This window comes from Ruegeria sp. BG10 (assembly GCF_056538575.1).
In genome coordinates, this window is record NZ_JBQFTI010000005.1 from 1 (window position 1) to 54,117 (window position 54,117).

Genomic DNA, 54,117 nt, shown 5'->3' on the forward strand with positions numbered 1-54,117 from the left:
GCGCCCTGCTGCGCGGTATCGACCGTGACGGCGTTGAGCGTGGCCAGGTTCTGTGTAAGCCGGGTTCGGTGACACCGCACACCAAGTTCGAAGCCGAAGCCTATATCCTGACCAAGGAAGAGGGCGGCCGTCATACTCCGTTCTTCGCGAACTACCGCCCGCAGTTCTACTTCCGGACCACGGACGTGACCGGCACCGTGACCCTGGCGGCTGGCACCGAGATGGTCATGCCTGGCGACAACGTCGGCTTCACCGTCGAGCTGATCGCACCGATCGCGATGGAAGACGGCCTGCGTTTCGCGATCCGCGAAGGCGGCCGCACCGTCGGCGCCGGCGTTGTGTCGAAAATCATCGAGTAAGCAGGTTTTGCCGACTGATGGGCGGCAGTTGCTCTGAAAGAGCAATGAGAGCCCACTCGGTTGAACTCAAGAAGGCCGCTCCAAAAGGGGCGGCCTTTTTTGTCGAGAATTGGTTGAGAAAGATTGAAAATACTCGCAAACTCAAAGAGTTTTGAGGAATGACACAAGAGTTTGAAGTTCGTGACGCAGTTGAGCATCTAATTTTGATTAAGGCCCATATGCTGTCGTTGGAAGCTCACTCGATACAACTTGCGAAAACGCCTTTATGCAGTGCTGGTCTAGTTTCCTTGCGGCAAGCTCACCTAGACCTCCGAATGATCATCGAAGAATTGATGTTGTTGTCTGTTTCGGCTCATCGGGACGTTGGCGAAGCAATTTCTAAGAATTTGCAGAAGAACTATAGTGCCACTCACAAAATGAAGCTTTTGGAAAAGATCGACCCAAGATTTTTTTTCCCGGAAGCCATTAAGGTGGTGCCAACTAAAGAGACAGGTATCGAAGGCCAATTCGTTTCAGTCGAAGAGGATCACCTTAGCCGAGTACAAACAGAGGACTTTTACAACAAAAGCGGCAACTTTTTGCATGCCTCTTACAAGACTTTGACCGAGCAAGAGTTCGAGCAAGCCAAAGAAGAGTTAGCTAACTTTTTCATTTTGGCGGCCCGATTAATGCACACATTTGAGGTCGACATCTCAGGGAAGGGGTGGTTGATGGCTGGTCACTTGAACCTTGAGGAAGCGCAATTTCCAGTTGTCTTTAGTGCTCGAGTTGAAAAATAGCTTCCGTTTCTGACTACGTGTTCCGAAATCGGGGTCGACATGTAATCTCCCCCTTGCCAAACCCCACCAACCCCACTAATACGCGCGAGTTCTCACTAAGAACATCAAGGCGGGGTGATTCCCGCCTTTTGGGTTCGAAGAGGGTTGGCGATGCGCGTCTGTCCTCCTCTCAACCTCAACGCCTGATAAAAGGCTGTTAATATGCAAAGCCAAAACATCCGTATTCGGCTGAAGGCATTTGACTATCGCGTTCTGGATGCCAGCACGCAAGAGATCGTCAACACTGCCAAGCGGACCGGCGCGAACGTGCGCGGCCCGATCCCGCTGCCGAACAAGATTGAGAAGTTTACGGTTCTCCGTGGCCCTCACGTTGACAAGAAATCCCGCGACCAGTTCGAGATCCGCACGCACAAGCGTCTCTTGGACATCGTTGATCCGACCCCCCAGACCGTTGACGCGCTGATGAAGCTCGACCTCGCTGCTGGTGTGGACGTCGAGATCAAGCTGCAGTCGTAATCGGAGGGTATGAGAATGCGCTCTGGTATTATCGCAAAAAAAGTCGGCATGACCCGCCTGTTCATGGAAGACGGCAAGCAGATCCCTGTGACTGTTCTTCACCTGGACAACCTGCAGGTTGTTGCACAGCGTACCGCTGACAAAGACGGCTACACCGCCGTTCAGCTGGGCGCCGGTGCTGCCAAGGCAAAACGCACCTCGAAAGCCATGCGCGGTCACTATGCCGCTGCCAAGGTTGAGCCCAAGCGTAAGCTGGCCGAGTTCCGCGTCTCCGAAGATGGCCTGATCGATGTGGGCGCCGAGATTTCGGCAGAACACTTCCTGGAAGGTCAGAAAGTTGACGTTTCGGGCACCTCGATCGGTAAAGGCTTTGCCGGTGCGATGAAGCGTTGGAACTTTGGTGGTCTGCGCGCCTCGCACGGTGTTTCGATCAGCCACCGTTCGCACGGTTCGACCGGTCAGTGTCAGGACCCGGGCAAGGTGTTCAAGGGCAAGAAGATGGCCGGTCACATGGGTGCTGCCCGTGTAACCACCCAGAACCTGGAAGTCGTCAAAACCGACGCCGACCGTGGTCTGGTCTTCATCAAAGGCGCCGTTCCCGGACCGAAATCTGGCTGGGTCACCGTCAAGGACGCCGTGAAGAAGAAAGCACCGGAAGGCCTGCCTTTCCCGGCTGCTGTGAAATCGGCTGCAACCGAAGCACCTGCGGAAGAAGCGCCCGCGGAAGGTGGTGAAGCATGAAACTTGATGTAATCAAACTGGACGGCGGCAAAGCCGGCGACATCGAGCTGGATGCAGACCTGTTCGGCCTCGAGCCGCGCGCGGACATCCTGCACCGTGTAGTCCGTTGGCAGCGCAACAACGCGCAGGCCGGCACCCACAAGGTCAAGACCCGCTCGGAAACCAGCTACTCGACCAAGAAGATCTATCGCCAGAAGGGCACCGGTGGCGCACGCCATGGTGACCGTAACGCGCCGATCTTCCGCAAGGGTGGTATCTACAAGGGCCCGACCCCGCGTTCGCACGGCCACGACCTGCCGAAAAAGTTCCGCAAGCTTGGCCTGCGCCACGCTCTGTCGGCTAAAGCCAAAGCAGGTGAACTGGTCGTGATCGAGAACGCCGAAGCCGAAGGCAAGACCGCCGCTCTGGCCAAACAGGTTGCAAACCTGGGCTGGAAACGCGCTCTGGTCATCGACGGCGCAACCGTGAACGAAGGGTTCCTGAAGGCGTCGCGCAACATCGAAGGTCTGGATATCCTGCCGTCGATGGGTGCAAACGTTTATGACATCCTCAAGCGTGACACTCTGGTGCTCACCAAAGCGGCTGTCGAAGCACTGGAGGCTCGTCTGAAATGAGCGCGAAGGCAGAACACTACGACGTGATCCGCAAGCCGATCATCACCGAAAAGTCGACCATGGCGTCCGAAAACGGCGCGGTTGTCTTTGAAGTGGCAATCGACAGCAACAAGCCGCAGATCAAAGAGGCCGTTGAGGCACTGTTTGGTGTGAAGGTCAAAGCGGTGAACACCACCGTGACCAAAGGCAAGGTCAAGCGGTTCCGCGGCCAGCTGGGCCGTCGGAAAGACGTCAAAAAAGCATATGTGACCCTGGAAGAGGGCAACACCATCGACGTGTCCACCGGTCTCTGATCGAACCCGTCTTTGGAAAGAGATAAAGGCCCCCGCGCAAGCGGGGGTTTTTTTGTTTTTACCAAATGAACAAAGGCACCTGGCAGGAAGGCGCTTGGTACTCGGGGTCATCATTGAGAGCATAAAGTACACCTAGAACATTGGTGTTATTAAGCCGCTTACCTTGTTCAAGCCACTCTCCGGCGTGGTCGACTAACTCAGAGAACAAAGCCGGGTTCTCAGTGCGATGGACAAGGCCAACATCTGGTCGGAAGATAAGGCCGGTCGCTGAGCCCTGACGCGCATCGATATCGACCCAAAAAGCCGTTGTCTGTGAGAAAAGGAGTCTCTCATCGTTGCCGACGGACAAAATATGAAAATCCGGGTCCCGGACGACCGGAACTGGAGTTCCAAAGGGCTGAGAGAGATCAAACAAAGCCTGATAGGAGACAATCACGCCGTTAGGCAAGCGCACACAAGTTCCAAATTCTGCTATTCGGTGGCGCAGAAACAGAACCGAATACGCCATCACTAAAAAGATCAAAAGCGCACTGAGTGTCAGAAGGAGGTATCTTGCGCCTGTGGCCATCCGTGAGAAGACTGTACTCATATTAGCCATCGAAACGAATCCAGCTTTTGTTTCTGTCGGCGATTACCGTGCCTGACATTCGCGCTGACCAGCTGTCTACAATTGGGTATGGGGTGCCTCCCGGCAGTTCAATTCCTATATCCAATGGATCGGCAAATTCGTCGGCAAGTTCAAAGTCGCAATCACCACTTATGCGAAGGGTACCGTCCTTCTGAAAAGCGACTCGACCCTTTGCTTCCCCTTCGATTGTTGTGTGCCCAATACTGAATACAATGTGCTGCATCTGATAGATATTTGTGAACGGGTAAGAGAATTGACCAGATGTTTGTATACGCGCGGCATCTGCAATTTGGCCAATCAGTCGATTTGAGACGGTGCCCCAGTATTCGTTAACGATTTTTTGGAGGTGGCCAATATCTCGCACCCTGATAGATGAACCGTTGCCGTGTCTGTAGTGATTGATGAAGTCGCGGTTGGTCCATGGTCTGCCAGTGTCGGTCACACCTATCATATACATATTAAGGGATTCACTTACGGCTGGAACATATGGTTCAGCTTTGCACCGACATCCAAACCCTTCACCGGGATGACCGGTAGAAGGCGGGTTGTTCCAGGCAAAAACCTTACCATCATGGGCGGCATGAGATGAACGTACTTTGTTGTCGCCGCGGGTTCGCCAGATATAGTAGCCTGTCGATTTGTTCTGTTTAATCGAAAGCTCAATTGGGGTGCCTTTTCTTAGGTAGGTATCGAAGGCTTTCCGGTATGCGTTTTGGTCGATGATCATGGTGTGTGTCCCGGCGAAAGTTTGCCAAGAAATTGTGAGTGGTTGGTTAAGAAAATAGAAACAGTGAGGGCGATGTGCTTTTTGTTCGGTTGATCAAAATAGGCGCTCCACCCTATAGACACCCACCCCCAACCCTGTTACACGCTCCCAATCTTGCGGCCTCGGATTCGTTCCGGGGCCTCTGATATTTGTAACCGGGGACCTTCGGGGCCCTATACCCTTGGCACCTACGGGGGCCTATCACATAGCGGGGAAATCCCTGCACTTGCTAAACGGAAGACAGAAAGCATGGCACTCAAGTCGTACAAGCCGACGACGCCGGGCCAGCGCGGGCTGGTGCTGATCGACCGTTCGGAGCTTTGGAAAGGACGTCCGGTCAAGTCTCTCACTGAGGGTTTGACCAAATCGGGCGGCCGGAACAACACCGGACGGATCACTTCACGCCGCCGCGGCGGTGGCGCAAAGCGTCTCTACCGGATCGTTGACTTTAAACGGAACAAATTTGATGTCGCGGCAACCGTCGAGCGGATCGAATATGACCCGAACCGGACCGCATTCATCGCACTGGTAAAATACGAAGACGGCGAGCAGGCATATATCCTGGCTCCGCAGCGTCTGGCTGTTGGTGACAAAGTCATCGCGTCGGCAAAAGCTGACATCAAGCCAGGCAACGCAATGCCGTTCTCGGGCATGCCCATTGGTACCATCGTCCACAACATCGAGATGAAGCCTGGCAAAGGCGGTCAGATCGCACGTGCGGCCGGTACATACGCTCAGTTCGTTGGTCGCGATGGCGGCTACGCTCAGATCCGTCTGAGCTCGGGCGAGCTGCGCATGGTCCGTCAGGAATGCATGGCCACCGTTGGTGCCGTGTCCAACCCCGACAACTCTAACCAGAACCTCGGTAAAGCCGGTCGTATGCGCCACAAAGGCGTTCGTCCGTCGGTTCGTGGTGTTGCAATGAACCCGATCGATCACCCGCACGGTGGTGGTGAAGGTCGTACCTCGGGTGGCCGTACACCGGTTACGCCGTGGGGTAAGGACACCAAGGGTAAGCGTACCCGCAACAAGAACAAAGCGTCCCAGAAGCTGATCATCCGCTCGCGGCACGCCAAGAAGAAGGGACGTTAATCTATGTCTCGCTCTGTTTGGAAGGGTCCTTTCGTCGATGCTTACGTGCTGAAAAAAGCCGAAGCAGCGCGCGAGTCGGGCCGCAACGAAGTCATCAAAATCTGGTCGCGTCGTTCCACCATTCTGCCCCAGTTCGTGGGTCTGACCTTTGGTGTGTACAATGGCCAGAAGCATATCCCCGTAAACGTCTCGGAAGACATGATCGGTCAGAAGTTCGGTGAATACTCGCCGACCCGTACCTATTATGGCCACGCCGCAGACAAAAAAGCGAAGCGGAAGTAAGTCATGGGCAAGGAAAAGAACCCCCGCCGCGTGGCTGAAAACGAAGCAATGGCGAAAACCCGCATGCTTCGCACCAGCCCGCAGAAACTGAACCTGGTTGCGCAAATGATCCGCGGCAAGAAAGTCGAGAAGGCTCTGACTGACCTGACTTTCTCGAACAAGCGTGTCGCGCAGGACGTCAAGAAGTGCCTGCAGTCCGCAATCGCGAATGCCGAAAACAACCACAACCTGGACGTTGACGAGCTGATCGTCGCCGAAGCCTGGGTTGGCAAGAACCTGGTCATGAAGCGCGGTCGTCCGCGTGCCCGTGGCCGTTTCGGCAAGATCATGAAGCCGTTCTCGGAGATCACCATCAAGGTGCGTCAAGTTGAGGAGCAAGCCTAATGGGTCATAAAGTAAATCCGATCGGCATGCGCCTGCAGGTCAACCGCACTTGGGACAGCCGCTGGTACGCCGACACCAAGGACTACGGTGATCTTCTGCTGGAAGACCTCAAGATCCGTGAGTTCATCAACAAAGAGTGCAAGCAGGCCGGTGTTGCCCGTGTGATCATCGAACGTCCGCACAAGAAGTGCCGCGTTACGATCCACACTGCACGTCCCGGTGTCATCATCGGCAAGAAAGGTGCAGACATCGAAGTTCTGCGCAAAAAGCTTGCGCGGATGACCGACAGCGAACTGCACCTGAACATCGTCGAAGTGCGCAAGCCCGAGCTTGACGCGCAGCTGGTTGCCGAGTCCATCGCTCAGCAGCTGGAACGTCGTGTTTCGTTCCGCCGCGCCATGAAGCGCTCGGTTCAGAACGCCATGCGCATGGGCGCCCTGGGTATCCGGGTGAACGTCGCTGGTCGTCTGGGCGGCGCCGAAATCGCTCGGACCGAGTGGTATCGCGAAGGCCGCGTGCCTCTGCACACCTTGCGTGCCGACATCGATTACGCACATGCCGAAGCGATGACTCCTTACGGGATCATCGGGATCAAGGTCTGGATCTTCAAAGGTGAGATCATGGAGCACGATCCGCAGGCACGTGACCGTAAAGCACAGGAACTCCAGGACGGCCCTGCACCTCGTGGTGCTGGTGGCGGTCGTCGCTAAGGAGGGAAAGATATGCTTCAACCAAAGCGTACAAAATTCCGCAAGATGCACAAAGGCCGGATCAAGGGTCTCGCCAAAGGCGGCTCTGATCTGAACTTTGGCACCTACGGCCTGAAAGCTCTTGAGCCTGAGCGTGTAACTGCACGCCAGATCGAAGCTGCACGTCGTGCCATGACGCGTCACATGAAGCGTCAGGGTCGTGTCTGGATCCGCATCTTCCCCGACACTCCGGTCACTGCAAAGCCGATCGAAGTTCGTATGGGTAAAGGTAAAGGTTCGGTCGACCGCTGGGCCTGCAAAGTCAAGCCTGGCCGCGTGATGTTCGAGATCGACGGCGTCAATGACGACATCGCCCGAGAGGCCCTGCGCCTGGCCGCGATGAAGCTGCCGATCAAGACCCGCGTCGTGGTCCGCGAAGACTGGTAAGCGATTGGGGCTTTGTCCCCGTTCGTGACAAGATTGACCCCCGTCGGGATGCCGGCGGGGGTTCTTTGTTTGGGGGCTCTGCCCCCGCCGCAGCAAGCTGCGACTCCCCCGAGGTATTTGGAGCCAGATGAAGCAGCGGATCCTCAATTCATCTGGCTGAAAATACCTCGGAGCGCGAGGCAGAGCCTCGCAAAACAACCATCGCCTTCGTTGCGCGGCTGGTTTAAGACGACCTCATGCCACAGATTGAATCACTCTTCGTTACCCGTCTTTATCGCGCGTCCCTGTCTGAGTTCGGCCCCAAGATCGACTCGGAGGAACTGGAAAGCTCCTGCCTTGTCATCGCCGAGGATGATGAGGCCGGGCAGGAATGGTGCGAGGAAAACGGCTATCCCGGCTATACCAGCTATGCTTCGCTGACGGATCTGCCCTGGCGGTTCCCGATTTTCGCCGATCTGGTTGCGGCGCTGGATCAACACGTGGCAACCTTTGCCAAGGATCTGGAATTTGATCTGGGCGAGGGCGAGTTGAAGCTTGAGGACCTGTGGATCAACATCCTGCCCGAGGGCGGGATGCATTCCAGCCACCTGCACCCGCACAGCGTGATCTCGGGCACGACCTATGTGGCGATGCCGGAAGGGGCGAGTGCGCTGAAACTGGAAGACCCCCGCTCGGGCCGCATGATGGCCGCGCCGACACGGATCAAAGGCGGGCGGCGCGATTTGCAGCCTTTCATCTATATGAAACCTCAGGTGGGTGATGTGCTGCTCTGGGAAAGCTGGCTGCGCCACGAGGTACCGATGAACATGTCCGAGGAAGAGCGGATCAGTGTCAGCTTTAATTACAAATGGGAATAGCTGCGACAGTGGCTACTTCGCGGTGACGCGCGCACGAAACCGTGGGTAGCCTATACAGTTCCCGTTGACTGAGCCGGACCTGTAAACGCCATTTTTGAATTTAAGGTCGAACTTCATAACGCTTCCCGAAGAGCAGCTGTTTTGTTTCGAGATCACCGCGTCGAACTGAAGCCGGTCGCCGGTAACTTTTCGAACGGAGATTCCTTCAGGTGTAATACCATGGGCAGCAAGTACCTGCGGTGTATTGTCCTGAACTGATATGTCCATTTGCCAGGGTCTGCTGGAGTTGATTGTAAGCGTCCAGTTTCCGTCGGGCGCGGCCTTAACAGCTGTTGCCGCCGTCAGCGTTGCAAAAGTAATAAGAGTAAGTCCTGAGCGTTTCATAAGAACCTCATCCAATAGCTAATAAAACAGACCATAATGCTACGTCGGATCGGGCCGTTCCTGCAACAACCTCCCTCTTTGGGCCCATTAGTGTAGCGATTGAAATCGCCTGTTCTTATGGTCCTGGAAACTTCCTCTTGCCACCCACCCCCCAAACCCTTATACGGCGGCATCCTGCGGTCTCCCGGCGTTGTCGGGCGATTCGTATGTCTATCATTCATCCACCAGGTCCAAGGTGACCCTGTCAGGGGGCCTTCTGGTGTTTTGAGCAAAGGAAAAAGGCGATGAACGCCCAAGAACTGCGTGACAAGACCCCGGACCAGCTCCGCGAGGAACTGGCCAACCTGAAGAAAGAAAGCTTTAACCTGCGCTTTCAACAGGCAACCGGTCAGCTGGAAAACACAGCCGGCATCAAAGCGGCCCGCCGCAATGCTGCCCGCGTCAAAACCATTCTGAACGAAAAGGCCGCTGCTGCGGCATCCGAGGAGTAATCTGATGCCCAAGCGTATCCTGTCCGGCACCGTAACAAGCGACGCAAACGAGCAGACCGTAACTGTTCTGGTCGAGCGCCGTTTCAAGCACCCGCTGCTGCACAAAACCGTTCGTAAGTCCAAGAAATACCGGGCTCATGACGAAAAGAACGCCTTCAAGGTCGGCGACACCGTACGCATCATCGAATGCGCGCCGAAATCGAAGACGAAACGTTGGGAAGTTCTGGAAGCGTAAGCTTCCGGGATTTTTCATTTGTCGAAACCCTGGGGGATCTAACCAGACCAGCCCCCACAGGTCGGGAGAAACCACATGATCCAGATGCAGACCAATCTGGATGTCGCTGACAACTCCGGCGCACGCCGAGTTCAGTGCATCAAGGTCCTGGGTGGTTCCAAGCGTAAATACGCCTCCGTCGGCGACATCATTGTCGTCTCGGTGAAGGAAGCCATCCCGCGCGGCCGCGTAAAGAAAGGGGACGTCCGCAAGGCCGTCGTCGTGCGCACCGCCAAGGAAGTCCGTCGCGAAGACGGCACCGCGATCCGTTTCGATCGCAACGCCGCCGTCATCCTGAACAACAACAATGAGCCGGTAGGTACCCGTATCTTTGGCCCGGTTGTTCGCGAACTGCGCGGCAAGAACTTCATGAAAATCATCTCGCTGGCTCCGGAGGTGCTGTAATCATGGCTGCTAAACTCCGCAAAGGCGACAAGGTCGTCGTGCTGGCCGGCAAGGACAAGGGCAAAGAGGGAACTATCACCTCGGTTGACCCGAAAGCCGGTAAAGCTGTTGTCGACGGCATCAACATCGCCATCCGCCACACCCGCCAGACCCAGAACAGCCAGGGCGGCCGTTTGCCTCAGGCAAACCCGATCGAGCTGTCGAACCTGGCACTGCTGGACAAGAACGGCAAAGCAACCCGCGTCGGCTTCCGCATGGAAGGTGACAAGAAGGTGCGTTTCGCCAAGACCACAGGGGACGTGATCGATGCTTGATAACGCAACTTACACCCCGCGTCTGAAAGCTCAGTACGCCGAGACAATCCGTGCCGCTCTGAAAGAAGAGTTCGGCTACAAGAACGAGATGCAGCTGCCCAAGCTGGAAAAGATCGTTCTGAACATCGGCTGTGGTTCTGAGGCGGTCAAAGACTCGAAGAAAGCCAAAGCGGCTGTCGAGGATCTGACTGCGATTGCCGGCCAAAAAGCCGTTTCGACCAAGGCGAAGAAGTCGATCGCGGGTTTCCGCGTCCGTGAAGACATGCCGCTGGGTGCGAAAGTAACCCTGCGCGGTGACCGGATGTACGAATTCCTGGATCGTCTGATCACCATCGCGCTGCCGCGCGTTCGTGACTTCCGCGGTGTTAAGCCGTCTTTCGATGGTCGTGGCAACTTTGCCATGGGCATGAAAGAGCACATCGTGTTCCCGGAAATCGACTTCGACAAGGTCGACGAGGTCTGGGGCCTGGATATCGTAATTGCCACCACAGCGAAAACCGACGCTGAAGCAAAGGCACTGTTGAAAGCATTCAACATGCCCTTCAACGCCTAAGCGCCGGGAGGATTGAGACATGGCTAAGAAAGCAATGATCGAACGCGAGAAGAAGCGCGAACGCCTGGTGGCCAAATATGCCGCAAAGCGTGCCGAGCTGAAAGAAATCGCGAATGACGAGAGCCGCCCGATGGAAGAGCGTTTCAAAGCGCGTCTGAAACTGGCGAAACTGCCGCGCAACAGCTCGGCTACCCGTCTGCACAACCGTTGTCAGCTGACCGGTCGTCCCCATGCTTACTACCGTAAGCTGAAGGTCAGCCGTATCGCGCTGCGCGAGCTGGGTTCTGCTGGTCAGATCCCCGGCATGGTGAAATCGAGCTGGTAAGGGAGACATAGATATGAATGATCCTATCGGCGATATGCTCACCCGTATCCGCAACGCGCAAATGCGCGGCAAGTCCACCGTTTCCACCCCGGCTTCCAAGCTGCGCGGTTGGGTTCTGGACGTGCTGGCGGACGAAGGCTACATCCGTGGCTATGAAAAGACGACCGGTGAAAACGGTCATCCGGCCATCGAAATCAGCCTGAAATACTACGAAGGCACCCCTGTCATTCGCGAACTGAAGCGGGTTTCGAAGCCCGGTCGTCGCGTGTACATGGGCGTCAATGACATTCCGCAGGTCCGTCAGGGTCTGGGCGTGTCGATTGTCAGCACTCCGAAAGGTGTGATGTCGGACGCAAACGCTCGCTCCAACAATGTTGGCGGCGAAGTGCTCTGCACCGTCTTCTAAGGAGGTCTGCAATGTCTCGTATTGGTAAAAAACCGGTCGAGCTGCCCAGCGGCGTTTCCGCCTCTGTGTCGGGTCAGACCATCGAAGTGAAGGGTCCGAAGGGCACCCGCAGCTTCACCGCAACTGACGATGTTACTCTGTCGGTCGAAGACAACGTGGTCAAGATCGACCCGCGTGGTTCGTCCAAGCGTGCACGTCAGCAGTGGGGCATGAGCCGCACCATGGTTGCCAATCTGGTGACCGGTGTGACCGAAGGCTTCAAGAAAGAGCTGGAAATCCAGGGTGTGGGTTACCGCGCTCAGATGCAGGGCAACACCCTGAAACTGAACCTGGGCTACAGCCACGACGTCGATTTCACCGCTCCGGAAGGTGTCACCATCACCGCGCCGAAGCAGACCGAGATCGTTGTGGAAGGTATCGACCAGCAGCTGGTGGGCGAAACCGCGGCCAAAATCCGCGAGTGGCGCCGTCCCGAGCCGTACAAAGGCAAGGGCATCCGCTACAAGGGCGAGTTCATCTTCCGCAAGGAAGGCAAGAAGAAGTAAGGACGCAAACAATGGCAAACAGCAAAAGAACCCTGTTTCTGAAGCGCCGCCTGCGCGTTCGGAACAAACTTCGCAAGGTCAACGCGGGTCGTCCGCGTCTATCCGTACACCGTTCGAACAAGAACATCTCTGTTCAGCTGATCGACGACGTGCGTGGCGTGACCCTGGCCTCGGCCTCGACCCTGGAAAAAGATCTGGGTGTTGTTGGCAAGAACAACGTCGAAGCGGCCACCAAAGTGGGCGCGGCCATCGCCGAGCGTGCCAAGAAGGCAGGCGTCGAAGAGGCCTATTTCGATCGTGGCGGCTTCCTGTTCCACGGCAAAGTGAAGGCTGTCGCCGACGCTGCGCGTGAAGGTGGTCTGAAGATCTAAGACCTGCGGGCGGGTTTCGATCCGCCCCGATGATCCGGGGGCCTCGGCAACAGTCGGGGCTCACTTGGATTGAAGAAAACGGCGCGACAAGCGCCACATGAGAAAAGGGATGCCAAATGGCAGAACGTGAAAACCGTCGGGGCCGTGGCCGCGACCGTGAAGAAGCACCGGAATTTGCAGATCGTCTGGTCGCAATCAACCGCGTGTCGAAAACCGTAAAAGGTGGTAAGCGCTTTGGCTTCGCCGCTCTGGTGGTTGTCGGCGATCAGAAAGGCCGCGTCGGCTTTGGCAAGGGTAAAGCGAAAGAAGTACCCGAAGCCATCCGTAAGGCGACCGAGCAAGCCAAGCGTCAGATGATCCGCGTGCAACTGCGTGAAGGTCGGACCCTGCACCACGACATCGAAGGCCGTCACGGCGCCGGTAAAGTGGTTATGCGCACCGCACCTGAAGGTACTGGTATCATCGCCGGTGGTCCGATGCGTGCTGTGTTCGAAATGCTGGGCGTTAAGGACGTTGTGTCAAAGTCGCTGGGCTCGCAGAACCCGTACAACATGATCCGCGCCACCATCAACGGCCTGCAGAAAGAGCAGAGCCCGCGTTCGGTTGCCGCACGTCGTGGCAAAAAGGTTGCCGACATCCTGCCCAAGCGGGACGAAGCCCCCGCGGCCGAAGCACCTGCTGCTGAAGCAGAAGCATAAGGAGAGCGACCCATGGCAAAAACCATCGTCGTCAAGCAGATCGGTTCGCCGATCCGCCGCCCCGCCGAACAGCGCGCAACCCTGATCGGTCTGGGCCTGAACAAGATGCACAAAACCCGTGAGCTGGAAGACACCCCTTCGGTTCGCGGCATGATCCGCAAGATCCCGCATCTGGTTGAGATCGTCGAAGAGCGCGGCTAAGCGCACTTCCATCGAACGAAGAAACGCTTCCGATCATTCGGGGGCGTTTTTTTTACCATTCAGAAGGGTGGTCTTCCCTGATCATGCGTTCGTGGCTGGAACTATCGTGAGGTCTGACCTCGACGATCCCGTCGTTCAGATACCTGACCAGGGGGCAGATTTCTGTTTGGCGGACCTGCATGTACCCGCCCGGCCGAGTCATAGCGCTTTGGGTCGGTGCCTTTTCCTGCGCCATTCCTCCAACGCATAACGGCTAGACCGAAACCTTCGTTGTTAGCGATACCCAGCGCGCCTATCTGAGCTTTGTCCTCAAAAGGAACAGCATAGAAATCATCGGGGAATTCGCCCCGACCAGTAAAGGAACTCAGAAATGGCCTATACAGCAACAACATCGACCGGCGGCATCACCCTCACCGCGCGTTTCGCAGAATTCGTCGCAAAGGTGAAAGAGGCATATGCCCTGCGCGCCGAGTTCAACCGCACTTATTCGGAACTTCAGGGTCTGACCGACCGCGAACTGCACGACATCGGTGTACGCCGGTGTGACATCAGTGATATCGCACGCGAGCACGTTTACTGCTCGTAACCGGACTTCGTGATCAACCGATCCAGAGGCGCCATTTGGCGCCTCTTTTGTATTTGGGCGTGCGGGTACAACACAGCCGCCGCTAAATCCGGCAGCGCCCGTTGCGACCCGGGGTGAAATGGTCCAGAAACGCCCAGGTGGCCCCTCGGGCCGCATATTTGCAAGGCAGAGAGACCAGTCGCGGTGAAAGAATACCAAATTGGCATGCTGTGGATCGATGGCCCGCTGAGCTTTCTTGAGCAGCTTTGCATCAAGTCATTTCTGGATGTGGGCCAACATGTCCGCCTGTATACATATGGGCCGGTCACGAACGTCCCCGACGGGGTCGAGATGTGCGATGCACGCCAGATCCTGTCCGATGACGAAGTAATCCTGCACAAGCGCACGGGCAGCCCGGCTTTGCACTCGGACAAGTTCCGCGTACAGATGCTGGCGCAGGAGCAGGACACAATCTGGGCCGACACCGACGCCTATTGCGTCAAGCCGTTCACCACCGAGAACGGGCATCTTCATGGCTGGCTGGCCTCGCATGAGATCAACGGCGGCGTGCTTGCGCTGCCCAAGGACAGCCCCACCCTGTTCGACCTGATCGACTATACCAATGACCCGTACCGGATTCCGCATTGGTTTCCGCCGAAAATACGTGTGCCGTTGATTCAGGATGCCATGGCCGGGAACCGCAAACATGCCAGCGAGATGCCCTGGGGGGTCTGGGGGCCGCGCGCTCTGACCTGGCTGCTGAAGCAGAATAACGAGGCCCGGTTTTCCCAGCCGCAGGACGTTCTGTACCCGGTGACCTACAAGGATCGCCGGTCGATGGTGCGCGAAGGCGGCAATGCGCAGCGTTTCCTGACCGAAAACACCATGTCGATCCATTTCTACGGCCGGCGTGTCCGGGCGTTTATCCGGCACCGGTACGCCGGCATCCCGCACCCCGACAGCATGATCGGGCAACTGGTTGCAAAACACGGCATCGACCCCTATGCAGCCCCGTTGCAGATGCCGGTCGCGGACGGCGATCAGGTGGAAAACGCCGAAGGCTGAGAACCCGCCGCGTCTGCGGGCTTGCCAATGCGGTCTCATGCGCCTATACGCCTGCGGTGGCCTTGTGGCCACGAGAATCAAAACCAAGAAATGCCGTGTTTGGCCCATCACGCTTCGGGGTCATATCCGGCTTAGGAGAAGCGACATGAAACTGAACGAACTGCGCGACAATCCCGGCGCCAACCCCAAACGCACCCGCGTTGGCCGTGGCCCCGGTTCCGGCAAAGGTAAAATGGGTGGCCGTGGTATCAAAGGCCAGAAATCCCGTTCGGGTGTGGCCATCAATGGCTACGAAGGCGGCCAGATGCCGCTGTATCAGCGCCTGCCCAAGCGTGGCTTCAACAAGCCGAACCGCAAGGAATTCGCCGTTATCAACCTGGGCCTGATCCAGAAATTCGTCGACGCCGGCAAGCTGGACGTCAAGGCAGCGATCACCGAGGATGCTCTGGTTGCCTCCGGTCTGGTCCGTCGTAAGCTGGACGGTATCCGCGTTCTTGCCAAGGGCGAAATCAGCGCCAAAGTGAACCTGGAAGTGACAGGTGCTTCGAAAGCTGCCGTAGAGGCAGTTGAAAAAGCGGGCGGTTCACTGACGGTCACAAAAGCTGCTGCGGCAGAGTAAGCGCTTGTGAGCGGGCCAAGACCCGCTTACATAGACCTCAGAGTTTTCCAAGACGCCGTCCGAGCCGGAAAACGGTTCCGGGCGGCGTTTCCATAAGAGAGACCGATTTATGGTATCAGCAGCAGAACAAATGGCAGCCAACACAAGCTGGGCTGCCCTTGGCAAAGCCACCGATCTGCGCAACCGCATCCTGTTCACGCTGGGCTTGCTGATCGTCTATCGTCTGGGCACCTTCATTCCGGTGCCGGGGATCGACGGGCAGGCATTGCGCGAGTTCATGGAGCAGGCGGGGCAGGGCATCGGCGGCATGGTTTCGATGTTCACCGGCGGGGCGCTGGGGCGGATGGGTATCTTTGCCCTCGGCATCATGCCTTACATCTCGGCCTCGATCATCGTGCAGCTGCTGACATCCATGGTTCCCGCGCTTGAGCAGCTCAAGAAAGAGGGTGAGCAGGGGCGCAAGAAGATCAACCAGTACACTCGGTTCGGTACCGTGGCTCTGGCCACTGTTCAGGCCTATGGTCTGGCCGTTTCACTGGAATCGGGCGATCTGGCGACCGATCCGGGCATGTTCTTCCGCCTGTCGACCATGATCACGCTGGTTGGCGGCACCATGTTCCTGATGTGGCTGGGTGAACAGATCACCGCGCGCGGCATCGGCAACGGTATCTCCCTGATCATCTTCGTCGGTATCATTGCCGAGGTTCCGGCCGCACTGGCGCAGTTCTTTGCTTCGGGCCGCTCGGGCGCCATCAGCCCCGCCGTGATCATCGGTGTGATCGTGATGGTCATCGCGGTAATTACCTTCGTGGTCTTCATGGAACGCGCACTGCGCAAGATCCACATTCAGTACCCGCGCCGTCAGGCCGGTATGAAGATTTACGAAGGCGGCTCCAGCCACCTGCCGGTCAAGGTCAACCCCGCAGGCGTGATCCCGGCGATCTTTGCCAGCTCGCTGCTGCTGTTGCCGGTGACGATCTCGACCTTCTCGTCGGGCGCGACCAACGGTCCGGTCATGTCGTGGCTGTTGGCCAACTTTGGCCCCGGACAGCCGCTCTATCTGTTGTTCTTCGCGTCGATGATCGTGTTCTTTGCATATTTCTATACGTTCAACGTCTCGTTCAAGCCGGATGATGTGGCGGACAACCTGAAAAAGCAGAACGGTTTCGTTCCGGGCATCCGTCCGGGCAAGAAAACCGCCGAATACCTGGAATACGTGGTCAACCGCGTGCTGGTTCTGGGTGCGGCCTATCTGGCGGCGGTCTGTCTGTTGCCTGAAATCCTCCGGGGCCAGTTTGCCATCCCGTTCTATTTCGGCGGCACTTCGGTTCTGATTATCGTCTCTGTGACCATGGATACGATCCAACAGGTTCAGAGCCACCTGCTGGCGCATCAATACGAAGGGCTGATCGAAAAGTCCCAACTGCGCGGCAAGGGTAAGAAACGCGGCAGGAAGGGACCCGCTCGTCGATGAACATCATTCTTCTCGGCCCCCCGGGGGCAGGTAAAGGGACGCAGGCGCGCCACCTGGTCGAAACACGCGGCATGATCCAGCTGAGCACCGGCGACATGCTGCGCGAGGCCAAGACATCGGGCACGGAAATGGGCCAGAAGGTTGCGGCGATCATGGATGCGGGCAAGCTGGTTACCGACGAGATCGTGATCGGCCTGATCGAAGAGAAACTGACGACCCAGAAAGGCGCAGGTTTCATCTTTGACGGCTTTCCGCGCACCCTGGCGCAGGCCGACGCACTGGCTGCGCTGCTGACCAAGGTGGGCCAGTCCCTGCACACGGTGATCGAAATGCGTGTCGATGACGACGCGCTGGTGGATCGCATCACCGCACGCTCGACCTGCGCTGGATGCGGAGAGGTCTATAACGACAAGACCAAGCCGATCCCGGCGGATGGCAAATGCACCAACTGCGGCAAGGAAAATGACTTCGTCCGTCGCGCAGACGACAACGAAGACAGCCTGCGCACGCGTCTGATGGAATACTACAAGAAGACCTCGCCGCTGATCGGCTATTACTACGCCAAGGGCGATCTGCGTCCGGTGAACGGACTGGCGGATATCGGCGAAGTGACCGCCTCGATCGAAGCGATTCTGGGCTGACTTGAGGTTGGGGCTTGACGGCCCCAGCAAAAGCCCATATCGACCCACATCCCTATGGGAATCACTACCGCGTGCGGGATTCGTCCCCTGCGCCCCGACTACCTCGTACAAATGCTGGGCCCTCTGGCGTCACTGCCACGGTCAGGTGTTGTGAAAAAAGGTTCCGGAGCTACGGAACCGCAACAAAAAGGAAAGTGACACGTGGCACGTATTGCCGGCGTAAACATCCCGACTGCAAAGCGGGTACCAATCGCCCTCACATATATCACCGGTATCGGAAACACCTCGGCCAAAGCGATCTGCGAAGCCGTAGGCATTGAAGCGCATCGTCGCGTCAACGAACTGTCCGACGCCGAAGTTCTGGCCATCCGCGAGCACATCGACGCGAACTTCACCGTCGAAGGTGACCTGCGTCGTGAAGTTCAGATGAACGTCAAGCGTCTGATGGACCTGGGCTGCTATCGCGGTCTGCGTCACCGCCGCAACCTGCCGGTTCGCGGTCAGCGTACCCACACCAATGCCCGCACCCGCAAAGGCCCCGCAAAGGCCATTGCCGGTAAGAAGAAATAAGGGAGGGTCTGACTGATGGCACGTGACAAGACTCGCGTTAAGCGCAAAGAGCGCAAGAACATTGCGTCGGGCGTCGCCCATGTGAACTCGACCTTCAACAACACCAAGATCCTGATCTCGGACGTACAGGGCAACGCCATCTCGTGGTCGTCTGCCGGTACCATGGGCTTCAAGGGATCGCGGAAATCGACCCCCTACGCCGCTCAGATGGCTGCAGAAGATGCAGGTAAAAAGGCGCAGGAACATGGCGTCAAGACGCTGGAAGTCGAAGTTCAGGGCCCCGGATCGGGTCGTGAATCGGCTCTGCGCGCGCTGGCTGCAGTGGGCTTCAACATCACGTCGATCCGCGACGTGACGCCGATCGCTCACAACGGCTGCCGCCCGCCGAAGCGCCGCCGCGTCTAAGCGATTTTGAATTGAGCTGGGGCCAGTGTTTTTGCACGGCCCCAGCACGTCATTTTGAACCTCGGGCGTCTGCACCTTGTTGGTCATGGGGCGCGGACAGGAATGGAGGGATTACATGATCCACAAGAATTGGGCAGAATTGATCAAGCCGACCCAGCTTGACGGCAAGCCGGGCAACGACCCTGCACGTCAGGCAACCTTGGTTGCGGAACCGCTGGAGCGTGGCTTTGGTCTGACCCTGGGCAACGCGCTGCGCCGCGTTCTGATGAGCTCGCTGCAAGGCGCGGCCATCACCAGCGTTCAGATCGACAACGTCCTGCACGAGTTCTCCTCGGTCGCAGGCGTACGTGAAGATGTCACCGACATCATCCTGAACCTCAAGCAGGTCGCCTTGCGCATGGAAGTCGAAGGCCCCAAGCGCCTGTCGATCAATGCCAAAGGCCCCGCTGTCGTCACCGCAGGTGACATCAGCGAAAGCGCCGGCATCGAGGTTCTGAACCGCGATCACGTCATCTGCCACCTTGACGATGGCGCTGACCTGTTCATGGAACTGACCGTCAACACCGGCAAGGGCTATGTCTCGGCTGAGAAGAACAAGCCGGAAGATGCGCCTATCGGCCTGATCCCGATCGACGCGATCTATTCGCCGGTCAAGAAGGTTGCCTATGACGTTCAGCCGACCCGTGAAGGTCAGGTTCTGGACTATGACAAGCTGACGCTGAAGATCGAAACCGATGGTTCGATCACGCCGGAAGACGCGCTGGCCTTTGCCGCCCGTATCCTGCAGGACCAGCTGTCGATCTTCGTCAACTTCGACGAGCCCGAAGCGGCTGGTCGTCAGGACGAGGACGATGGTCTGGAGTTCAACCCGCTGCTGCTGAAGAAAGTGGACGAGCTGGAACTGTCGGTCCGTTCGGCAAACTGCCTGAAGAACGACAACATCGTCTATATCGGCGACCTGATCCAGAAAACCGAAGCCGAGATGCTGCGCACCCCGAACTTCGGCCGCAAGTCGCTGAACGAGATCAAGGAAGTGCTGTCCGGTATGGGTCTGCACCTCGGCATGGATGTCGAGGACTGGCCGCCCGACAACATCGAAGATCTGGCGAAGAAATTCGAAGACGCGTTCTAAGCGCGTCTTCCCCAATGCCCGGGTTTCCGGGGACAAAATGGGCACTTCCGCCCCAAGGAGAGCCGGTGACACGCATCGCCGGCCAGACAAAGCAAAACGCGAAAGAAGGAACTAGAAAATGCGTCACGCACGTGGTTACCGCCGCCTGAACCGTACTCATGAGCACCGCAAGGCGCTGTTTGCGAACATGGCTGGCTCGCTCATCGAGCATGAGCAGATCAAAACAACTCTGCCCAAGGCAAAAGAACTGCGCCCGGTCATCGAAAAGCTGATCACCCTGGGCAAGCGCGGCGACCTGCACGCCCGTCGTCAGGCCGCTTCGCAGCTGAAGGAAGACAAGGACGTCGCCAAGCTGTTCGAAGTTCTGGGTCCCCGCTATGCCGAGCGTCAGGGCGGTTATGTCCGCATCCTGAAGGCGGGTTTCCGCTATGGCGACATGGCCCCGATGGCGATCATCGAATTCGTTGATCGTGACGTCGACGCCAAAGGCGCGGCCGACAAGGCCCGCGTTGCCGCCGAAGAGGCCGCAGACGAAGAATAAGAAAGCCCGGCTTTCTGAATTTGACCCCCGCGTCCCGGACGCGGGGGTTTTTTGTTGAAAACGAAAGTTGGCCGCGGTGGTTTTAGTCGCCTTCCGCTTTGTGAATGTTGTCTTCCGACGCTCCGGCGGACAGATTAGCGTCGGAAAAGGCGCGGGTTTCCGGCAGTTCCAGATGTAAGGCCGATGTGTGGTCAATTTCTACCCGCCCGCCAGCCAGAGTGTAGTCCAGCACATGCCCTCCGGTACTACGGTCCTCGGAAATGAAATGCAGGTGATAACCGGGAACTCCGATCCCCACGGCATAGTCGGGGCACCGAAACCCAAGAATCGTACCGACCGCATCGTCCAGTTCAAACTCGGCCTGCGTTTTCACGACTTCCAGCAATGGCTTGTAGGGGCGTTCCTGCCGCAAGACGTTCCGATAACTGATATGCTTGATCTGACCCGTGAAACAGACGGCATAGAACAGGTTCTTCTCTGCCGCCAGCGCGTCCAATTTCGACTCAAAGCCCTGTTTGCCGGTTTCGGCACTGAGTTCAAAGGATACCGTTGGCCGAAAGTTGATGACTGCCGCATAAGGGGTCAAATCGGTATCGCTTGCTCTATTGGCTTTGCCTTCACCGTCCAGCCGGTAGGCAACCCCATTTAGAACGATCATCTCGCCATCCAATGCGTTGAACGTGCCCAGCCCAAAATCGCCATGCTCAAGCAGTTCTCCAATTGAAAGGGTGCCGTCATAGACCCCCTGCATGATCGCGCTGAGCAGTGAGGCCTGGTAATACTCGTGTGCATTGCTGTCAGCGTTCAGGTGTCCGGCCTGCTGGTGGCTGGCGACTGCAGTTGCAAAGGTCAATTCCCGGTCCTGATGCATGAGATGCTCTCCCTCGGGTTCAATGGCATTGTGGTCAATAAGGGGCATCCTACGCGATTGAGCCCGGGTAGGGTACTGCGCGGGCGGCGGGATCTCTTGCAATCTGGTCCGCAGCCCCGCATATCCATCTGGCAAAATAGACGGAGGGGCGTTTAATGCTGCGGATCCTGTTTTCCCTGTTATTGCTGACGGGCGCAGCCAGCGCGGAAACGCGCGTGCCCACATCGCAAGCCGAGATCAGCCTTGGTTTTGCGCCTGTGGTCAAAGAGGCGTCGCCGGCGGTGGTCAATATCTATGCCAAGATCGTGCGACAGGGGCGCGCCAATCCGTTTTTCTCGGATCCGTTCTTTCAGGACTTTTTCGGCCGTGGATTTAGCGAGCCGCGCCCGCGGGTGCAGAATTCGCTGGGGTCCGGCGTGATCCTGTCCGAAAACGGCTATATGGTCTCGAATTACCATGTGGTCGGCACCGCCACTGAAATTCGCGTGGTGACAACCGACCGCCGCGAATACTCCGCCCGGGTGGTTCTGGGCGACAAGGAAAGCGACATTGCCATTCTGCGACTGGAAGGGGCCAGCGACCTGCCCTATCTGCGGCTGCGCGATTCCGATCATGTTGAGGTGGGCGAACTGGCGCTGGCCATCGGCAATCCGTTCGGGGTGGGGCAGACGGTTTCATCCGGCATCATCTCCGGGCTGGCGCGGTCCGGGACGGCCACCGGCAATGCGCGGGGATATTTCATTCAGACCGACGCGGCGATCAATCCCGGCAATTCGGGCGGGGCGCTGATCGATGTGAATGGCGATCTGATCGGGATCAACACCTCGATCCTGACCCGTTCGGGCGGGTCGAACGGTATCGGCTTTGCCATTCCCGCCAATCTGGTGGCCGAGTTCCTGCGCCAGGCTCAGGATGGCAATAACAGTTTCGTCAGCCCCTGGGCCGGGATGGCCGGCCAGCACATGAGCGCGGATATCGCCGAGTCGCTGGGTCTGGTGATTCCGCTGGGCGTTGTGATTTCGGACCTGCACCCGCTCAGCCCGCTGGCCGATGCCGGGCTGCGTGTGGGCGACGTCGTGACCCATGTCGACGGGGATGAGGTCAACTCTCCGGCCGAGATGAAATTCCGCATGTCTGTGGCAGGGGTCGGCGGCAGTTCGGTGGTGACCCGGCTGCGCGGGGGCGAGCGGTCGGACGTCACCGTCGCGCTTGTCAGGGCCCCGGAAACACCGGCGGCCGAGAAAACAACGCTGGACGACCGGACCGTGATGCCGGGCCTGACGGTATCGCGCGTCAATCCGGCGGTGATTGCGAAAATGGGGCTGTTGCTGTCGCAGACAGGCGTCGTCGTGGTGGATGCCGGACCCTATGGCGGCCGTTCGGGGTTGCGTGCCGGGGATGTGGTCAACAGCATCAACGGCAGACAGGTTGAGCGGCCCGACGATGTTGTTGAGGCCCTCACCGAGCCAGGGCGCAGAATAAACCTGAATATCCTCAGAGGCGGGCGGTCCGTGTCCCTGCGGTTCCGGCTGTGACCAGGTGAGCGACCTGTTCGACACCGGGGCGGCTGAGCCCGCAGCACCAGCGCATCGCCCGCTGGCAGACCGGTTGCGACCGCAATCGCTGTCCGAGGTGATCGGTCAGGAACAGGTCCTGGGTCCGGATGCACCGCTGGGGGTTATGCTGGCCTCGGGCAGCCTGTCCAGCCTTGTGTTCTGGGGACCGCCGGGGGTGGGGAAAACCACCATCGCGCGGCTGCTGGCGCAGGAAACCGACCTGCATTTCGTTCAGATCAGCGCGATCTTCACCGGCGTGCCGGATCTGAAGAAAGTGTTCGAGGCGGCCAAGATCCGGCGCCAGAACGGGCAGGGCACGCTGCTGTTCGTCGACGAAATTCACCGGTTCAACAAGGCCCAGCAGGATGGGTTCCTGCCCCATATGGAGGACGGAACGATCCTGCTGGTCGGGGCCACAACCGAAAACCCGTCCTTTGAACTGAATGCTGCTGTGCTCAGCCGGGCCCAGGTGCTGGTGCTGGAACGGCTCGACCTGAGCGACCTTGAGCGGCTGACCCAACGGGCCGAAAAGGAACTGGACCGCGCGCTGCCGCTGACCGGCGCGGCGCGCGAAGCGCTTCAGGAAATGGCAGATGGAGACGGGCGGGCGCTATTGAACCTGATCGAACAGATCGCGGCGTGGAAGGTCGATGCGCCGCTGGACCCCGATGCTCTGTCGACGCGTCTGATGCGCCGCGCGGCAAAATACGACAAGTCGGGGGATGAGCATTACAATCTGATCTCGGCCTTGCACAAATCGGTACGTGGGTCCGATCCCGATGCGGCGCTCTATTGGTTTGCGCGGATGCTGACGGGGGGCGAGGACCCCCGCTATCTGGCACGGCGGATCACGCGGATGGCGGTTGAGGATATCGGGCTGGCCGATCCGCAGGCTCAGGCGATCTGTCTGCAATCCTGGCAAACTTATGAACGGCTGGGTTCCCCCGAGGGCGAACTGGCGCTGGCGCAGGCGCTGGTCTATCTGGCGCTGGCCCCGAAATCGAACGGGGCTTACATGGGCTTCAAAGCTGCGATGCGTCTGGCCAAAAAATCGGGCAGCGAACCGCCGCCCAAACATATTTTGAACGCGCCGACCTCGCTCATGAAAGATCAGGGGTATGGGGCGGGCTATGCCTATGATCATGATGCCGAGGACGGGTTTTCGGGCCAGAACTATTTCCCTGACGGCATGAAGCGGCCCGATCTGTACCAGCCCGTCGAACGCGGGTTCGAGCGTGAGCTAAAAAAGCGGCTGGAGTATTTCGCCCGGCTGCGGTCCCAGCGAAACGGCTGAGTTCCGCAGCGTCAGAGGCGACAGGCGGCACTTTTCAGGTTTCCCTTGGGGCACAGCAGCCGAGGGAGGAATCGCATGACCGTGTCAATCGACAAGACCGAGGATGTTTGGACCATCATCCACGACCGGCCAGAAGCCCGCAACGCGGTGGATACCGAGCATGCCGAAGCGCTGGCCGCGGCGTTTCTGGAGTTCGAGCGCAGCCCGGCCAAAGCGGCGGTGTTCTGGGGAAAAGGTGGCAATTTCTGCGCCGGATGGGATCTGAAACTGGCCGCGACTCTGTCAGACCCGGAATTGCGCGAACCCTATCTGGAGCGGCTCGCCTTCCCAATCGGTGCAGCCCCGTCAACCCTTGCCCCGATGGGGCCGTCGCGGCTGGAGCTGTCCAAACCGGTGATTGGCGCGATCGAAGGTGCCGCCGTCGCGGGCGGAATGGAGCTGGCCCTGTGGTGCGACATCCGGGTCATGGCCGAAACCGCCTATCTGGGTGTCTATTGCCGGCGCTGGGGCATCACGTTGATGGATGGCGGCACGGTGCGCCTGCCGCGCCTGGTTGGGCAGGGCAAAGCGCTGGAGATCGCCCTGACCGGACGCAAGGTCGAAGCCGAAGAGTGTTTTCACATTGGTCTGGCCGAAAAGGTCGTGCCCCACGGTGACGCCCGCGCGGCGGCTGAGGCGATGGCGCATGAGATCGCCCGCTTTCCGCAAGAGGCGGTGCGCGCCGATCGCCGTTCGATCATCGAAACACGCGGTATGTCGGTGCGCGATGCGCTGAAGGTCGAATGGGCGAACGGGCTGGATGCGATCCGTCGCGAGGGCACCGCCGGGGCGGGGCGTTTTCGTGACGGGGCAGGGCGGCACGGGGACTTTTCCGACATCTGACCGGGCGGCTGTGCCGGCTTGACTCTTGCGCTGTGGCGCGCCACAGACGCGCATGTTTTCTTGGGCACTTACAGACACGCAAATCGCGCGGACAACCCGTGCGACGCAGGGGAAATCGGCATGAGCGGCGTACAGATGATCACCGTGGCGGAAGGTGACGGCGACCAGCGTCTGGATCGCTGGCTACGCCGTCTGTTTCCCCATGTCAGCCAGGGCCGCATCGAGAAGATGTGCCGCAAGGGTGAATTGCGTGTTGAAGGGGGTCGGGTAAAAGCCTCGACGCGGCTTGAGGCCGGTCAGGTGGTGCGGGTGCCGCCGCTGCCGGATGCCGATCACAAGCCTGTTGAGGTCAAACGGCGAATATCGGACGCCGACGCCAAAATGATCCAGTCCTGCGTGATCTATCGCGACGATCACGTTCTGGCGCTTAACAAACCGCACGGCTTGCCGGTACAGGGCGGCAGCGGCCAGACCCGCCATGTGGACAGCCTGTCCGAAGCGCTGCGGTTTGGCTATGACGAAAACCCCCGCCTTGTGCATCGTCTGGACAAGGATACCTCGGGCGTTCTGCTGATGGCCCGGACGCGCGAGGCGGCCAAGGGGCTGACCGCCGCATTCCGCCACCGCGACACGCGCAAGATCTACTGGGCGCTGGTGGCGGGGGTGCCTACGCCTTATCTGGGCGAGATCAAGACCGGGCTGGTCAAGGCCCCCGGTCATGGCAAGCAGGGTGAGGGCGAAAAGATGGTCGCCGTGCATCTGAATGAGATTGACGACACACCCGGTGCCAAGCGGGCGCATACCCTGTATGCGACGCTCTACCGGGTGGCGGGTCGCGCCGCATGGGTAGCGATGGAGCCGATTACCGGCCGAACCCACCAGTTGCGGGCACATATGGCGGCTATCGGTCATCCGATTATCGGAGACGGCAAGTACGGCGGCTCGGGTCAGGAAAATCTTGGCGATGGCTGGGGCGCGCAACTGGGCGGGATCATCAGCAAGAAGCTGCATCTGCACGCGCAGCAGGCCACGTTTGAACACCCGCTGACCCGCAAGACTGTGACCGTTTCTGCGCCCTTGCCCGATCACATGAAACACAGCTGGGATACGTTTGGATGGACCGAGGATCTGGCCGCCGATGATCCTTTTGAGGCCCTGCAATGAGCGCACCCCTGCGTCTGGTGCTGTTCGATGTCGATGGAACTCTGGTAGATAGTCAGGCCAGCATCGTCGCCGCCATGACCGCCAGTTTCGACGCGCTGATGCTGCCGGTTCCGGACCGTCAGGCGATCCTGTCGATTGTGGGCCTGTCGCTGCCCAACGCGATGGCGCAGCTGGTGCCCCGGCTGTCCGAGGCGGATCAGCATCGTCTGGTCGAGGGTTACAAACAGGCTTATCACGCGCAACGTCTGGATCAGGGGGTAGCAAACTCGCCGCTGTATCCGGGTGCAAGGGACGTGATCGAGGCGCTGCATGCCGTGCCAGAGGTGCTGTTGGGCGTTGCAACCGGCAAGTCCAAACGCGGTCTGGATGCGTTGATCGAGGCGCACGGGCTGGATCACTACTTCGTCACGCGGCAGGTCGCGGATCACCACCCGTCGAAGCCGCACCCATCGATGATCGACACCGCGCGGGCGGAAACCGGGGTGGCCGCAGCCAGCACGGTTATGATCGGCGACACTCGGTTCGACATCGATATGGCCCGCGCCGCCGGAGTGGCGGGCATCGGCGTGACATGGGGCTATCACGACCGGTCGGCTCTGAGCGCGGCGGCCCACGTAATCGAAACCTTTGACCAGTTGCCGCGCGCGCTGGAGGAAATCTGGACCTGAAGACATGAGCGACTGGAAACCGAAGCGATTTTGGACCGACAGCGCGGTGGTCGCAACCGACGGCGGATTCACGGTCGAACTGGATGGCCGCCGTGTGAAAACACCGGCCAAGGCCGCATTGATACTGCCGACACGCGCCATGGCGGAAGAGGTCGCCGCAGAGTGGGATGCGCAGGACAAAGAGGTCGACCCGACCTCGATGCCCTTCACCCGTTCGGCGAATGCCGCGATCGACAAGGTCCGCCATCAGCACGCCGAAGTTGCAGACATGCTGGCCGATTACGGCGATTCGGACCTGTTGTGCTATCGCGCGACACACCCGCAGGAGTTGCAGCGGCGGCAGGCAGAGCAATGGGACTCCGCCCTGGATTGGGCTGCGGATACCTTTTCGGTCCGGCTGACCCCCGTTGCCGGGGTCCAGCACCACCCGCAGCCTGAAAGCGCCCTGTCGGCTCTGCGGCAACGGGTCCACGGCTTCAGTGACTTTCAGCTGGCCGCTTTCCACGATCTCGTCAGCCTCTCCGGCTCGCTGATCCTTGGGTTTGCGGCGGCGCAAAACTGGCGCAGCGCCGACGAGATCTGGCAGATTTCCCGGCTCGATGAGTTTTGGCAGATCGAACAATGGGGTCACGACGACGAGGCCCACGCGCTGGCCGAAGGCAAAAAGGCGGCTTTCCTGCACGCTAAACGGTTCTACGATATCTCGGTTTGAGCCCTTAAAGCCTGATTTTCGGAACCTGAAAGAGTCATCTCATGATTGACTCATCGTTTTCCCTGATCCGACCCTTGACGTTTGTTTATGAATGCGACCAAACTCGTGCTCACTAAAGGGGAGACACCTTTGGGGAAACCTTTCTGGTGCCAGAGGTGCCGGACAGAACCGTCCTGTGACAGGGGCGGAGAATCAGGAAGAGGTAAAAATGAAAAAATCCGTAATCTTGGGCGTGGCAACAGTTGCCGGTCTGGCTGCAGGCGCTGCCGTGGCGGGAACTGTGGACGACGTCAAGGCCCGCGGTAAGCTGAACTGCGGTGTGACCACCGGTCTGGTCGGCTTTGCCGCGCCCGACGCGAATGGCGAATGGAAAGGCTTTGACGTGGCTGTATGCCGTGCCGTCGCCGCCGCCGTTCTGGGCGACGCCAACGCTGTCGAATTCGTTCCGACAACCGGCAAGACGCGCTTTACCGCGCTGGCCTCGGGCGAGATCGACATGCTGGCCCGCAACACCACCTGGACGTTCAGCCGCGATGTCGACCTGAAGTTCGAATTTGTCGGCGTGAACTACTATGACGGTCAGGGCTTCATGGTTCCCAAGGCGCTGGGCGTCAGCTCGGCCAAGGAACTGGACGGCGCAACCGTCTGCATCCAGACCGGCACCACTACCGAGCTGAACCTGGCGGACTTCTTCCGCTCGAACAACATCAGCTACGAGCCGGTTCCGATCGAAACCAACGCCGAAGCACAACAGCAGTATCTGGCTGGTGCCTGTGACGTGTACACCACCGACGCATCGGGCCTGGCCGCGACCCGCGCCACGTTCGAAGATCCGTCGGCTCACGTCCTGCTGCCCGAAATCATCTCGAAAGAGCCGCTGGGCCCGCTGGTCCGTCACGGCGATCACGAGTGGGGCGACGTTGTCCGCTGGACGCTGAACGCGCTGATCTCGGCAGAAGAGCTGGGCGTGACCTCGGCCAATATCGACGAGATGGCAGCCGGCACCGACAACCCCGAAGTGAACCGTCTGCTGGGCGCTGAAGGTACGCTGGGTGAGATGCTGGGTCTGGACGCCCAGTGGGCCATGCGCGCCGTCAAGGCGGGTGGCAACTACGGCGAAGTGTTTGCCCAGAACATCGGTGAGGAAACCCCGATCGGTCTGGCGCGCGGCCTGAACGCGCAGTGGACCGATGGCGGCCTGCTGTACTCGCCGCCGTTCCGCTAAAATCCACGGAAAAGGGCGCGGGGCAACCTGCGCCCTTTTTCCATCCATAAGAAACACGCCCGGAGAGTTCTGAGCAGAGACAAACTCTGCCTACAAAAAACCGGGATGCACGGGGATTTACATAGGTCATGACGACTCTCACTGACCCGCCGAAGGAGCAGTTCCGGCTGTCCATGCTCCTTTACGATACGCGGTACCGATCTGCGACCATTCAGGTCATCGCACTCATCGGTTTCATGCTTCTGGCAGCCTGGATCATTTCCAACACAATTCAGAACCTCGAGGCTCTGGGCAAACCGGTCGAGTTTGGCTTTTTCGGGGAACCGGCAAGCTATGACATCAACCAGCGCTTGCTGGAGTATACCTCGCGCGACAGCCACCTGCGGGCGGCCTTCATCGGGCTGCTGAACACACTGGTTGTGGCGGTTCTGGGTTGCATCACAGCGACAATCGTCGGTGTTCTGGTCGGCGTTCTGCGCTTGTCCAACAACTGGCTGGTCGCACGGATCATGACTGTTTACGTCGAAATGTTCCGCAACGTGCCGGTTCTGCTGTGGATCGTTCTTGCAATGGCCATTCTGATCGAAGGTCTGCCAGCACCTAACGCATTCCGGGGCGATAACCCGACAGCTACGATGGATTTGTTCAATTCTGTCGCTGTCACTAATCGCGGTGTGTATATCCCCGAGTTCCTGTTTTCCCGCAGTCTGGGCGACATTCACCTGTTCGGCACGTCGAGCCTGCGGTTTGATGTTTCGCTGGACCTGATCGCGGTCCTGATCGTGCTGTGTGGCAGCATCTTCGCCATGCGCAAGGTTTCGGCCTGGGCCGCAGCCAAGCAAGAGGCGACAGGTGACCGTCCGAAAATCTGGCACATCCAGCTGGGCATTCTGTTCGTTCCGATGCTGATCCTGCTGAGCGTTCTGGGCTTCCACCTTGGCTACCCTGAACTAAAGGGCTTCAACTTCAGGGGCGGGACGCATATGCGCAACTCGCTGATTGCGCTGTGGCTGGCCTTGTCGCTGTATACGGCAGCCTTCATCGCCGAGATCGTCCGCGCGGGCATTCTGGCCATCTCGAAAGGTCAGACCGAGGCCGCATCTGCGCTGGGCCTGCGCCCGGGTCGCACCATGCGTCTGGTGATCCTGCCCCAGGCGCTGCGGGTGATCATCCCGCCGATGATCTCGAACTATCTGAACCTGACCAAGAACTCGTCGCTGGCGATTGCGGTCGGATATATGGACATCACGGGAACCCTGGGCGGCATCACCATGAACCAGACCGGCCGCGAGCTGGAATGCGTTTTGCTGCTGATGCTGGTCTATCTGGCCATCTCGCTGAGCATTTCGGCGGTGATGAACTGGTACAACAACCGTGTCAAACTGGTGGAGCGGTAATATGAGTGATGTTTCATTTGTCCGCACGGAAATGCTGCCGGAACAGGCGCCGCCTGCGTCCGAAGTTGGCTTAGTCGGCTGGGTAAGACACAACCTGTTTTCTGGCTGGTTCAATACCATTCTGACGGTAATCTCGCTCTATGCGATCTGGTACGTCCTGTCGGGTGTTTTGCCCTGGATCTTCCAGTCGGTCTGGAATGCGAACTCGCTGAATGAATGCCGCGAGATCATGATGGCCACCTGGGGATCGACCCATGGCCACGCCTGTTGGGCCGTGATCAATGACCGCTGGCTGCAGTTGCTGTTCGGGTTCTACCCGAGCCACCTGTACTGGCGGCCGATCCTGTCGCTGCTGCTTCTGCTGGTGGCATTGGCGCCGGTTCTGTACTCGGACCGGTTTCCGACGAAAATGCTGATCTTCACCGCGATCTACCCGTTCCTGATGCCGTTCCTGATGTGGGGCGGTACCATTTGGGGGCCAATTTCAGCGGCACTGGGATTTGTTGTCGGCTGGGGTGTTTACACGGTCGTCAGCAAGCAGCTGAGCGAATTGTTCGGGATGATTGGCGCGGCTGTGGCGGCGTTGATCTGGTGGCTGGTGCTGTCCAGCTACTTCACCGGTGCAATGGATGCGATCCTGCCGATTGGCATCGAAGCGGTTGAAAGCCGTCAGTTCGGCGGCTTCATGCTGGCGATCCTGCTGGGCGTCGTGGCCATCGGTGTTTCACTGCCCATCGGTATCGTGCTGGCGCTGGGCCGTCAGTCGGACCTGCTGATCGTCAAATACCTGTGCGTGGGCTTTATCGAGTTCATTCGCGGCGTGCCGCTGATCACCCTGCTGTTCGTGGCATCGCTGCTGCTGAACCTGTTCCTGCCGCCGGGCACCAACTTTGACATCATCCTGCGGGTGATGATCATGATGACCCTGTTCTCGGCTGCCTACATGGCCGAGGTGATCCGGGGTGGTCTGGCTGCCCTGCCACGGGGTCAGTATGAAGGTGCCGACAGTCTCGGCCTGAACTACTGGCAGGCACAGCGACTGATCATCATGCCGCAAGCCCTGAAAATCTCAATTCCGGGCATCGTGAGCACATTCATCGGGATCTTCAAGGATACGACGCTGGTGTCGATCATCGGGCTGTTCGACGTGATCGGACTGGCATCCGCCATCCGCGCCGACACCGCCTGGAACGGCATCTACTGGGAACTGTTCGCGTTTATCGCGGCGCTGTTCTTCGTCGTCTGCTTCTCCATGTCCCGTTATTCCATGTATCTGGAGCGCAAGCTTCAGACTGGCCACCGTTAAGGAGTTCAACACATGTCTGAACTTGCAATTGAACGCGAAATCGACCGCTCGAAGATGCAGGTGAGCGACGAGGTCGCCATCGAAATCAACAACATGAACAAGTGGTACGGGTCTTTCCACGTGCTGCGCGACATCAATCTGACCGTCAATCAGGGCGAGCGGATCGTTATCGCGGGGCCGTCGGGGTCGGGCAAGTCCACCCTGATCCGCTGCCTGAACGCGCTGGAGGAACATCAGCAGGGCACGATCATCGTGGACGGGACCGAGCTGTCGAATGACCTCAAGAACATCGACAAGATCCGGTCCGAGGTTGGCATGGTGTTCCAGCACTTCAACCTGTTCCCGCACCTGACCATTCTGGAGAACTGCACGCTGGCCCCGATCTGGGTGCGCAAGACGCCCAAGAAAGAGGCGGAAGAGCGCGCGATGCATTTCCTGGAAAAGGTGAAGATCCCCGAGCAGGCCGACAAGTATCCAGGCCAGCTTTCGGGTGGTCAGCAGCAGCGTGTGGCGATTGCCCGCTCGCTCTGCATGATGCCCCGGATCATGTTGTTCGATGAACCGACCTCGGCGCTGGACCCTGAGATGATCAAAGAGGTGCTCGACACCATGATCGAACTGGCCGAGGAAGGCATGACCATGCTCTGCGTGACGCACGAGATGGGCTTCGCCCGTCAGGTCGCCAACCGCGTGATCTTTATGGACGCCGGTCAGATCGTGGAGCAGAACGAACCCGAAGAGTTCTTCAACAATCCGCAAAGCGAACGGACTAAGCTGTTCCTGAGCCAGATTCTGGGGCACTGATCCCGGTCACGAAACCAATGAAGGCGGGGCAGGTCCCCGCCTTTTTCTATTCCAGCAACTCGCGTGGAATGACAAAACCCTGAACAGTGCCACTGTGCCATCGAATGTCCGCCCAGTCGTCGATTTCAAAGCGGATCACCGTTGTCGCGCAGGTGGGATAGTCATGAAACCGGGCGTGCGCGGGTGCCTGTCGCACAATCTGGTTGGCAAAGAATGCGATGCCGGGGTTATGGCCCAGCATCAGAACCGTCTGCCCGGTCGCCCCGGTCAGCACGGTCAGTATCCCCGTGGGGTCCGCGTGATAAAGCGCGCGGTGAAAGCCCACTGTGTCGGCAGTCAGGCCCATCCGCTCCCAGGTTTCGCGCGTTCGGGCCGAACTTGAGCTCAGAACCTCATCCGGCAACCAGTCGTTTTCGCGCAACCATGCCGCTATCGCCAGGGCCGATCTGCGCCCGCGTTTGTTCAGGGGCCGATCGTGATCGCTGGCCGCGGGGCTGCTCCAACTGGATTTGGCGTGCCGGGTCAGGATCAGGGTGCGGGTCATGACGGGTGAAACGCTTTCATGTGATGCGCGGACTGCTCCGGGTCGCGCCCGGCGCCCCGGCTGAGCGGACAAGACAGCCGCACCAGACAGCCGCCGGTCATGCAGGTTTGCCCTTCGGAGGTGGACAGGTGGCGGTGGCAGGCATCGACGTTATAGAAGCTTTGCGTATTCAGCGCACCCACCGGGCAGGCCCGGGCGCACGGGGCCGGGCACTTGGCGCATGGAGAGGTGCATTGAGGTTCAGGGATCGCGAATTCCTCGTCGAAATGCAGCGCCCCGCGGAATGAGATCATCATGCCGACCGTATCGTGCACCAAAGCCCCCACCGGACTGCTGAAGGTGCGGCCTGATTTCAGCGCCCAGTCGATGAATGGCGCATAGGGCGGGCCGCCAAAGGGGAAATGGGCGTCGGCGGCCAGATCCTGCGCCATTTTACCAATCACCCGCAACGACCAGCGATCCACAGGATCGTCGCCGCCCCATTCAGGCGCGGATTTCAGTGTGGGCCAGAATTCCGGTCCCGCACCCAGCAGGATCAGGGTTCCACCGTCCAGCTGTTTGGCATCCGCACGTCGCGGATGCAGCGCGCCCATGAGGATCAGACCGGCACGCTGAGCCGCCCCTTGAACAAGATCGTAGGTTCCGGATGCGGCGGCAGAGAAGGGCGGGGCTTGTCCGGTCATGTCCTCTCGGCCCTCCGGGGTTCAATCGGGCCGGATCAGCGACCCGGCACCGTGTTCTGTAAACAGTTCCAGCAATACGGCATTGGGTGCACGCCCGTCCAGAATGACAACGGCCCGAACACCGCTGTGCAGCGCGTCCAGCGCGGTTTCGGTCTTGGGGATCATCCCGCCTGCAATCGTGCCGTCCAGCGTCATCTCGCGGATCTGGCCGGCCTTCAGCTCGGTCACGACCTCTCCGGCCGCGTTCTTGACGCCCGAAACATCGGTCAGCAGCAACAGGCGGTCGGCTTTCAGCGCCGAGGCAATTGCTCCGGCTGCGGTGTCGCCATTGACATTGAACGTCTCGCCCTCGCGGCCTGCACCCAAAGGCGCAATGACCGGGATCACATCATGCGCAAACAGATCGTGCAGGATTTTCGGGTTCATTTCCGCAGGCGAGCCGACAAAGCCCAGAGACGGGTCGGTCTGATCGCAGGTCATCAGATTCGCATCCTTGCCCGACAGGCCGACAGCAGAGCCGCCCTGACCGTTGATCGCCTGAACGATGCGCTTGTTCACAAGCCCGGACAGGACCATTTCAACCACTTCGACAGTGGGCTTGTCGGTGACCCGTTTGCCATTCACGAACTCAGACCGGATGTCCAGTTTGTCGAGCATTGCGTTGATCATCGGACCACCGCCATGCACGATCACCGGGTTCACTCCGACCTGACGCATCAGGACGACGTCGCGGGCAAAGCTTTCCATCGCCTCATCACTGCCCATGGCGTGCCCGCCCAGCTTGATGACAACAATGGCCCCGTCATAGCGCTGCAGATAGGGCAGGGCGCTGTTCAAGGTGGCGGCGGAGGCGATCCAATCCCGGTTCATGTCTCTTGTCTTCATGGCTGCTGTCCCTCTGGGACACCGTGTTAGGACCTTTGAGGGGTGCTGCCAAGACCGGATCGCTGAAACCCGTGTTCCAAAGGGGCCGCACCCTGCCAGGGAGCGACCGGGACGGCGATCTTTTCCCTATCGCGACCGTCGAACTGGGTGATGAACATCATCATCAGGCCAGAGACAGCCAGAATGATCAGGAAGGGGATCACAAATATTCCCGTGTAGAAATGCCACCGCCACGCGGCGAAGTAGAATTTTTGCGCAGCAGTGTTATTGCTCGACCGTGCCTTCACCGGTGCAAAGAACCAGCAGGACTTTGCCGTCATTGCCCATCGCCGGCATCCAGCCCTGCGGTATGGCGCCGGTCAGCAACAGCGCCAGCGTTGTCAGCAAAGTGAAGAAGCGCAGCGGCAGGGTCATTCCAGATGGGCGACGATCGAGCGCAGCGTCGGTATCCCGTCGCCCTTTTCAGATGAGGTCAGAACGATTTCAGGAAAGGCCGCCGGATGTTTCGACAACGCCCCGCGCACCTGGTCCAGAACCTTCGCACGATCATTGGCCTTCACCTTGTCGGCCTTGGTCATCACGCACTGAAACGTCACGGCGCTGGTATCCAGCAGCTTCATGATCTCGGCATCGACGGGTTTGACCCCATGGCGTGAATCGATCAGGACAAAGGCGCGACGCAGGGTCTGACGTCCGCTCAGATACTGTTTCAGCAGCCGCTGCCACTTTTCCACCACCTTGACCGGCGCGTTGGCATAGCCATAGCCGGGCAGGTCCACCAGATACAGGTCGGGGCCCTGGGTGAAAAAGTTGATCTCTTGCGTGCGGCCCGGCGTGTTCGACGCACGTGCCAGCCCCTTGGTGCCGGTCAGCGCGTTGATCAGGCTGGACTTGCCCACGTTGGAACGGCCGGCAAAACAGACCTCCAGCCGGTCGGGCGCGGGCAGGCCGTCCATGGCCACCACACCTTTGACAAACTCAGACGGACCCGCGAACAGCTTGCGGCCACGCTCAAGCGCGGCATCGTCGGGATGTTCTGCCAGAGGGAAGGGAAGGGTGCTCATATCAGATATACCTTGTCACCGACCGAGATCGCACCGCCGCGGACAACCTCGGTATAGACGCCGAAATCCTGATGGCCCCATGTTTCGAGCGCGCCAAGCGTATCGGCATCGCGCGCGCCGGTTTCCGGATTGGCCGTCGTCGCCAGACACCGGGTGATGCGTTCGCGCACATGGAACACGGCCTCGCCGATCTGGACCTCACGGCCAAGCCAGTCGAACTCTTCCCACAGGGGGTGGCCATCGAACCAGATGTTGCCGCGCCAGCGGTGAATGGACAGGTCCTGACTCAGCTTTTGCCCAACAGCGCGGTGAGACGCCATGTTGCACAGGCTGATCGACGGGAAATCGCTGTCGGTCATTCCCCTGCCCGGTGCCCGGATGATCCGGGCCGAGGCGGCCCGATCCGCGGGCATCAGGGGCTTAACCCAATCCAGAAACGCCTGTGTTTCGCTGTCGGGATCAAAGGTCAGGTCCGGGCGTTCCGGATGGCTTAACGTCAGCGTTTCGCCGTTCAGCCGCGCCGAAATCGCCATCAACTGCGGCGCTTTCGCACCCCGGCTGAAATTGGCGCAAGGGACCCATTCCGAGCCATCAGCCTTGGACGCCTCATGCGCGACCGCCCAAACGCGATCCCCGGGCATGGTCTGCCCGGGGGTCACGGTTACGGTATCTACGGCTTCGCGACCATGGCTTTTGATCGGGTGCCGCCAAAGCTGGGTCACTTCAGCAGTCATTTATCATCCGTTTTTGGCGTACGCTTGAAGCCGGATTTAATGTTACCGAACACGTCCGGCTTATAGCCCTGACTGCGCATGATCAGGTACTGCTGCGTGAAAGTGATGGTGTTGTTCGCGATCCAGTAGACCACCAGACCGCTGGCAAAGCCGCCCAGCATGAACATGAACACCCACGGCATCCAGGCAAAGATCATCGCCTGGGTCGGGTCAGTTGGCGCCGGGTTCAGCTTTTGCTGCAGCCACATCGAGATACCCAGAAGCAGGGGCAGAATCCCGATAAAGATCAGCGCCATCAGGGTTTCAGGTTGCGGGCCGGCCCAGGGCAACAGACCAAACAGGTTCATGATCGAGGTCGGGTCGGGCGCGCTGAGGTCCTGGAACGGGCCGAACCACGGGGCCTGACGCAGTTCGATTGTGACGAAAATCACCTTGTAGAGCGAGAAGAAGATTGGGATCTGCAGCAGGATCGGCAAGCAGCCCGCGGCCGGATTTACCTTTTCCTTCTTGTACAGCTCCATCATGCCCTGCTGCATCTTCTGGCGGTCGTCGCCCGCCGCCTCTTTCAGGGCTTCCATCTGCGGCTGCAGTTCCTTCATTTTCGCCATCGAAACGTAGGATTTGAACGCCAGCGGGAACAGGATTGCCTTGATGATCAGGGTCAGGCCGATGATCGACCAGCCCATATTGCCGATCAGGGCGTTGATGTTGTGCAGCAGCCAGAAGATCGGCTTGGTCAGGAAATAGAACCAACCCCAGTCGATGCTGTCGATGAACTTCTGAACGCCTTCTTTCTGGTATTCGCGTATGGTTTCCCATTCCTTGGCACCGGCGAACAGCTGTGTGGTGACCTCTTCGGTTGCACCGGGCGCAACGGTCAGGGTCGGCAGCACCGTTTCGGTCTGGTAGATTTTGCGGCGGGCGTCGTATTTTGCGGCCGCCTTAAAGGTCGAGCCCTCGGCGGGGATCAGGGTGGTCATCCAATAGTGATCGGTGAAGCCGACCCAGCCGCCCTCTTTGACCTGAAAGACTTCTGCCTGGGCGCGTTCGTTGGGGTCGATGTCGAAATCGCGCACATCGCCATAATCGATTTCATCCAGAACACCATCGGCCATGACCATCACGCCTTCATGCAGGATGAAGAAGTTCTTCAGGCCGGGCAGGTCGCCGTCCTCGCCAATACCATGGCGGGCCAGAATGCCGTAGGGGGCCATGCCAACCTCGGCCTGGGTGGTGTTTTCGACGGATTGGGTGACGGTAAACATATAGTCATCGTCAACCGAAACGGTGCGGCGGAAGGTCAGGCCGTTGTCATTGTCCCATTTCAGGGTGACCGGGGTGTCAGGGGCCAGAGCCTCGCCGCTTTCCACAGTCCACAGCGTATTGGGTCCGGGCACGTCAGCGCCGGTCAGACCGGTTCCCGGAGCCCAGCCGTACAAAGCGTAATAGGCAGAGTCCGATCCTACCGGGGACAGCAGTTCGACGATGGGCGCACCTTTGTCGATGGAGACCTTGTAGTCCTTCAGGAACAGTTCATCGATCCGTCCGCCTGACAGCGACAGGCTGCCCTTCAGGCGAGGGGTGTCGATCTGAATGCGCGGCGCTTGTGTTTCAGGCAGTGTTTCCTCTGCAGTGGCCGTGGCTTCGCCGACGGTGCCGACATCCGAGGCGCTCGGGGTCTGAACCTCGTTGCCTTCCGTGACGCTGATCTCGGTCTGATCCGGCGCGGGGACTTGCTCGGGCGGTGGGAACAAAACGAACCACACAAGGATCACGAGAAAGCTGAGCGCGGTTGCGAGGATGAGATTCTTGTTCTGATCGTCCATCGGGGACAGCCACCTTAAGCAGTGAAACACACCCGGTGGGTTCAACAGAGTGCAGGGCCAAAGGTCAAGCGGATTCGCCCGTCATTTCGTCACGGATCGCGTTTCAGTGGGGTAAAACAGCGATTACGAGCCCGTTTGACGACCGATCTTCGGAACGCCGTTGACCTTGTTCTGATGCGCAGCGATCCAGTCCAGCGTCTTTTCGAACGGCATTGGCTTGCCGATCCCGAACCCCTGAACATGGTCGCATCCCAACTGGGCCATCAAAGCGTGTTCGCCCGGCGTTTCGACACCCTCGGCCAGAGTTTCGACATTCAGCCGCTCTGCCATGGTCAGGATGGCGCTGACCAGTTGTTGCTGACTGGCGTCGCGATCCGCTTTGGCCACAAAGGTTCGGTCGATCTTGATGCGCGATACGTCAAAGCGCTTGATGGACGCGATCGAGGCATGGCCGGTGCCGAAATCGTCCAGATCTATACAGCACCCCAGGTCGGACAAACTGGTGACGGCGCGGGTAATCACATCATCTGGTCTTCGGGAGAACACAGTTTCCAGAACCTCGACCGCCAGCCGGTCGGGGGTGAGGTCATTCTGATCCAGTTCCCATTTCAACCGGTCAATCAGAGTGGGGTCGCGCAGTTCGTCGGATGAGAAATTCACGCCGATCCGGGGAACCGCGACCCCGGCGCCGTCCCAGGCACGCAGGGCTGCAAAGGCGTGGTGACGCATGGCCTGACCAAAGCGTTCCATCAATTCCGCCTGTTCGGCAAAGGGCAGAAAAACCTGTGGTCCGAGGACGCCCTTTTGCGGATGCTCCCACCTTGCCAGCGCCTCAAACCCCGTGACCCGGCCGGTATCCGACGAAATTTGCGGCTGAAACCACGGCCGTATCTCGCCGTTGTCCAACGCGGTCTCGAATTCCTTTCGCAAATTGGCCCGGATGCGCGAGCGGCGGCGGGTTTCGCTGGAATAGGCGCGAATGGTGGATGGCCCGTTTCTTTGCGCTTCTGCCAAAGCGTCCGAGGCTGCGTCGATCCAGCCTTCAAACCCTCTTTCCCCGATGCCGGACAGCAAGCTGAACCCGATCGAACAGGACACATAGACGCCCGCGCCGTTCAGGGTAACCGGGTCCTCGACCACGGATTGTATCCTGCCGGACATCTGAATGCAGGCCTCAAGATCAAGGTGTTGGGACGGGTGCAAACCAATGGCAATCTTGTTCTGGTCCAGCAGCGTCACAAGGTCCTGAGAGCGGATGACCGACAGGACGCGGGTGCTGAATTGCTGGGTCAGGTGGCCGGCGGCGGCGTTGCCATGCAGGTCCAGGAAGTCGGAGTAATCGTCCAGCGCCACGATCATACAGGCCGAGTTTTCACCGCGATTGCCTGCATCGGCGAATATCCTTTCCATGCGGGCGGCAAAGACGTCGATGGGCATCAGCCCGCTGGTCGGACCGCGGCGGAGCCTTCGCGCCTCGGCCCTGGCGCTGATGGCAAAAACCACCGACAGAACAAGCGGCAGGCCCAGCGCAACGATGACAAGCGCACGTTCCCCGCCAATCCAGAACGCGGCCAGGCTGATTGCCGGAGCAAATGCCAGCGCTGGCGGCCCGCTCAGGACGGAGGCAAGTGAATCAAGAGCTCGGTTAACTGAGATATGTTTCCACATCGGTTTTCAGGGCCTTTACCTTTGGCATCGCACGCATAAGGCAACCGTAGAAAACCAATCTGAGTCAGTCGTTAACGCAACTGGGGAATTTCATCCGAATTTTCGCCAGTTTTGCCGGGATTCAGGGCAAGGTTCTGGAAATCAAACAGTTTCGGATCCAGCAGATGCGACGGCCGCGCGTTGGTTAACGCCCGGAACATCACCTGACGTCGACCGGGGCTGTTCTTTTCCCACTGATCCAGAATCCGCTTCACCTGTTGGCGCTGCAACCCGTCCTGACTGCCACACAGGTCGCAGGGGATGATGGGGTAATTCATGGCGGTGGCGAATTTCTCGCAATCGGCCTCGGCCACATGGGCGAGGGGACGGAACACGAACAGATCGCCTGTTTCGTTCACCAGTTTCGGTGGCATGGTCGCCAGACGGCCGCCGTGAAACAGGTTCATGAAGAACGTTTCAAGAATATCGTCCCGGTGATGGCCCAGTACCACGGCGGAACATCCCTCTTCGCGTGCGATGCGGTAGAGGTTACCGCGGCGCAGGCGCGAACACAGGGCGCAATAGGTACGACCCTGCGGAACCTTGTCCATCACGACGGAATAGGTGTCCTGATATTCGATCCGATGGGGCACACCCATACGTTCCAGAAATTCAGGCAGAACGGTGGCGGGAAAACCCGGCTGGCCCTGATCCAGATTGCAGGCCAGCAAGTCAACCGGCAGCAAGCCGCGCCACTTCAGCTCGTAAAGCACCGCCAACAGGGTGTAGCTGTCCTTGCCGCCCGACAGGCAGACCAGCCAGCGGGGCGGTTGGCCGTCTTTGCCATGGGCAGTCGGGTCCACCATCCCGTATTGCTCGATGGCCTCACGGGTCTGGCGCACGATGCGTTTGCGCAGCTTCTTGAACTCGATGGTCGAGGGCGCGCCGGCAAAGAGCGGGTGGATATCGTCAGCTTCGTCAAACATGCGCAGCCCCTACAGCAGAAGGCGCATCCGGGCAAGTGGGCGGCTCAGCCCAGCCGTGCCAGCAGCGCGTCCGTGTCCAGCCCTGCGACGGACCCGGGGACGCGCCCGCCGTCGCCCGAAAGGCGGGTCGAGATAAAACCGTCGGCCACCGCGCCGGGCCCGTGCCGCAACACTTGCGAGGCCGTCAGCAACAGCGCCGTGCGCTCAGCGAACCAGCGCGCCTCAGCCTCGGGCGGGGGGCCGGGCCAGCGGGCGCGATGGGCGGTCAGGGCCGCGTCATAGAGCCTGTCATCCCCTTGGGCGGCATCCAGCTCGGATTGCAGCATTTCGGTCGCCAGCGGCTCACGTGTCAGCGTGCGCAGGATATCAAGGCAGATCACATTGCCCGACCCTTCCCAGATGCCGTTCAGCGGCGCCTCGCGGTACAGCAGAGGCAGGGGGGTATCCTCGACGTAGCCCATGCCACCCAGCACTTCCATCGCCTCAGCAACAACGACCGGGCAGCGCTTGTTGTTCAGGAACTTGGCCAGGGCAACGCTGATGCGGGCAAATGCCCTGTCTTCCGGCGCGTTGCTGTCGAATGCCTGCGCGACGCGCATCCCCAGTGTCAGCGCACCTTCCCAGTCCAGCACCAGATCGGCCAGCACGGTCCGCATCAGAGGCTGGTCTATCAGCCGGCGCTGAAAGGCGTTGCGATGCGACACCCAGTGGTGTGCTTCGGTAAGTGCTGCGCGCATCAACCCGGCCGGGGCCATTGCGGTGTCGAGCCGGGTGTGGTGCACCATTTCAAGTATGGTGCGAACACCCGCGCCTTCATCCCCCAGCTGATAAGCCAGCGCGTCCTGGTATTCGATTTCCGCAGACGCGTTGGATTTGTTGCCCAGCTTGTCCTTCAGCCGCGTCAGATGGATGGCGTTGCGCTCATCTTCCAGCCAGCGGGGGACGAGAAAGCAGGTCAACCCGCCGGGGGCCTGTGCTAGAGTCAGAACCCCGTCCGACATCGGCGCCGAACAGAACCATTTATGCCCGCGCAGGCGCCAGTGATCCCCATCCCGTGTGGCGACAGTTGAGTTGGCGCGCACGTCGGAACCGCCCTGTTTCTCGGTCATCGCCATCCCGAGAGTGGCGCTGGACTTGTGTTCGACCGGTTTCGTCGCCGGGTCATAGCTGCGGGCCGTCAGTTTCTGCTGCCAGTCCGAGGCGATCTGAGCATTGGCCCCAAGGGCCGGGACTGCCGCATAGGTCATCGTCAACGGGCAGCAATGGCCGGGCTCGACCTGACTGGCCATGTAGATCATCGCCGCATGAGTCGCGTGACCACCGGGCGCCCCGTCCCAGGGCAGTGCAGCGTAGCCCGCCGTCTGGCTGATCTGCATCATCTGATGATAGGCCGGGTGGAACCGAACCTCGTCCAGACGTCTGCCGCCCGGGTCGAACAGCCGGAGTTCAGGAATATGACGATTGGCATCGCGCGCCATATCGCGCGTCTCGGCACGTCCCAGCGTTTCACCGTAAACCGCCAGCGGCCTTGGACGTCCGCCTGCCGCGTGCAGTGTGTCTTGCAACGCTGGGTCAGAGGTCCAAAGGTCAAGGTCCCCGCGCGCAGGGGGTTGGTTCGTGACCTCGTGCGTGGGCAGGGAATGGCGTGCTTTGGATGTCATCTGGACCTCGGGTTCGACAGGTCCAACTGTTCAGCGCTGGCGTGCGCCGGTCAAGTCTGACCGGAGGTCAGGATGTGTGGTCATGATCCTTGTGATCCGGGACCGGGTCATACCCGTCGCCGCCCCAGGGGTGGCACCGGCCAATTCGCCGTGCCGCCAGCCACGCGCCTTTGATCGCACCGTGTTTCTCCAGCGCCTCAAGCGCATAGGCCGAGCAGGTAGGCTGATAACGGCAGTTGAACCCGACCCAGGGGCTGAACACCAGCCTATACGCGCGGACCGGCAGAGCGAAGATATGTGAGAGAAGGGTCATTTGCGCGCGCTATGCACTTTGCGCAGCGCATAGCGCAGATCGTCCAGCAGCGCCGCATAAGGCCGCGCGGCCGTGGTTTCTTCCCGTCCGATCAGCACATAATCCCACCCGTCAATTCCGTGCACGGGCAGGACAGCGCGCGCAGCTTCGCGCAAACGCCGTTTGGCGCGGTTGCGGGCCACGGCATTGCCGACCTTCTTAGAGCAGGTAAAGCCGACCCGAATGCCCTCCGCCTCATCAAGCGCACGTTTGCGGGCCTGAACCATCATCGAGGACGTGCCTTGCCTGCGCGCGCGGGCTGCCTTCAGGAAATCGGACCGCTTCCGGAGGACGGTCAGAGTTTCAGGCGCGCAAACGGACGCCGCCGGGGGCGTATCCCCGGGCTGGTTTCTACCATCCTCAGGGGCCTCCGGCGGCGTCATGTTCATAACCTGAAAGGTCGAGCGGCTTACGCGCTCAACGATTTGCGGCCACGTGCGCGGCGCGCGTTCAGGATCTTGCGGCCGGCCTTGGTGGCCATGCGCGCGCGGAAACCGTGGCGGCGTTTGCGAACCAGGTTCGAAGGCTGATAGGTGCGTTTCATCGCTCCGTCTCCAATCTATAGCGGTCGGGTGCGGCGCGGATTCGCCTGGCCCAAGTGTTCGAAGCCCGTCCTCTACTGGGTAGCGGGGGGTAAGTCAAACCCCTAGGTGGGGGTTTTGTCGCCTTTTGCAACAATTCTGTAATCCGGCCGCACAAAAGGTTTCAAAATGGCCGGTTTGGTGCCCCAAACCCTCACATTCCCGGCCCCAATCATCAACGCAGCGTGAGGCCCCTGTTGCCGCAGCCGCCGGTGTCGCATGTTGGGGGCAGAATGAAACGCACAAAACCGGACAGCCTTATGAGCGATACGACTCAGGCCCCGCGCAACGGGCTTGCGCGGCATATCCCTTTGCTGGTGATTCTCGCCGTCGCGACGGTGGGGTTCTTTACCCTGGGCGACTATCTGACCTTCGAGACGCTGCGCGACAACCGCGAGGCGCTGTTGGCGTGGCGCGATGCCAACTACTGGTCGATGGCGGCTGCTTTTGTGGCGATCTATATCGTCATCGTGTCCTTTTCCCTGCCCGGGGCGGCGGTGGCCTCGATGACCGGCGGATTTCTGTTCGGCCTTGTCGCCGGAACCGTCTTCAACGTGTTCGCGGCGACCATTGGTGCGTCTGCGATTTTTCTGGCGGCGCGCTGGGGGCTGGGCGAGACCCTGACGGCGCGTCTGGAATCCTCGGAAGGGACGGTCAAGAAACTGAAAGACGGGTTGCGCGAGAATGAAATCCCGGTGCTGTTCCTGCTGCGCCTTGTGCCCGTTGTGCCGTTTTTCGTCGCCAACCTGGTGCCTGCGCTGGTGGGCGTGAAGTTCCGCAATTTCCTGTTCACCACTGCGCTGGGCATCATCCCGGGCGGCATTGTCTACACCTGGATCGGCGTCGGGCTGGGTGGTGTGTTTGACCGGGGCGGTACGCCGGATGTGTCCTTGCTTTGGGAACCTTTCGTCATCGGCCCCATCCTGGGCTTGTGCGTGCTGGCCGCTTTGCCGATTGTCATCAAATCCCTGCGTGGCCGAAAGGACGCCTGATTCATGCAAGAACTGAAAACCGATATCCTGGTGATCGGGGCCGGGTCGGGCGGGTTGTCCGTGGCCGCAGGCGCCAGCCAGATGGGGGCCGATGTCATCCTTCTGGAAGGCCACAAGATGGGCGGCGACTGTCTGAACTTTGGTTGCGTGCCGTCCAAGGCGCTGATCGCCAGCGGCAAGGCGGCGTACGCGCAGGCCCATACTTCGGCGTTGGGCGTGGCGGATGTCACCCCACAGGTGGACTATGCCGCCGCCAAGGATCATGTCCACGACGTCATCGCGCAGATAGAACCGATGGACAGTCAGGAGCGGTTCGAAGGCTTTGGCGTGAAGGTCATTCGGGAGTATGGCAGCTTTGTCTCTCCGACCCAGGTACAGGCGGGCGATCACCTGATTACGGCGCGGCGTGTGGTCATCGCCACAGGGTCGTCGCCTTTGGTGCCGCCGATCCCCGGGCTGGACAACGTGCCGTTCTACACCAATGAGACTATCTTTGACCTGCGGGAAATGCCCGCGCATCTGCTGATCATCGGCGGCGGCCCTATCGGAATGGAAATGGCACAGGCTCATATCCGGCTGGGCTGCAAGGTGACGGTTATCGAGGGTTTAAAGGCTCTGGGCAAGGACGACCCCGAAGCCGCGGCGCTTGTTCTGGACACGCTGCGCGACGAGGGTGTCGCAATCCAAGAACAGGCAATGGTGGCGCAGATACGCGGTGGGGAAGGCGCGGTTGAGGTCGTGACCGAGAACGGAGACATCTATTCGGGCTCGCATCTGCTGCTGGCGGTGGGGCGCAAGGCCAATACCGACCGTCTGAACCTTGAGGCGGCGGGGATCGAACCCACCCGCACCGGGATCAAAGTTGACGAGTCGCTGCGGACCACAAACCGCAAGGTATATGCCATCGGCGATGTTGCGGGCGGTCTGCAATTCACCCACGTTGCCGGATATCACGCAGGGATCATCATCCGCTCGGCGCTGTTCGGCCTGCCGTCCAGGGCGAAAACCGCGCATATCCCCTGGGCCACCTATACCGACCCGGAACTGGCGCAGGTCGGCCTGACCGAGGAGCAAGCCCGCGCGCAACACGGCGGTAAGGTTGAGATTGCGCGCTTTGACTACCACCACAACGACCGGGCGATAACAGAACGCAAGACGCAAGGCTTCATCAAGGTCATGGTCGTCAAGGGCCGTCCCGTCGGCGCCACAATCGTGGGGCATCAGGCGGGCGAACTGATCAACTTGTGGTCGCTGGCGCTGGCCAATAACCTGAAGATGGGACAGATCGCCGCGATGGTTTCACCCTATCCGACGATCGGAGAGCTTAACAAACGCGTGGCGGGTGCCTATTTCTCGCCAAGGCTGTTTGAGAATCAAACGGTTAAACGAGTGGTCAGGTTCGTCCAGCGTTGGATGCCCTGACCAGAAAGGGAACGCAATTTGAACTCGCTGTCGGGCCGATTTCTGATCCTGACGACGGTCTTCGTGATGTTGGCCGAAGTCCTGATCTTTGTCCCCTCGATTGCGCGCTTTCGCGAGGATTTCCTGCTGAACCGGCTTGAGCGCGCCCAGATCGCCTCGCTGGCGCTGTTGGCCGACGACATGCTGGCCGAGGATCTTGAGGCCGAGTTGCTAGCCAATGCGGGCGTCTACAACGTCGTGCTGCGGCGGGACGAGGTGCGGCAACTGATGCTGTCCTCGCCCATTCCGGAACAGATCACCAAGACCTATGACCTGCGCGATGCCGGTCCTTGGATACTGATCCGCGACGCCGTCACCCGCCTGTTCACCCCGGAAAACGAAGTCATTCGCGTGATCGGCGAACCGGTCAAGGGCGCGGGGCTGCTGATCGAAGTGACGACAGACAGCATGCCCTTGCGGATGGCGATGACGGATTATGGTCTGCGGATTCTGGGCCTGTCTTTTGTGATTTCAATCATCACGGCCTTTTTCCTGTTTCTGGCCGTGCGGGTCGTGCTGGTGAAGCCGATCAAAAGCGTGGTTGGCTATATGCAGCGCTATGCAAGCGCGCCGGAAGACGCGCGGGGAATAATCTCACCGGATTCAAGGGTGACGGAACTGCGCGAGGCCGAAGAAGCGTTGCAGCAGTTGCAGACCGAACTGACGCAGGCCCTGAAGCAGCGCGAACGGCTGGCTCAGCTGGGCGGCGCGGTTGCCAAGGTCAGCCACGATCTGCGGAATATTCTGACATCCGCACAGCTGTTCACCGACCGGATCGAGGCCAGCGACGATCCGCTGGTGCGCCGCATGGCGCCCAAGCTGGTGAATTCAATCACACGTGCGGTGTCCCTGTGCGAAAGTACGCTGGCCTTCGGGCGCGCGGAAGAGCCCGCGCCCACTCTGACCGTGGTGCCGTTGCGAGACGTGGCCGAGGATGTCGTGGCCAGCGAACAGATGGCCGTAGCCGACGCCTGTGTCGAGATCGTGAATGAGGTCCCCGGCGATCTGGTGGCCCGCGCCGATCCCGAACAGATTTTCAGGGTCATGATGAACCTTGTCCGCAACGCGCGCCAGGCATTGGTGGCATCCGGCAAACCTGGAAAGATCACCATTGCGGGTTGCGCGCACGAAAATGACTGGTGCGTCGAGATCAGGGACAACGGCCCCGGCCTGCCGCCCAAGGCGCGCGAAAACCTGTTCACGCCGTTTCAGGGCGGCGTGCGCAAGGGCGGCTCGGGCCTTGGGCTGGCGATTTCACAGGAACTGGTGCGCGGCCATGGCGGTGAGCTGGTTCTGGCCGACACCGGACCGCAGGGCACGACATTTGAAATCCGGCTTCCGCGGGGCGACGGGACTTTTTAAAATATTTTTGCAGAATCGGCTTGCACGTCCTGAACACCGGGTCTACATAGCGCCTCACCAACGCGGACCGATAGCTCAGCTGGATAGAGTACTTGACTACGAATCAAGGGGTCGGGGGTTCGAATCCTCCTCGGTCCGCCATTTTTTCCTTTGTGAGGCGACACATAGTTTTGCCACCAGCGACAGAACCTTTCCTTTTTTGGCCTCACATCTTCCATCCATCGCCCAAACCGATTTCGTTGATCCTGACCTCCTTTCGGAAGAATCAGGGCTGATTTGCAGATCAGACGCCGAAGGCGCCTGTTCCTGCTGATCTGCCACGTGGCGAACGCGGAAGGGGGCGAGGCAATGCTATTCGACAGGGGTGGTGCGGCCCGCAGGCGCAGCTGAGGACACGGTCCTGTCTAATAGGGTTGCCCGAGGGGGAAGGCAGCGCTTTCCCCCTTACGGCCAGGGGCGTTTGGCTCGTCCAAATCCTGCTGGCCCACGAACAGAAGCGGCGGGGCGATACGCCCCGCCACCACTTGCAGACATTCAATCTCAGTTAGACGAAATCACACCATGCGGGGCCTTCCCGACATAAGCCGCGCCGGCAAACCGTTAGGTAAGATAAGAGATGGCCACCAAGCCGACATTCGCCGCGTTTGCAACATCGAGCATCACCAGCGGCAGCAATGCGTAGGCATTCAACCAGGTATCGCTTCACATAACGCCCCTTCAAAGTCGTTTTTGGTTTGCTGTGGTGGGGCCTGACATCCAAAGGTTGTGAAACCTGTCATTAGTCGCGGGTCGACGATTTTCAGCCTTTGGAAGCACTATGCGTTCTCCAATATCAACACGCGAAATGGCTATTTAGCAATGTATTTTCAAATACCGCTAAATAGATCCGAAGGCGCTAAGGTCAGACACGGGCCAGACGCCTGGTATCCGTTCACTATTGACCGAAAGGGCCATCTTGAACCGAAAAACTAGCGGAACGCGCCGCCAAACCGCTGGCCTTTGGCCGGAAAACCCGGATGTTCGCGGGTTTCGAGGGTGGCGGAAAGGCCGTAGCAATTGCCATCGCTCTGAACGAGGAATAAATACATCGATGATGTCGAACCGCAAGAATGACTCACCTCGGCACTCGCCCAAACCTCCTACCAAACACTATTCACCTCCGCGAACACCTCCTCAGGTATTACGCACCGTAAGCAGCTAAACTGGTAACGACCACCATCAGCAATTCGGGTCCAACGATCGGCACGACAGGCGATCGTTGACGGCAGATGCTGCGGTCTGGAAAGGTCAGGTCAAAGGCCGATCCCGCGATTGCCCTATCCTTTGAAAATAATGATCGGGTAATCCGTGTTGTTGCACACTTCGACGGTGAATTCGTCGCGGCCTTCTGGTATCTCACGGGCATAGTGATCACCTGCCAGGAACTCCTGATCCTTCGGCCTTTCGCCATTTATCGAAATCGACAACGTCCCAGGCGTCGCTGCCATAACAACATAGGGAAAGTCGTAGGATTGTTTGGTGCAGGTGCCCGGCGGATAGCAAATTCTCACCAGCGGACGCTCGGGCAAAAACGGGTAGATTCCGTTCAGTACATCGATGGTAGGTTCGTTATCATTGTCGGCCATATCATATCCCCCCGGTATAAAACTGTTGCCGAAAATCAAAAAGTATGTGGAAATTGTTTCTGCTTTCAAACTGGCAGAAACCGGCATCGGCGACAAGAATATTTTGTCAGACAGGGGTTAGGAACAAGTGGCGTCCCGGGAAACACAAAACGATTCCAATGCGTTGTTCGGGTCTGAGCTCAAGCTGGTCACGTCTCTGTTTGTCGATCTTGTCGGCTCTCTTGAGACGATTTCCGAAATTGGAATCCAAAAAGCCAGCTTGTTGCTCGAAGAGAGTCGCGAGGCCCTGACCGGTATCGCGCATCGCCATTCGGGCACTATCGCAACTATCGCGGGCGACGGAATCCTGTTCCTGTTCGGCGCCCCGGTTGCGAATTCCAAACATGCCGCAAATGCCTGCCTTGCGGCTTTGGAGATGATTGAATTGACGAAGGGCGCGGATTGGCCCTTGCCGGGCACCACTGTGCGTATCGGGATTTGCACCGGTGAAACGCTGGTCAGGCCCGTCAGTACCGATATAGGCTGGCATTATGACGCCACCGGCGTATCGGTTCATCTGGCCTCGCGGCTACAAACGCTGGCCGAGCCCGATATCGCGCTGACAGATCGTCTAACCCGCGATCTGGCCTTTGACGGGTTTTTCTTTGACGACCTTGGCGAACAACAGATTCGCGGCATCACCGATACACTGCCCGTCTACAGATTGGTGCAGGTGTCCCGAACCGCGCAGCAGTCGTTGCGCGGGGTCCAAACGCCTTTCATCGGGCGAGAAGATGAAACTTTGCGCCTGATCGATATCTGCCGGGCTGGGTCCTCCGACCTCGGAAAAGTCGTTGTCGTCGCCGGAGATGCTGGAATCGGCAAAACGAGGCTGATTTTAGAATGCCACAAAATTCTGGTCGCCGAAGATGTATTCCCGGCGCTGTTCTGCCGGGGGTTTTATGGTCATTTCGACCCGTGTTCCGGCATCCGGGCCTGCGTTGAACAACTGGTTCCGGACGCCAGCTCAACCGATCAGGACGGGTTTCTGAGCAGCGCCCTGAAAGATACACCGCGGGACAAATTGTTGCAGGACAATGAGCTCAGCCTAAGAAATCTGCACTATGAGCTGTTTGGTGGAGAAGAAGACCGCGGGACAATCGAAGACGGTTATCTCATCGATCTAATTGCCCGAAAACTCGCAACAATCCGGCGCGGTTTTGAAGTCTTGTTGCAGCTCCGGCAGCAGCACGGGGTTCCGGCGATCCTGATCGATGAATTTTTTGAACTAGATAGCGAAAGCAAGGAAATTTTCTTTCAACTCATGTCCTCGGAGTCGGCGTTCAAGGGCAATTTCATCCTGTCCTGCCGACCGGAAAATGTGGCGGGTCTGTTAGAGCGGGACATCAAAAACATCGAGATACTGAAGCTTGGCGGCCTACCGGAAGGCGCCGCCACGCAACTGGCGACGGATATCAGTGGTACTATTCGGGATCAGGACACCGCTGATTCTGACCGGGTGGCTGATCTGAGCAGTATGGTGCGGAAGTCCGCAGGCAATCCGCTGTTTTTGATCGAAATTGTTAGCGCGATGACACATGCGCGCGCGGGTCCGAAGGCCTCCGACAACCTGAATTTCACGGTACAGACACCGTTCCTGCAGGCGGTTATCGCCGAGCGCATCGATCAAATGACACGGCCCCAAAAACTCTCGTTGAAAGTTGCATCCATTCTGGGAGAGGTGATGCCTGAGGCATTGCTGTCTCAGGTGTTGGCCGATCTGGCGTATGACCTGTCGACAATCAGCGATCTGGTCAATGACGGGATTCTCGGGCGTTCGACGACGCATCCTGACCGCCGATTGCATTTCAAGCACCCGCTGTTTCGGGAAATCGCTGAAAACTCGATTGTCGAGCGTGACCGGGTTGCCTTTCATGCCACTGCCTATCGCGCCCTGCGGACGTTCTCTTCGGCTGGTCAGAAAGTCAGCGCGCTTTCTAAGGCGCGCCACGCCTATTTCGGTCACTTGTGGGAGGAAGCCTGCGACGGGTATCTGGCTGCGGCGATGGAGTCGAATGAGCGTGCGATGAACAGTCATGCGCTGGAATTGCTGGATCTGGCCCTGGGTGCGTCGAAAAACCTGAAAGACATAGAATTGCGGTCCCGCCTGCGCGTCAAAATCCTGCTGGAGATGCGGAACCCGCTGTATCAGATTGCCGACCTTGACGGAGTCAAAGCATGTCTCGAGCAGGCAAGCGACGCGCTGATCGAACATGAACACCCACGCGTGAAGGGTCGCATACTGGCGTTCGAAAGCCATGTGCTCTGGCTGCAGGGGCTGCACTCCGCCGCCCTGACAAGTGCCGCCCAGATCAGGCAGATTGCTGAGGAAACCGAAGATGAGGTGTTGAGGGTTAGGGCCGCGTTTCACAGCGGTCTGGCAAATTACGGTATCGAAGAGCATCAGACTGCGGCGCTGAACATGCAACAGGTTGTTCGGGCGATTGAAAACGGCAAATTCGACAACCAGCTTGGCGTCAACCCCAGCTTGTCGGTTCTGGCCATGAGCTATGGGGCGCGGTCGCTGATGTCCCTGGACCAGGTGCCGAACAGCGTGGCACTGGTGCTGGAGGCCCTGGAGCTGGTGCAACAGTCGGAGGACATTTTTGCGCATATCATCGCCCGGCTGTCTGCCGGTGTGGTTCTGTCCCATGCCGGTGACATCGGGCAGGGGAGAGATTCTTTTGAGGCGGCAGGTCGGTTGCTGGACACCGTCGAAGCGCGCCTGATGCAGCCGATTTTCCGGGCTTATTTCGGGTTCTTCACGGCCTGTACCGGCGCGGTTGCGCAGGGCGAAACCCTGATCCATCGCGCCATCGGAGAGAGCAATGATATTGGGCTGGGCCTTGAGCTGGGCCGCAAATACCTGACCGCGTGCCTGTGCCATCTGGCGCTTGGGAACAAGGAAGAGGCCCTTACGGCCGTTCAGGCCAGCCTAGAGGCTTCGGCCCTCAGCGACGCGAAACAGACCGCAGCCCTAGCAGCGGCCTTGTCGCGGCATCTACTCGGTACACCGTCCGAAAAACCGGATTTCGATGCGCTCTCGGCTCCTCCGTTTGCGGCGGATCCTGCGATCCGAACCTTTGTGCGGTCGTTCAGACAGACCGCCGCGCGTTGATGACCGCGCCAACAGTTTGAGCCTGGCGGGAATTCAAAGCCGCAAGTAACTGAATTTTTCTTATTGACACCTTCGTCAGCAGGCGCTTTCGGCGTTTCTGTCTGCCTTGGTCCAATTTGTGGCGTTCTGCGCGCCGCACCATCAGCCGAAACCGAACCAACCAACGAAGGACACAATGCCGGAGGTTTGATCCGGAGAAGACCCGTGCCGAGTGCCCGATACTATCGGAGCCCACCGTCGCCATCGGTATGAAGTTTCGGTCCGCTCTCTTCAATAGATTCCAGCGCGTTTTCTGCTGTACGGTTCGGTGCGTCCAGGACTTCTGCAAGGCGCGGTGTCTGGGGTTGCGCCCAATGTACTGCGTTTCGCAATATCCGGCGGATGTTTTCGTCATAATAGGTTGGGTAGGTTTCGTGTCCGGGGCGAAAGTAGAAGATGTTTCCCGCACCACGGCGGTAAGTCAGGCCGGACCGGAACACTTCGCCCCCCTGAAACCAACTGACAAACACCGTCTCTAAAGGTTCAGGGACAGCAAACGGCTCGCCATACATTTCTTCCTGCTCCAGTTCGAAGTGGTCCGGCAGGCCGCGGGTGATCGGGTGCCCCTTGGCGGTGATCCAGATGCGTTCGCGCTCACCGGCCTCGCGCCATGTCAGGTTGCAGGGGGTTCCCATGAGCTTTTTGAAAATTTTCGAGAAATGCGCGGAATGCAGAAGGATCAGACCCATGCCGGACCAGACGGCCTCGGCCACGCGATCCACTACTATATCCAACACGTCCGAATGTGCGGCATGGCCCCACCAGAGCAGCACGTCGGTCTCGTCGAGGCGCCATTGGGGCAGGCCGTGTTCCGGTTCTTGCAGTGTTGCTGTTGTCGCCTGTATATCTTGGGCAAGGTTCAGGGCGCTGGCAATACAGGTGTGCATCCCCTCAGGGTAGATGCCCGCGACGGTTTCATTGGTTCGCTCGTGGACGTTTTCGCCCCAGACAACAGTACGGATCACGATGGGCTTCCTTCTGTCAGGATGCGGGACGCGGGGCGGCGGTGCTGGCGCGCGGGATCAGTTCGGGCGTGATGATGACGGGCTGGTCCGCGCCGGGCTCGCCGTTCAGCAGGGACACGAGTTTGCGGCAGGCCAGCCGGCCCCATTCGCGGCGCGGCAGGCGAACGCTCGACAGTCCCGGATTGAAAATTGCCGCATAGGGCATGTCGTCATATCCGATCACTGAGATGTCCTCGGGCACCCGCACACCGGCGCTGACCAGCCCGTGCAGCAAGCCTGTCGCGGTCTCGTCATTATGCACGAATACGGCCGTCGGCAGGTTGCCCGTTGCGATCAAACGGCGCGCCGCGTCTAGCCCGTAGTCGACAGACAGGGCCCCCTGCATTTCGCGGTCGCGCTGAACCGGGATGCCGGCGTTCTTGAGTGTTTGGGAGAAACCGCGATGCCGGCGCTCAAAACCGTTGCTTTGCAGATGGCCGCAGACCTGCACAATATCACGGTGCCCCAGCTGAATCAGGTGGCTGGCGGCCAGCCGCCCGCCCTCTACATCGTCGGTGCTGACGGTTGGCAGGTCAATTTCCTTATGCCCGCCACAAGACACAACGGGCGGCCCGGAATAGGTACCCTGGGCGTCGCTGGGCAGGAGGTCTTCGAGAAACCCGTTGGTATTCAGGATCAGCCCGCCCGCCTGATTCATCAGCAACATGTCCGAAAACGCGCGTTCGCTGTCCGCGTCTTCGGAGGTGTCGCCGATCAGAAGGACATAGCCATGCGCGCGGGCTTCTTCCTCGATCCCTTTGAAGAACTCGGCAAAAAACGCATTGGTGATTTCTGAAACCAGAACCAGCAATGTCTTGCTGCGCCCCCGCCGAAGATCCCCGGCGGCCTGGTTGGCCCGGTAGCCCAGCCGCTTCATTACCTCGAACACGTGGTCGCGTGTGGCGGGCCTGACGTCGTTGGGGCGCGACATGGCACGGCTGACGGTCGCGATGGAAACGCCTGCTTCCCTGGCAACATCTTTGACCGTTGGACGCTTTGTCTGCATATTTTGTTCCTGCCGATCAGGCCGCGACCGGCCGTCCTTCCCTGTTGAATTTATGGATGAATTCCGCCTGCGGCTGCAAGTACACAGTGTCGCCGACCTGTTGATCATGCTGCCCGTCAAGGCTGATGGTCAGAACGCCGGCATCAGGGACTTTCACGTACAGGATTGTGTCATGCCCCAGACGCTCGACCAGCGTGACCTTG

General features: G+C 59.3%; 67 protein-coding genes, 1 tRNA gene and 1 pseudogene (1 of these 69 only partly in view). 47 read left to right on the forward strand and 22 right to left on the reverse strand.

Annotated features, from left to right (window positions below; translation table 11 throughout):
- The 6 genes from ACR0D8_RS16965 to ACR0D8_RS16990 form a co-directional block, all read left to right on the forward strand.
- On the forward strand, positions 1–359 hold a 359-nt coding region (locus ACR0D8_RS16965), incomplete at its 5' end, for an EF-Tu C-terminal domain-related protein (protein WP_480648278.1).
- Between the two features lie 158 nt (positions 360–517).
- A complete protein-coding gene (locus ACR0D8_RS16970) occupies positions 518–1,138 on the forward strand; it encodes a hypothetical protein (protein WP_480648280.1) in 621 nt (206 codons plus the stop codon).
- 201 nt (positions 1,139–1,339) lie between these two features.
- Complete coding sequence (gene rpsJ, locus ACR0D8_RS16975) at positions 1,340–1,654, forward strand: 30S ribosomal protein S10 (protein ID WP_008756422.1); 315 nt, start codon at positions 1,340–1,342, stop codon at positions 1,652–1,654.
- Positions 1,655–1,669: 15 nt separating this feature from the next.
- Positions 1,670–2,395, forward strand: a complete 726-nt coding sequence (gene rplC, locus ACR0D8_RS16980) for a 50S ribosomal protein L3 (RefSeq protein ID WP_170515968.1) — start codon at positions 1,670–1,672, stop codon at positions 2,393–2,395.
- Positions 2,392–3,009, forward strand: coding sequence for a 50S ribosomal protein L4 (gene rplD, locus ACR0D8_RS16985; RefSeq protein WP_171638100.1), 618 nt, complete (start codon positions 2,392–2,394; stop codon positions 3,007–3,009). The genes rplC and rplD overlap by 4 nt, the downstream gene beginning before the upstream one ends.
- Positions 3,006–3,302 (forward strand): 50S ribosomal protein L23, encoded by a 297-nt coding sequence (locus ACR0D8_RS16990; RefSeq protein ID WP_008757532.1) that lies wholly within the window; start codon positions 3,006–3,008, stop codon positions 3,300–3,302. Before rplD ends, ACR0D8_RS16990 begins: the two co-directional genes overlap by 4 nt.
- A 58-nt stretch (positions 3,303–3,360) precedes the next feature.
- Here ACR0D8_RS16990 and ACR0D8_RS16995 read toward each other — a convergent pair whose 3' ends face one another.
- Together ACR0D8_RS16995 and ACR0D8_RS17000 are read right to left on the reverse strand one after the other, a co-directional pair.
- Entirely contained in the window at positions 3,361–3,891 is a 531-nt protein-coding gene (locus tag ACR0D8_RS16995; protein WP_480648282.1) for a hypothetical protein, read from the reverse strand.
- 1 nt (position 3,892) lies between these two features.
- Entirely contained in the window at positions 3,893–4,657 is a 765-nt protein-coding gene (locus ACR0D8_RS17000; protein WP_480648284.1) for a phage minor head protein, read from the reverse strand.
- A gap of 288 nt (positions 4,658–4,945) precedes the next feature.
- Here ACR0D8_RS17000 and rplB point away from each other — a divergent pair, with 288 nt between their 5' ends.
- The 6 genes from rplB to ACR0D8_RS17030 all read left to right on the forward strand — a co-directional run bounded on the left by rplB (position 4,946) and on the right by ACR0D8_RS17030 (position 8,447).
- Positions 4,946–5,788 (forward strand): 50S ribosomal protein L2, encoded by an 843-nt coding sequence (gene rplB, locus ACR0D8_RS17005; protein WP_170356688.1) that lies wholly within the window; start codon positions 4,946–4,948, stop codon positions 5,786–5,788.
- Between the two features lie 3 nt (positions 5,789–5,791).
- The gene (gene rpsS / locus ACR0D8_RS17010) at positions 5,792–6,070 is read left to right on the forward strand and encodes a 30S ribosomal protein S19 (protein ID WP_005980699.1); all 279 of its coding nucleotides are present in this window, start codon (positions 5,792–5,794) and stop codon (positions 6,068–6,070) included.
- A 3-nt stretch (positions 6,071–6,073) separates the two neighbouring features.
- Complete coding sequence (gene rplV, locus ACR0D8_RS17015) at positions 6,074–6,454, forward strand: 50S ribosomal protein L22 (RefSeq protein WP_039538267.1); 381 nt, start codon at positions 6,074–6,076, stop codon at positions 6,452–6,454.
- A complete protein-coding gene (rpsC, locus tag ACR0D8_RS17020) occupies positions 6,454–7,164 on the forward strand; it encodes a 30S ribosomal protein S3 (protein ID WP_008758042.1) in 711 nt (236 codons plus the stop codon). The genes rplV and rpsC overlap by 1 nt, the downstream gene beginning before the upstream one ends.
- Before the next feature lie 12 nt (positions 7,165–7,176).
- Positions 7,177–7,590 (forward strand): 50S ribosomal protein L16, encoded by a 414-nt coding sequence (gene rplP, locus ACR0D8_RS17025; protein WP_058283513.1) that lies wholly within the window; start codon positions 7,177–7,179, stop codon positions 7,588–7,590.
- Between the two features lie 236 nt (positions 7,591–7,826).
- On the forward strand, positions 7,827–8,447 hold the full coding sequence (locus ACR0D8_RS17030) for a 2OG-Fe(II) oxygenase family protein (RefSeq protein ID WP_480648286.1): 621 nt from the start codon (positions 7,827–7,829) through the stop codon (positions 8,445–8,447).
- Positions 8,448–8,459: 12 nt separating this feature from the next.
- Here ACR0D8_RS17030 and ACR0D8_RS17035 read toward each other — a convergent pair whose 3' ends face one another.
- Positions 8,460–8,831, reverse strand: coding sequence for a hypothetical protein (locus ACR0D8_RS17035; RefSeq protein WP_480648288.1), 372 nt, complete (start codon positions 8,829–8,831; stop codon positions 8,460–8,462).
- Positions 8,832–9,115: 284 nt separating this feature from the next.
- Here ACR0D8_RS17035 and rpmC point away from each other — a divergent pair, with 284 nt between their 5' ends.
- From rpmC to rplQ, 20 genes are all read left to right on the forward strand, one after another.
- Positions 9,116–9,322 carry a 50S ribosomal protein L29 gene (rpmC, locus tag ACR0D8_RS17040; protein WP_010437082.1) on the forward strand — a complete coding sequence of 69 codons (207 nt, stop codon included), beginning with the start codon at positions 9,116–9,118 and terminating at the stop codon, positions 9,320–9,322.
- Between the two features lie 4 nt (positions 9,323–9,326).
- Entirely contained in the window at positions 9,327–9,557 is a 231-nt protein-coding gene (gene rpsQ / locus ACR0D8_RS17045; RefSeq protein WP_170495397.1) for a 30S ribosomal protein S17, read from the forward strand.
- Positions 9,558–9,632: 75 nt separating this feature from the next.
- Positions 9,633–10,001 (forward strand): 50S ribosomal protein L14, encoded by a 369-nt coding sequence (rplN, locus tag ACR0D8_RS17050; protein WP_008757934.1) that lies wholly within the window; start codon positions 9,633–9,635, stop codon positions 9,999–10,001.
- A 2-nt stretch (positions 10,002–10,003) separates the two neighbouring features.
- Complete coding sequence (rplX, locus tag ACR0D8_RS17055) at positions 10,004–10,315, forward strand: 50S ribosomal protein L24 (RefSeq protein WP_170440482.1); 312 nt, start codon at positions 10,004–10,006, stop codon at positions 10,313–10,315.
- Positions 10,308–10,868: a 50S ribosomal protein L5 gene (gene rplE, locus ACR0D8_RS17060; RefSeq protein ID WP_475157801.1), complete on the forward strand. Its 561-nt coding sequence runs from the start codon at positions 10,308–10,310 to the stop codon at positions 10,866–10,868. Before rplX ends, rplE begins: the two co-directional genes overlap by 8 nt.
- A 19-nt stretch (positions 10,869–10,887) precedes the next feature.
- On the forward strand, positions 10,888–11,193 hold the full coding sequence (gene rpsN, locus ACR0D8_RS17065) for a 30S ribosomal protein S14 (protein ID WP_068340744.1): 306 nt from the start codon (positions 10,888–10,890) through the stop codon (positions 11,191–11,193).
- A gap of 13 nt (positions 11,194–11,206) precedes the next feature.
- Positions 11,207–11,599 carry a 30S ribosomal protein S8 gene (gene rpsH / locus ACR0D8_RS17070; protein ID WP_068340741.1) on the forward strand — a complete coding sequence of 131 codons (393 nt, stop codon included), beginning with the start codon at positions 11,207–11,209 and terminating at the stop codon, positions 11,597–11,599.
- 11 nt (positions 11,600–11,610) lie between these two features.
- Positions 11,611–12,144 carry a 50S ribosomal protein L6 gene (gene rplF, locus ACR0D8_RS17075; RefSeq protein ID WP_475157802.1) on the forward strand — a complete coding sequence of 178 codons (534 nt, stop codon included), beginning with the start codon at positions 11,611–11,613 and terminating at the stop codon, positions 12,142–12,144.
- Positions 12,145–12,155: 11 nt separating this feature from the next.
- A complete protein-coding gene (gene rplR / locus ACR0D8_RS17080) occupies positions 12,156–12,515 on the forward strand; it encodes a 50S ribosomal protein L18 (RefSeq protein ID WP_010437103.1) in 360 nt (119 codons plus the stop codon).
- 116 nt (positions 12,516–12,631) lie between these two features.
- A complete protein-coding gene (rpsE, locus tag ACR0D8_RS17085) occupies positions 12,632–13,213 on the forward strand; it encodes a 30S ribosomal protein S5 (protein ID WP_475157803.1) in 582 nt (193 codons plus the stop codon).
- 12 nt (positions 13,214–13,225) lie between these two features.
- Complete coding sequence (rpmD, locus tag ACR0D8_RS17090; protein ID WP_050605831.1) at positions 13,226–13,414, forward strand: 50S ribosomal protein L30; 189 nt, start codon at positions 13,226–13,228, stop codon at positions 13,412–13,414.
- A 370-nt stretch (positions 13,415–13,784) separates the two neighbouring features.
- On the forward strand, positions 13,785–14,000 hold the full coding sequence (locus ACR0D8_RS17095) for a DUF1127 domain-containing protein (protein ID WP_475157804.1): 216 nt from the start codon (positions 13,785–13,787) through the stop codon (positions 13,998–14,000).
- A 183-nt stretch (positions 14,001–14,183) separates the two neighbouring features.
- Positions 14,184–15,044, forward strand: a complete 861-nt coding sequence (locus ACR0D8_RS17100) for a hypothetical protein (RefSeq protein WP_480648291.1) — start codon at positions 14,184–14,186, stop codon at positions 15,042–15,044.
- Positions 15,045–15,189: 145 nt separating this feature from the next.
- Positions 15,190–15,663, forward strand: coding sequence for a 50S ribosomal protein L15 (gene rplO / locus ACR0D8_RS17105; RefSeq protein WP_475157806.1), 474 nt, complete (start codon positions 15,190–15,192; stop codon positions 15,661–15,663).
- A 109-nt stretch (positions 15,664–15,772) separates the two neighbouring features.
- Positions 15,773–17,137 carry a preprotein translocase subunit SecY gene (gene secY, locus ACR0D8_RS17110; protein ID WP_475157807.1) on the forward strand — a complete coding sequence of 455 codons (1,365 nt, stop codon included), beginning with the start codon at positions 15,773–15,775 and terminating at the stop codon, positions 17,135–17,137.
- Positions 17,134–17,778: an adenylate kinase gene (locus tag ACR0D8_RS17115; RefSeq protein ID WP_480648294.1), complete on the forward strand. Its 645-nt coding sequence runs from the start codon at positions 17,134–17,136 to the stop codon at positions 17,776–17,778. Before secY ends, ACR0D8_RS17115 begins: the two co-directional genes overlap by 4 nt.
- Before the next feature lie 201 nt (positions 17,779–17,979).
- Positions 17,980–18,348, forward strand: a complete 369-nt coding sequence (rpsM, locus tag ACR0D8_RS17120) for a 30S ribosomal protein S13 (protein ID WP_008757392.1) — start codon at positions 17,980–17,982, stop codon at positions 18,346–18,348.
- A gap of 15 nt (positions 18,349–18,363) precedes the next feature.
- Positions 18,364–18,753, forward strand: a complete 390-nt coding sequence (rpsK, locus tag ACR0D8_RS17125; protein WP_008757289.1) for a 30S ribosomal protein S11 — start codon at positions 18,364–18,366, stop codon at positions 18,751–18,753.
- A gap of 115 nt (positions 18,754–18,868) precedes the next feature.
- Entirely contained in the window at positions 18,869–19,885 is a 1,017-nt protein-coding gene (locus ACR0D8_RS17130; protein ID WP_058272456.1) for a DNA-directed RNA polymerase subunit alpha, read from the forward strand.
- Between the two features lie 118 nt (positions 19,886–20,003).
- The gene (gene rplQ / locus ACR0D8_RS17135) at positions 20,004–20,426 is read left to right on the forward strand and encodes a 50S ribosomal protein L17 (protein ID WP_475157810.1); all 423 of its coding nucleotides are present in this window, start codon (positions 20,004–20,006) and stop codon (positions 20,424–20,426) included.
- A gap of 82 nt (positions 20,427–20,508) precedes the next feature.
- On the opposite strand, the gene budA is transcribed toward rplQ, so the two are convergent.
- Complete coding sequence (gene budA, locus ACR0D8_RS17140) at positions 20,509–21,297, reverse strand: acetolactate decarboxylase (RefSeq protein WP_480648296.1); 789 nt, start codon at positions 21,295–21,297, stop codon at positions 20,509–20,511.
- Positions 21,298–21,452: 155 nt separating this feature from the next.
- Between budA and ACR0D8_RS17145 the strand changes: the two genes are divergently transcribed.
- The 10 genes from ACR0D8_RS17145 to ACR0D8_RS17190 all read left to right on the forward strand — a co-directional run bounded on the left by ACR0D8_RS17145 (position 21,453) and on the right by ACR0D8_RS17190 (position 32,305).
- Entirely contained in the window at positions 21,453–22,832 is a 1,380-nt protein-coding gene (locus tag ACR0D8_RS17145) for a trypsin-like peptidase domain-containing protein (RefSeq protein WP_480648298.1), read from the forward strand.
- 4 nt (positions 22,833–22,836) lie between these two features.
- Positions 22,837–24,147, forward strand: coding sequence for a replication-associated recombination protein A (locus tag ACR0D8_RS17150; protein WP_480648300.1), 1,311 nt, complete (start codon positions 22,837–22,839; stop codon positions 24,145–24,147).
- Between the two features lie 75 nt (positions 24,148–24,222).
- Positions 24,223–25,029, forward strand: a complete 807-nt coding sequence (locus ACR0D8_RS17155; protein WP_480648302.1) for a crotonase/enoyl-CoA hydratase family protein — start codon at positions 24,223–24,225, stop codon at positions 25,027–25,029.
- Between the two features lie 120 nt (positions 25,030–25,149).
- Complete coding sequence (locus ACR0D8_RS17160; RefSeq protein ID WP_480648304.1) at positions 25,150–26,193, forward strand: RluA family pseudouridine synthase; 1,044 nt, start codon at positions 25,150–25,152, stop codon at positions 26,191–26,193.
- Entirely contained in the window at positions 26,190–26,861 is a 672-nt protein-coding gene (locus ACR0D8_RS17165; RefSeq protein WP_480648306.1) for an HAD-IA family hydrolase, read from the forward strand. The genes ACR0D8_RS17160 and ACR0D8_RS17165 overlap by 4 nt, the downstream gene beginning before the upstream one ends.
- A 4-nt stretch (positions 26,862–26,865) precedes the next feature.
- Complete coding sequence (locus ACR0D8_RS17170; RefSeq protein ID WP_480648308.1) at positions 26,866–27,573, forward strand: ATP12 family chaperone protein; 708 nt, start codon at positions 26,866–26,868, stop codon at positions 27,571–27,573.
- A 208-nt stretch (positions 27,574–27,781) separates the two neighbouring features.
- Positions 27,782–28,798: an amino acid ABC transporter substrate-binding protein gene (locus ACR0D8_RS17175; RefSeq protein WP_480648310.1), complete on the forward strand. Its 1,017-nt coding sequence runs from the start codon at positions 27,782–27,784 to the stop codon at positions 28,796–28,798.
- 128 nt (positions 28,799–28,926) lie between these two features.
- Positions 28,927–30,195: an amino acid ABC transporter permease gene (locus ACR0D8_RS17180; protein WP_480648312.1), complete on the forward strand. Its 1,269-nt coding sequence runs from the start codon at positions 28,927–28,929 to the stop codon at positions 30,193–30,195.
- 1 nt (position 30,196) lies between these two features.
- Positions 30,197–31,501, forward strand: a complete 1,305-nt coding sequence (locus ACR0D8_RS17185; protein ID WP_475157820.1) for an amino acid ABC transporter permease — start codon at positions 30,197–30,199, stop codon at positions 31,499–31,501.
- A 12-nt stretch (positions 31,502–31,513) separates the two neighbouring features.
- The gene (locus ACR0D8_RS17190) at positions 31,514–32,305 is read left to right on the forward strand and encodes an amino acid ABC transporter ATP-binding protein (RefSeq protein ID WP_475157821.1); all 792 of its coding nucleotides are present in this window, start codon (positions 31,514–31,516) and stop codon (positions 32,303–32,305) included.
- Between the two features lie 46 nt (positions 32,306–32,351).
- On the opposite strand, the gene ACR0D8_RS17195 is transcribed toward ACR0D8_RS17190, so the two are convergent.
- The 14 genes and pseudogenes from ACR0D8_RS17195 to rpmH form a co-directional block, all read right to left on the reverse strand.
- Positions 32,352–32,849, reverse strand: coding sequence for a SixA phosphatase family protein (locus tag ACR0D8_RS17195; protein WP_480648315.1), 498 nt, complete (start codon positions 32,847–32,849; stop codon positions 32,352–32,354).
- Complete coding sequence (locus ACR0D8_RS17200; RefSeq protein ID WP_480648317.1) at positions 32,846–33,532, reverse strand: ferredoxin; 687 nt, start codon at positions 33,530–33,532, stop codon at positions 32,846–32,848. Before ACR0D8_RS17200 ends, ACR0D8_RS17195 begins: the two co-directional genes overlap by 4 nt.
- A 21-nt stretch (positions 33,533–33,553) precedes the next feature.
- Complete coding sequence (gene argB, locus ACR0D8_RS17205) at positions 33,554–34,417, reverse strand: acetylglutamate kinase (RefSeq protein ID WP_480648319.1); 864 nt, start codon at positions 34,415–34,417, stop codon at positions 33,554–33,556.
- Between the two features lie 104 nt (positions 34,418–34,521).
- A pseudogene (locus ACR0D8_RS17210) lies at positions 34,522–34,737 on the reverse strand (PepSY-associated TM helix domain-containing protein); the annotation flags it as partial.
- Entirely contained in the window at positions 34,682–34,831 is a 150-nt protein-coding gene (locus tag ACR0D8_RS17215) for a hypothetical protein (protein WP_480648321.1), read from the reverse strand. The gene ACR0D8_RS17215 and the pseudogene ACR0D8_RS17210, both read right to left, overlap by 56 nt.
- Positions 34,828–35,481 (reverse strand): ribosome biogenesis GTP-binding protein YihA/YsxC, encoded by a 654-nt coding sequence (gene yihA / locus ACR0D8_RS17220; RefSeq protein WP_475157827.1) that lies wholly within the window; start codon positions 35,479–35,481, stop codon positions 34,828–34,830. The genes ACR0D8_RS17215 and yihA overlap by 4 nt, the downstream gene beginning before the upstream one ends.
- Positions 35,478–36,215, reverse strand: coding sequence for an MOSC domain-containing protein (locus ACR0D8_RS17225; RefSeq protein ID WP_480648323.1), 738 nt, complete (start codon positions 36,213–36,215; stop codon positions 35,478–35,480). The genes yihA and ACR0D8_RS17225 overlap by 4 nt, the downstream gene beginning before the upstream one ends.
- Positions 36,212–38,041 (reverse strand): membrane protein insertase YidC, encoded by a 1,830-nt coding sequence (gene yidC / locus ACR0D8_RS17230; RefSeq protein WP_480648325.1) that lies wholly within the window; start codon positions 38,039–38,041, stop codon positions 36,212–36,214. Before yidC ends, ACR0D8_RS17225 begins: the two co-directional genes overlap by 4 nt.
- Before the next feature lie 123 nt (positions 38,042–38,164).
- Entirely contained in the window at positions 38,165–39,709 is a 1,545-nt protein-coding gene (locus ACR0D8_RS17235) for a putative bifunctional diguanylate cyclase/phosphodiesterase (RefSeq protein ID WP_480648327.1), read from the reverse strand.
- Positions 39,710–39,780: 71 nt separating this feature from the next.
- Positions 39,781–40,674, reverse strand: coding sequence for a tRNA 2-thiocytidine(32) synthetase TtcA (ttcA, locus tag ACR0D8_RS17240; RefSeq protein WP_480648329.1), 894 nt, complete (start codon positions 40,672–40,674; stop codon positions 39,781–39,783).
- A gap of 44 nt (positions 40,675–40,718) precedes the next feature.
- A complete protein-coding gene (locus tag ACR0D8_RS17245; RefSeq protein WP_480648331.1) occupies positions 40,719–42,335 on the reverse strand; it encodes an acyl-CoA dehydrogenase family protein in 1,617 nt (538 codons plus the stop codon).
- A 67-nt stretch (positions 42,336–42,402) separates the two neighbouring features.
- Complete coding sequence (gene yidD, locus ACR0D8_RS17250; protein WP_480648333.1) at positions 42,403–42,648, reverse strand: membrane protein insertion efficiency factor YidD; 246 nt, start codon at positions 42,646–42,648, stop codon at positions 42,403–42,405.
- Positions 42,645–43,070: a ribonuclease P protein component gene (rnpA, locus tag ACR0D8_RS17255; RefSeq protein WP_480648335.1), complete on the reverse strand. Its 426-nt coding sequence runs from the start codon at positions 43,068–43,070 to the stop codon at positions 42,645–42,647. The genes yidD and rnpA overlap by 4 nt, the downstream gene beginning before the upstream one ends.
- 26 nt (positions 43,071–43,096) lie before the next feature.
- Positions 43,097–43,231 carry a 50S ribosomal protein L34 gene (rpmH, locus tag ACR0D8_RS17260; protein WP_005980833.1) on the reverse strand — a complete coding sequence of 45 codons (135 nt, stop codon included), beginning with the start codon at positions 43,229–43,231 and terminating at the stop codon, positions 43,097–43,099.
- Between the two features lie 297 nt (positions 43,232–43,528).
- On the opposite strand from rpmH, the gene ACR0D8_RS17265 reads away from it, so the two are divergent.
- The 4 genes from ACR0D8_RS17265 to ACR0D8_RS17280 all read left to right on the forward strand — a co-directional run bounded on the left by ACR0D8_RS17265 (position 43,529) and on the right by ACR0D8_RS17280 (position 47,224).
- A complete protein-coding gene (locus ACR0D8_RS17265; protein WP_480648723.1) occupies positions 43,529–44,260 on the forward strand; it encodes a TVP38/TMEM64 family protein in 732 nt (243 codons plus the stop codon).
- 3 nt (positions 44,261–44,263) lie between these two features.
- Complete coding sequence (locus ACR0D8_RS17270) at positions 44,264–45,682, forward strand: dihydrolipoyl dehydrogenase family protein (protein ID WP_480648337.1); 1,419 nt, start codon at positions 44,264–44,266, stop codon at positions 45,680–45,682.
- Between the two features lie 18 nt (positions 45,683–45,700).
- Positions 45,701–47,083 carry an ATP-binding protein gene (locus tag ACR0D8_RS17275; protein WP_480648339.1) on the forward strand — a complete coding sequence of 461 codons (1,383 nt, stop codon included), beginning with the start codon at positions 45,701–45,703 and terminating at the stop codon, positions 47,081–47,083.
- Positions 47,084–47,147: 64 nt separating this feature from the next.
- Positions 47,148–47,224, forward strand: a tRNA-Arg gene (locus ACR0D8_RS17280).
- Positions 47,225–48,399: 1,175 nt separating this feature from the next.
- Here ACR0D8_RS17280 and ACR0D8_RS17285 read toward each other — a convergent pair.
- Positions 48,400–48,708 (reverse strand): cupin domain-containing protein, encoded by a 309-nt coding sequence (locus tag ACR0D8_RS17285; protein ID WP_480648341.1) that lies wholly within the window; start codon positions 48,706–48,708, stop codon positions 48,400–48,402.
- Positions 48,709–48,835: 127 nt separating this feature from the next.
- Between ACR0D8_RS17285 and ACR0D8_RS17290 the strand changes: the two genes are divergently transcribed.
- The gene (locus ACR0D8_RS17290) at positions 48,836–51,865 is read left to right on the forward strand and encodes an ATP-binding protein (protein ID WP_480648343.1); all 3,030 of its coding nucleotides are present in this window, start codon (positions 48,836–48,838) and stop codon (positions 51,863–51,865) included.
- Between the two features lie 221 nt (positions 51,866–52,086).
- Here the strand turns inward: ACR0D8_RS17290 and ACR0D8_RS17295 are convergent, their stop codons facing one another.
- The 3 genes in view from ACR0D8_RS17295 to ACR0D8_RS17305 are tightly spaced (at most 16 nt apart) and all read right to left on the reverse strand, a layout consistent with a single transcriptional unit that may run on beyond the window.
- The gene (locus ACR0D8_RS17295) at positions 52,087–52,869 is read right to left on the reverse strand and encodes a ThuA domain-containing protein (RefSeq protein ID WP_480648344.1); all 783 of its coding nucleotides are present in this window, start codon (positions 52,867–52,869) and stop codon (positions 52,087–52,089) included.
- A gap of 16 nt (positions 52,870–52,885) precedes the next feature.
- Complete coding sequence (locus ACR0D8_RS17300; protein WP_480648346.1) at positions 52,886–53,914, reverse strand: LacI family DNA-binding transcriptional regulator; 1,029 nt, start codon at positions 53,912–53,914, stop codon at positions 52,886–52,888.
- A gap of 16 nt (positions 53,915–53,930) precedes the next feature.
- A protein-coding gene (locus ACR0D8_RS17305; RefSeq protein ID WP_480648348.1) for an ABC transporter ATP-binding protein crosses the window boundary here: on the reverse strand, positions 53,931–54,117 show its 3' portion. It continues 818 nt past the right edge of the window; the window shows 187 of its 1,005 coding nt (coding positions 819–1,005); its start codon lies off the right edge, out of view; the stop codon is at positions 53,931–53,933.

Bases quoted from the DNA above. Each gene is read 5' to 3' on its own strand.
- ACR0D8_RS16970 (WP_480648280.1), top strand. From the start codon at position 518: ATGACACAAGAGTTTGAAGTTCGTGACGCAGTTGAGCATCTAATTTTG.
- rpsJ (WP_008756422.1), top strand. From the start codon at position 1,340: ATGCAAAGCCAAAACATCCGTATTCGGCTGAAGGCATTTGACTATCGC.
- rplC (WP_170515968.1), top strand. From the start codon at position 1,670: ATGCGCTCTGGTATTATCGCAAAAAAAGTCGGCATGACCCGCCTGTTC.
- rplD (WP_171638100.1), top strand. From the start codon at position 2,392: ATGAAACTTGATGTAATCAAACTGGACGGCGGCAAAGCCGGCGACATC.
- ACR0D8_RS16990 (WP_008757532.1), top strand. From the start codon at position 3,006: ATGAGCGCGAAGGCAGAACACTACGACGTGATCCGCAAGCCGATCATC.
- ACR0D8_RS16995 (WP_480648282.1), bottom strand. From the start codon at position 3,891: ATGAGTACAGTCTTCTCACGGATGGCCACAGGCGCAAGATACCTCCTT.
- ACR0D8_RS17000 (WP_480648284.1), bottom strand. From the start codon at position 4,657: ATGATCATCGACCAAAACGCATACCGGAAAGCCTTCGATACCTACCTA.
- rplB (WP_170356688.1), top strand. From the start codon at position 4,946: ATGGCACTCAAGTCGTACAAGCCGACGACGCCGGGCCAGCGCGGGCTG.
- rpsS (WP_005980699.1), top strand. From the start codon at position 5,792: ATGTCTCGCTCTGTTTGGAAGGGTCCTTTCGTCGATGCTTACGTGCTG.
- rplV (WP_039538267.1), top strand. From the start codon at position 6,074: ATGGGCAAGGAAAAGAACCCCCGCCGCGTGGCTGAAAACGAAGCAATG.
- rpsC (WP_008758042.1), top strand. From the start codon at position 6,454: ATGGGTCATAAAGTAAATCCGATCGGCATGCGCCTGCAGGTCAACCGC.
- rplP (WP_058283513.1), top strand. From the start codon at position 7,177: ATGCTTCAACCAAAGCGTACAAAATTCCGCAAGATGCACAAAGGCCGG.
- ACR0D8_RS17030 (WP_480648286.1), top strand. From the start codon at position 7,827: ATGCCACAGATTGAATCACTCTTCGTTACCCGTCTTTATCGCGCGTCC.
- ACR0D8_RS17035 (WP_480648288.1), bottom strand. From the start codon at position 8,831: ATGAAACGCTCAGGACTTACTCTTATTACTTTTGCAACGCTGACGGCG.
- rpmC (WP_010437082.1), top strand. From the start codon at position 9,116: ATGAACGCCCAAGAACTGCGTGACAAGACCCCGGACCAGCTCCGCGAG.
- rpsQ (WP_170495397.1), top strand. From the start codon at position 9,327: ATGCCCAAGCGTATCCTGTCCGGCACCGTAACAAGCGACGCAAACGAG.
- rplN (WP_008757934.1), top strand. From the start codon at position 9,633: ATGATCCAGATGCAGACCAATCTGGATGTCGCTGACAACTCCGGCGCA.
- rplX (WP_170440482.1), top strand. From the start codon at position 10,004: ATGGCTGCTAAACTCCGCAAAGGCGACAAGGTCGTCGTGCTGGCCGGC.
- rplE (WP_475157801.1), top strand. From the start codon at position 10,308: ATGCTTGATAACGCAACTTACACCCCGCGTCTGAAAGCTCAGTACGCC.
- rpsN (WP_068340744.1), top strand. From the start codon at position 10,888: ATGGCTAAGAAAGCAATGATCGAACGCGAGAAGAAGCGCGAACGCCTG.
- rpsH (WP_068340741.1), top strand. From the start codon at position 11,207: ATGAATGATCCTATCGGCGATATGCTCACCCGTATCCGCAACGCGCAA.
- rplF (WP_475157802.1), top strand. From the start codon at position 11,611: ATGTCTCGTATTGGTAAAAAACCGGTCGAGCTGCCCAGCGGCGTTTCC.
- rplR (WP_010437103.1), top strand. From the start codon at position 12,156: ATGGCAAACAGCAAAAGAACCCTGTTTCTGAAGCGCCGCCTGCGCGTT.
- rpsE (WP_475157803.1), top strand. From the start codon at position 12,632: ATGGCAGAACGTGAAAACCGTCGGGGCCGTGGCCGCGACCGTGAAGAA.
- rpmD (WP_050605831.1), top strand. From the start codon at position 13,226: ATGGCAAAAACCATCGTCGTCAAGCAGATCGGTTCGCCGATCCGCCGC.
- ACR0D8_RS17095 (WP_475157804.1), top strand. From the start codon at position 13,785: ATGGCCTATACAGCAACAACATCGACCGGCGGCATCACCCTCACCGCG.
- rplO (WP_475157806.1), top strand. From the start codon at position 15,190: ATGAAACTGAACGAACTGCGCGACAATCCCGGCGCCAACCCCAAACGC.
- secY (WP_475157807.1), top strand. From the start codon at position 15,773: ATGGTATCAGCAGCAGAACAAATGGCAGCCAACACAAGCTGGGCTGCC.
- ACR0D8_RS17115 (WP_480648294.1), top strand. From the start codon at position 17,134: ATGAACATCATTCTTCTCGGCCCCCCGGGGGCAGGTAAAGGGACGCAG.
- rpsK (WP_008757289.1), top strand. From the start codon at position 18,364: ATGGCACGTGACAAGACTCGCGTTAAGCGCAAAGAGCGCAAGAACATT.
- ACR0D8_RS17130 (WP_058272456.1), top strand. From the start codon at position 18,869: ATGATCCACAAGAATTGGGCAGAATTGATCAAGCCGACCCAGCTTGAC.
- rplQ (WP_475157810.1), top strand. From the start codon at position 20,004: ATGCGTCACGCACGTGGTTACCGCCGCCTGAACCGTACTCATGAGCAC.
- budA (WP_480648296.1), bottom strand. From the start codon at position 21,297: ATGCATCAGGACCGGGAATTGACCTTTGCAACTGCAGTCGCCAGCCAC.
- ACR0D8_RS17145 (WP_480648298.1), top strand. From the start codon at position 21,453: ATGCTGCGGATCCTGTTTTCCCTGTTATTGCTGACGGGCGCAGCCAGC.
- ACR0D8_RS17155 (WP_480648302.1), top strand. From the start codon at position 24,223: ATGACCGTGTCAATCGACAAGACCGAGGATGTTTGGACCATCATCCAC.
- ACR0D8_RS17160 (WP_480648304.1), top strand. From the start codon at position 25,150: ATGAGCGGCGTACAGATGATCACCGTGGCGGAAGGTGACGGCGACCAG.
- ACR0D8_RS17165 (WP_480648306.1), top strand. From the start codon at position 26,190: ATGAGCGCACCCCTGCGTCTGGTGCTGTTCGATGTCGATGGAACTCTG.
- ACR0D8_RS17170 (WP_480648308.1), top strand. From the start codon at position 26,866: ATGAGCGACTGGAAACCGAAGCGATTTTGGACCGACAGCGCGGTGGTC.
- ACR0D8_RS17175 (WP_480648310.1), top strand. From the start codon at position 27,782: ATGAAAAAATCCGTAATCTTGGGCGTGGCAACAGTTGCCGGTCTGGCT.
- ACR0D8_RS17180 (WP_480648312.1), top strand. From the start codon at position 28,927: ATGACGACTCTCACTGACCCGCCGAAGGAGCAGTTCCGGCTGTCCATG.
- ACR0D8_RS17185 (WP_475157820.1), top strand. From the start codon at position 30,197: ATGAGTGATGTTTCATTTGTCCGCACGGAAATGCTGCCGGAACAGGCG.
- ACR0D8_RS17190 (WP_475157821.1), top strand. From the start codon at position 31,514: ATGTCTGAACTTGCAATTGAACGCGAAATCGACCGCTCGAAGATGCAG.
- ACR0D8_RS17195 (WP_480648315.1), bottom strand. From the start codon at position 32,849: ATGACCCGCACCCTGATCCTGACCCGGCACGCCAAATCCAGTTGGAGC.
- ACR0D8_RS17200 (WP_480648317.1), bottom strand. From the start codon at position 33,532: ATGACCGGACAAGCCCCGCCCTTCTCTGCCGCCGCATCCGGAACCTAC.
- argB (WP_480648319.1), bottom strand. From the start codon at position 34,417: ATGAAGACAAGAGACATGAACCGGGATTGGATCGCCTCCGCCGCCACC.
- ACR0D8_RS17215 (WP_480648321.1), bottom strand. From the start codon at position 34,831: ATGACCCTGCCGCTGCGCTTCTTCACTTTGCTGACAACGCTGGCGCTG.
- yihA (WP_475157827.1), bottom strand. From the start codon at position 35,481: ATGAGCACCCTTCCCTTCCCTCTGGCAGAACATCCCGACGATGCCGCG.
- ACR0D8_RS17225 (WP_480648323.1), bottom strand. From the start codon at position 36,215: ATGACTGCTGAAGTGACCCAGCTTTGGCGGCACCCGATCAAAAGCCAT.
- yidC (WP_480648325.1), bottom strand. From the start codon at position 38,041: ATGGACGATCAGAACAAGAATCTCATCCTCGCAACCGCGCTCAGCTTT.
- ACR0D8_RS17235 (WP_480648327.1), bottom strand. From the start codon at position 39,709: ATGTGGAAACATATCTCAGTTAACCGAGCTCTTGATTCACTTGCCTCC.
- ttcA (WP_480648329.1), bottom strand. From the start codon at position 40,674: ATGTTTGACGAAGCTGACGATATCCACCCGCTCTTTGCCGGCGCGCCC.
- ACR0D8_RS17245 (WP_480648331.1), bottom strand. From the start codon at position 42,335: ATGACATCCAAAGCACGCCATTCCCTGCCCACGCACGAGGTCACGAAC.
- yidD (WP_480648333.1), bottom strand. From the start codon at position 42,648: ATGACCCTTCTCTCACATATCTTCGCTCTGCCGGTCCGCGCGTATAGG.
- rnpA (WP_480648335.1), bottom strand. From the start codon at position 43,070: ATGACGCCGCCGGAGGCCCCTGAGGATGGTAGAAACCAGCCCGGGGAT.
- rpmH (WP_005980833.1), bottom strand. From the start codon at position 43,231: ATGAAACGCACCTATCAGCCTTCGAACCTGGTTCGCAAACGCCGCCAC.
- ACR0D8_RS17265 (WP_480648723.1), top strand. From the start codon at position 43,529: ATGAGCGATACGACTCAGGCCCCGCGCAACGGGCTTGCGCGGCATATC.
- ACR0D8_RS17270 (WP_480648337.1), top strand. From the start codon at position 44,264: ATGCAAGAACTGAAAACCGATATCCTGGTGATCGGGGCCGGGTCGGGC.
- ACR0D8_RS17285 (WP_480648341.1), bottom strand. From the start codon at position 48,708: ATGGCCGACAATGATAACGAACCTACCATCGATGTACTGAACGGAATC.
- ACR0D8_RS17300 (WP_480648346.1), bottom strand. From the start codon at position 53,914: ATGCAGACAAAGCGTCCAACGGTCAAAGATGTTGCCAGGGAAGCAGGC.